The sequence below is a fragment of the Paenibacillus cymbidii genome, assembly GCF_004764705.1.
GTDB lineage: Bacteria > Bacillota > Bacilli > Paenibacillales > NBRC-103111 > Paenibacillus_AN > Paenibacillus_AN cymbidii.
This window is the reverse complement of the sequence record NZ_SHLX01000005.1, coordinates 173,014-230,684: the sequence shown is the minus strand read 5'-3', so window position 1 is coordinate 230,684 and position 57,671 is coordinate 173,014. Positions and strand designations below refer to the sequence as shown.

Annotated in this window: 41 protein-coding genes (1 of these 41 running past the window's edge); 35 read left to right on the top strand and 6 right to left on the bottom strand. The window is 56.5% G+C overall.

Features of this window, described 5'->3' with window-relative positions:
* The 9 genes from EXY20_RS09510 to EXY20_RS09475 all read left to right on the top strand — a co-directional run.
* Positions 1–361: the final stretch of an alpha/beta hydrolase gene (locus EXY20_RS09510; RefSeq protein WP_235885470.1), read on the top strand. Its footprint begins 437 nt before the window's first position; the window shows 361 of its 798 coding nt (coding positions 438–798); its start codon lies beyond the left edge, outside the window; the stop codon is at positions 359–361.
* 36 nt (positions 362–397) lie between these two features.
* The gene (locus EXY20_RS09505) at positions 398–1,420 is read left to right on the top strand and encodes a Gfo/Idh/MocA family protein (RefSeq protein WP_135550154.1); all 1,023 of its coding nucleotides are present in this window, start codon (positions 398–400) and stop codon (positions 1,418–1,420) included.
* Positions 1,421–1,434: 14 nt separating this feature from the next.
* Positions 1,435–2,664, top strand: a complete 1,230-nt coding sequence (locus EXY20_RS09500) for a Gfo/Idh/MocA family protein (protein WP_135550152.1) — start codon at positions 1,435–1,437, stop codon at positions 2,662–2,664.
* On the top strand, positions 2,645–2,767 hold the full coding sequence (locus tag EXY20_RS40255) for a hypothetical protein (RefSeq protein WP_268966134.1): 123 nt from the start codon (positions 2,645–2,647) through the stop codon (positions 2,765–2,767). Before EXY20_RS09500 ends, EXY20_RS40255 begins: the two co-directional genes overlap by 20 nt.
* Before the next feature lie 10 nt (positions 2,768–2,777).
* Positions 2,778–3,902, top strand: a complete 1,125-nt coding sequence (locus tag EXY20_RS09495) for an N-acetylglucosamine-6-phosphate deacetylase (RefSeq protein WP_167859116.1) — start codon at positions 2,778–2,780, stop codon at positions 3,900–3,902.
* 23 nt (positions 3,903–3,925) lie between these two features.
* Complete coding sequence (locus tag EXY20_RS09490; protein WP_135550148.1) at positions 3,926–4,771, top strand: sugar phosphate isomerase/epimerase family protein; 846 nt, start codon at positions 3,926–3,928, stop codon at positions 4,769–4,771.
* Between the two features lie 34 nt (positions 4,772–4,805).
* Positions 4,806–6,038, top strand: a complete 1,233-nt coding sequence (locus EXY20_RS09485) for an amylo-alpha-1,6-glucosidase (RefSeq protein ID WP_135550146.1) — start codon at positions 4,806–4,808, stop codon at positions 6,036–6,038.
* A gap of 219 nt (positions 6,039–6,257) precedes the next feature.
* Entirely contained in the window at positions 6,258–7,391 is a 1,134-nt protein-coding gene (menC, locus tag EXY20_RS09480; protein WP_135550144.1) for an o-succinylbenzoate synthase, read from the top strand.
* Positions 7,392–7,579: 188 nt separating this feature from the next.
* Positions 7,580–8,413: an alpha/beta hydrolase gene (locus EXY20_RS09475; protein WP_135550142.1), complete on the top strand. Its 834-nt coding sequence runs from the start codon at positions 7,580–7,582 to the stop codon at positions 8,411–8,413.
* 22 nt (positions 8,414–8,435) lie between these two features.
* Here EXY20_RS09475 and EXY20_RS09470 read toward each other — a convergent pair whose 3' ends face one another.
* Entirely contained in the window at positions 8,436–10,328 is a 1,893-nt protein-coding gene (locus EXY20_RS09470; RefSeq protein ID WP_407944906.1) for a terpene cyclase/mutase family protein, read from the bottom strand.
* Between the two features lie 370 nt (positions 10,329–10,698).
* Between EXY20_RS09470 and EXY20_RS09465 the strand changes: the two genes are divergently transcribed.
* The 14 genes from EXY20_RS09465 to EXY20_RS09400 all read left to right on the top strand — a co-directional run bounded on the left by EXY20_RS09465 (position 10,699) and on the right by EXY20_RS09400 (position 34,950).
* On the top strand, positions 10,699–12,441 hold the full coding sequence (locus EXY20_RS09465; RefSeq protein ID WP_135550137.1) for a sensor histidine kinase: 1,743 nt from the start codon (positions 10,699–10,701) through the stop codon (positions 12,439–12,441).
* A 28-nt stretch (positions 12,442–12,469) separates the two neighbouring features.
* Positions 12,470–14,089, top strand: a complete 1,620-nt coding sequence (locus tag EXY20_RS09460; protein WP_167859115.1) for a response regulator transcription factor — start codon at positions 12,470–12,472, stop codon at positions 14,087–14,089.
* 140 nt (positions 14,090–14,229) lie between these two features.
* Entirely contained in the window at positions 14,230–15,180 is a 951-nt protein-coding gene (locus EXY20_RS09455; RefSeq protein WP_407944904.1) for an ABC transporter permease, read from the top strand.
* An 11-nt stretch (positions 15,181–15,191) separates the two neighbouring features.
* Positions 15,192–16,109 (top strand): carbohydrate ABC transporter permease, encoded by a 918-nt coding sequence (locus EXY20_RS09450; protein WP_135550133.1) that lies wholly within the window; start codon positions 15,192–15,194, stop codon positions 16,107–16,109.
* A 62-nt stretch (positions 16,110–16,171) separates the two neighbouring features.
* The gene (locus tag EXY20_RS09445; RefSeq protein WP_135550131.1) at positions 16,172–17,737 is read left to right on the top strand and encodes an ABC transporter substrate-binding protein; all 1,566 of its coding nucleotides are present in this window, start codon (positions 16,172–16,174) and stop codon (positions 17,735–17,737) included.
* 217 nt (positions 17,738–17,954) lie between these two features.
* A complete protein-coding gene (locus EXY20_RS09440) occupies positions 17,955–18,602 on the top strand; it encodes a hypothetical protein (protein WP_135550129.1) in 648 nt (215 codons plus the stop codon).
* A gap of 34 nt (positions 18,603–18,636) precedes the next feature.
* On the top strand, positions 18,637–22,440 hold the full coding sequence (locus tag EXY20_RS09435; RefSeq protein ID WP_167859114.1) for a sugar-binding protein: 3,804 nt from the start codon (positions 18,637–18,639) through the stop codon (positions 22,438–22,440).
* Positions 22,441–22,510: 70 nt separating this feature from the next.
* Positions 22,511–25,393: a golvesin C-terminal-like domain-containing protein gene (locus EXY20_RS09430; protein WP_167859113.1), complete on the top strand. Its 2,883-nt coding sequence runs from the start codon at positions 22,511–22,513 to the stop codon at positions 25,391–25,393.
* A 579-nt stretch (positions 25,394–25,972) separates the two neighbouring features.
* Entirely contained in the window at positions 25,973–26,866 is an 894-nt protein-coding gene (locus EXY20_RS09425) for an NAD(P)-dependent oxidoreductase (RefSeq protein ID WP_135550123.1), read from the top strand.
* A gap of 112 nt (positions 26,867–26,978) precedes the next feature.
* A complete protein-coding gene (locus tag EXY20_RS09420) occupies positions 26,979–29,297 on the top strand; it encodes a helix-turn-helix transcriptional regulator (RefSeq protein WP_135550121.1) in 2,319 nt (772 codons plus the stop codon).
* A 201-nt stretch (positions 29,298–29,498) separates the two neighbouring features.
* The gene (locus tag EXY20_RS09415) at positions 29,499–31,166 is read left to right on the top strand and encodes a type 2 periplasmic-binding domain-containing protein (RefSeq protein ID WP_135550119.1); all 1,668 of its coding nucleotides are present in this window, start codon (positions 29,499–29,501) and stop codon (positions 31,164–31,166) included.
* A 78-nt stretch (positions 31,167–31,244) separates the two neighbouring features.
* Entirely contained in the window at positions 31,245–32,165 is a 921-nt protein-coding gene (locus EXY20_RS09410) for an ABC transporter permease (protein WP_135550117.1), read from the top strand.
* A gap of 18 nt (positions 32,166–32,183) precedes the next feature.
* Entirely contained in the window at positions 32,184–33,089 is a 906-nt protein-coding gene (locus tag EXY20_RS09405) for a carbohydrate ABC transporter permease (RefSeq protein ID WP_135550115.1), read from the top strand.
* Positions 33,090–33,108: 19 nt separating this feature from the next.
* Positions 33,109–34,950 carry a heparinase II/III domain-containing protein gene (locus EXY20_RS09400; RefSeq protein WP_135550112.1) on the top strand — a complete coding sequence of 614 codons (1,842 nt, stop codon included), beginning with the start codon at positions 33,109–33,111 and terminating at the stop codon, positions 34,948–34,950.
* 16 nt (positions 34,951–34,966) lie between these two features.
* Here the strand turns inward: EXY20_RS09400 and EXY20_RS09395 are convergent, their stop codons facing one another.
* From EXY20_RS09395 to EXY20_RS09385, 3 genes are all read right to left on the bottom strand, one after another.
* On the bottom strand, positions 34,967–36,526 hold the full coding sequence (locus tag EXY20_RS09395) for a response regulator transcription factor (RefSeq protein ID WP_135550109.1): 1,560 nt from the start codon (positions 36,524–36,526) through the stop codon (positions 34,967–34,969).
* Positions 36,523–38,313, bottom strand: coding sequence for a sensor histidine kinase (locus EXY20_RS09390; RefSeq protein WP_135550107.1), 1,791 nt, complete (start codon positions 38,311–38,313; stop codon positions 36,523–36,525). Before EXY20_RS09390 ends, EXY20_RS09395 begins: the two co-directional genes overlap by 4 nt.
* 116 nt (positions 38,314–38,429) lie before the next feature.
* The gene (locus tag EXY20_RS09385; protein ID WP_235885506.1) at positions 38,430–39,359 is read right to left on the bottom strand and encodes a U32 family peptidase; all 930 of its coding nucleotides are present in this window, start codon (positions 39,357–39,359) and stop codon (positions 38,430–38,432) included.
* Between the two features lie 280 nt (positions 39,360–39,639).
* Between EXY20_RS09385 and EXY20_RS09380 the strand changes: the two genes are divergently transcribed.
* From EXY20_RS09380 to EXY20_RS09345, 8 genes are all read left to right on the top strand, one after another.
* Positions 39,640–40,989, top strand: coding sequence for an ABC transporter substrate-binding protein (locus EXY20_RS09380; RefSeq protein WP_167859112.1), 1,350 nt, complete (start codon positions 39,640–39,642; stop codon positions 40,987–40,989).
* A 69-nt stretch (positions 40,990–41,058) separates the two neighbouring features.
* A complete protein-coding gene (locus tag EXY20_RS09375) occupies positions 41,059–41,925 on the top strand; it encodes a carbohydrate ABC transporter permease (protein ID WP_207671244.1) in 867 nt (288 codons plus the stop codon).
* Between the two features lie 12 nt (positions 41,926–41,937).
* Positions 41,938–42,768 carry a carbohydrate ABC transporter permease gene (locus EXY20_RS09370; protein WP_135550101.1) on the top strand — a complete coding sequence of 277 codons (831 nt, stop codon included), beginning with the start codon at positions 41,938–41,940 and terminating at the stop codon, positions 42,766–42,768.
* Positions 42,769–42,814: 46 nt separating this feature from the next.
* Complete coding sequence (locus EXY20_RS09365) at positions 42,815–43,594, top strand: SDR family NAD(P)-dependent oxidoreductase (RefSeq protein WP_135550099.1); 780 nt, start codon at positions 42,815–42,817, stop codon at positions 43,592–43,594.
* A 58-nt stretch (positions 43,595–43,652) separates the two neighbouring features.
* Positions 43,653–44,996 (top strand): family 4 glycosyl hydrolase, encoded by a 1,344-nt coding sequence (locus EXY20_RS09360; protein ID WP_167859111.1) that lies wholly within the window; start codon positions 43,653–43,655, stop codon positions 44,994–44,996.
* 35 nt (positions 44,997–45,031) lie between these two features.
* Entirely contained in the window at positions 45,032–46,009 is a 978-nt protein-coding gene (locus EXY20_RS09355; protein ID WP_135550095.1) for an aldose 1-epimerase, read from the top strand.
* A gap of 34 nt (positions 46,010–46,043) precedes the next feature.
* On the top strand, positions 46,044–46,856 hold the full coding sequence (locus EXY20_RS09350; protein WP_135550093.1) for an HpcH/HpaI aldolase family protein: 813 nt from the start codon (positions 46,044–46,046) through the stop codon (positions 46,854–46,856).
* Between the two features lie 26 nt (positions 46,857–46,882).
* On the top strand, positions 46,883–49,276 hold the full coding sequence (locus EXY20_RS09345; RefSeq protein ID WP_135550091.1) for a beta-N-acetylhexosaminidase family protein: 2,394 nt from the start codon (positions 46,883–46,885) through the stop codon (positions 49,274–49,276).
* A gap of 186 nt (positions 49,277–49,462) precedes the next feature.
* Here EXY20_RS09345 and EXY20_RS09340 read toward each other — a convergent pair whose 3' ends face one another.
* Entirely contained in the window at positions 49,463–50,698 is a 1,236-nt protein-coding gene (locus EXY20_RS09340; RefSeq protein ID WP_135550089.1) for an IS110 family RNA-guided transposase, read from the bottom strand.
* A 934-nt stretch (positions 50,699–51,632) separates the two neighbouring features.
* Between EXY20_RS09340 and EXY20_RS09335 the strand changes: the two genes are divergently transcribed.
* From EXY20_RS09335 to EXY20_RS09315, 4 genes are all read left to right on the top strand, one after another.
* A complete protein-coding gene (locus tag EXY20_RS09335) occupies positions 51,633–53,147 on the top strand; it encodes a spore germination protein (RefSeq protein WP_235885468.1) in 1,515 nt (504 codons plus the stop codon).
* 13 nt (positions 53,148–53,160) lie between these two features.
* A complete protein-coding gene (locus EXY20_RS09330) occupies positions 53,161–54,366 on the top strand; it encodes a Ger(x)C family spore germination protein (RefSeq protein ID WP_135550085.1) in 1,206 nt (401 codons plus the stop codon).
* 261 nt (positions 54,367–54,627) lie between these two features.
* A complete protein-coding gene (locus EXY20_RS09320; protein WP_135550081.1) occupies positions 54,628–55,755 on the top strand; it encodes a GerAB/ArcD/ProY family transporter in 1,128 nt (375 codons plus the stop codon).
* A 6-nt stretch (positions 55,756–55,761) separates the two neighbouring features.
* Complete coding sequence (locus EXY20_RS09315; RefSeq protein WP_135550079.1) at positions 55,762–56,880, top strand: GerAB/ArcD/ProY family transporter; 1,119 nt, start codon at positions 55,762–55,764, stop codon at positions 56,878–56,880.
* A 61-nt stretch (positions 56,881–56,941) separates the two neighbouring features.
* On the opposite strand, the gene EXY20_RS09310 is transcribed toward EXY20_RS09315, so the two are convergent.
* On the bottom strand, positions 56,942–57,625 hold the full coding sequence (locus tag EXY20_RS09310) for a phytanoyl-CoA dioxygenase family protein (protein WP_135550078.1): 684 nt from the start codon (positions 57,623–57,625) through the stop codon (positions 56,942–56,944).
* Positions 57,626–57,671 lie beyond the last annotated feature (46 nt).

Here is a 57,671-nt window from a genome sequence, read left to right as displayed (position 1 = left end):
TCCGGACATGTTCGGCGCCGCGGCCAGCCTTTCCGGAAACATGCAAGTAATGGAGACGCTGCAGCCCTACGAGACGGCTCCGATGTTCGGGCCGCCGAACGGGCCGTATGCCCGGCAATACGAGCTGTCCGTTTTGTCGCAGCAGCGCGTTCATTCGCCCGAGCGGCCCGCGATTTATTTCGATTGCGGCGCTGACGACTTTTTGTTTCATACGAACCTGTTTTTTGAGAAGCATTTGCTGGACATCGGTTATCCCCATACGTTCAACCGTTTTCCGGGGGATCATGATTGGGCCTATTGGGCGGAGCATCTGAGAGACGCCCTTGCTTTTTTTCATATCCATTTCGGGCAACCCGATTAATCAGGCGTTGCTGCAGGCATACAGGAGGACGTAGCGATGACGACAGGGCAGAAACGGTTCAAGGTCATACAGGTCGGCTGCGGCAAAATGGCCCGGCGCTGGGTCGCTTACGCGGCGGCGCGGGAAGACGTCGAAATCGTCGCGCTGGTCGACATCCATCCGGCGGTTGCGGCTGCGATGGCGCAGGAGTACGGCATTCATCCCGCTCGCTGCTATACCGATCTGGAAACGGCGATTCGCGAAAGCGGCGCCAACCTCGTGTTCGATGTGACAATACCGGAAGTGCACAAGCAGGTGGTGCTGACAGCAACGGCGCTCGGCTGCGACGTATTCGGCGAAAAACCGATGGCGACGACAATGGCGGACGCGGCAGAGGTGCTGGCGACGGTGAAACGGCGCGGCCGCAGCTACGCGGTGATGCAGAACCGCCGGTTCACCAGACAAATTCGTGCGGCTCGCGGGTTGATTGCGCAAGGAACGATCGGCAAGCCGGGATTCGCGACGGCCAATTTCTTCCTCGGGCCGCACTTCGGCGGGTTCCGGGAGACGATGAGCAGCCCGCTGCTGCTCGATATGGCGATTCATACGTTCGACGAGGCGCGCTACTTGCTGCAGGCCGACCCGGTGTCCGTGTATTGCCACGAATTCAACCCCTCCCACTCCTGGTACGACGGCAATTCGTCGGCGGCGTGCATATTTGAGATGTCGGACGGATCGGTATTTACGTACAACGGCTCGTGGTGCGCGGTAGGGGCGCCGACGTCGTGGCATGGCGACTGGCGTTTCGTCGGCGGGCAAGGCACGTTGCTGTGGGACGGGACGAACGATCCTTATTGCAGCGTCGTTGCGGGCAACGGCGCGACCGGCGACCTCGCGCGGGTGAATGCGGCGGAGGAATGGACCGGCCGCGAAGGGCACGACGGCTGCCTGGACGAGATGTTCGCATCGTTGCTCGAGAATCGCCCCGCGGAAACCGACTGTGCGGACAATATCAAGAGCATGGCCATGGTGTTCGGCGCCATCGCCAGCGCGGAGCAACAAAGGGTGATTCGATTGTGACGGGAGGAACGGCCGTGAAAAAATATGCGTTGGTCGGAGCGGGGAGCCGCGCGTTCCACATGTTCGCCGAACCGATCGTCAAGGAATTGCGGCAGCATGCCGCGTTGGTCGGCGTCTACGATACGAATTTGCTGCGAGCGGAGCGGCTGAGCAAGGATTGCGGCGGCATTCCGGTGTTCCGGACGTTCGAAGAGATGTTGTCCCGGAGCGGGGCGGACCGGATCATCGTCGCGTCCGTGGACTATACCCATGACGAATACATTATCCGCTCGATGGAAGCGGGCTTCGACGTCATCAGCGAGAAGCCGATGACGACGGATCACCGCAAGTGCAAGGCGGTGCTTGAGGCGGAGCGGCGAACCGGCCGAAGGGTGACGGTAACGTTTAATGCCCGATTCATCTCCTATACGTCCCGCATCAAGGAATTGCTGAAGCAGCAGGCGATTGGCCGTATTCTTAGCGTCGATATGGAGTGGATGCTCGATACGTCGCACGGCGCCGACTACTTTCGCAGATGGCATCGTTACCTGGATAAAAGCGGAGGGCTGCTCGTCCACAAGTCCACCCATCATTTCGACTTGATCAACTGGTGGCTGGAAGAGGACCCGATTGAAGTATACGCCTTCGGCGACCTGAGATTTTACGGGCCCACGCGCGAGCAGCGCGGGGAACGTTGTCTTGCATGCGCCTACAAAACATCATGCGAGTTCTATCTGGACCTGGAGCAGGATGCCTTCTTCGACAGCTATTATCGTCAAGCGGAGTCGGCGGACGGTTATTATCGCGACGGCTGCGTGTTTGCGGGCGATATCGACATCTACGATACGATGTCCGTGAACGTGAGGTACTCGCGCGGGACGCTGCTCACCTATTCGCTCAACGCGCACAGTCCGTACGAAGGCTGGAAGCTGTCGATCAACGGGTCGGAAGGCCGGATCGAAGCCCGCCAGTTCACCAGCGGACTGGAGAAGGATGTGCCCGAATCGACGTTGTCGCTGTTCAACCGCAAGGGCGAGGAAATCACTTACCGTATGGCCAAAAATACGGGCTTCCACGGTGGAGCCGACGAAGCGCTGCGCCGCATGCTGTTTGCAGGCGACAGGCCGGATCCGCTCGGCCATATGGCCGATTCGCGCGCGGGGGCGATGTCGCTCTTGATCGGGGATGCCGCCAATATTTCGATCGCCGGGAAGCGGCCGGTGCGGTTGCAAGAGCTGATCGGCCTTGACGGGGAGCGGGTATGACACCGAAGCCGATATCGACACTGACATCGATACCGACATCGACACCGACATCGACATCGACACCCACAAACTGCTGGTCCGCGCTGCATTACGCTACCGGTGAACCCGTAACCGTGACCGCAGGGGGCGGTCGGATCGTCAAGCTGGCTCCCGGCGGGATGCCGGACGGCGAGAGGAAGTATATCGCCCCGGGACTGATCGATATCCAGATGAACGGCTTTGGCGGAATCGACCTGAATTCGATGGCGGTGACGCCGCAGCAAATAACCCGGCTCGTTCGGCTGATGGCCGAGGGCGGCGTTACCCGGTTCTGCCCGACGGTGACGACTGGAACTGCCGAACGCATGCGTCACAGCATCCGGACGATCGCCGAAGCGTGCGAGACGGACCCGCTCGTTCGTTACGCCGTGGCGGGCATTCATGTGGAAGGTCCGTTCATCAGCCCGGAGGACGGTCCGCGCGGCGCGCACAGCAGGCACCTCGTTCGCGTTCCGGACATCGAAGAGTATGAAGCGTGGCAACGATCGGCCGGCGGCCGGATCGTCAAGGTTACACTGGCTCCCGAGCTTCCGGGAGCGCTGGCGTTCATCCGCCGGCTGAAGGCGGATGGCGTCATCGCCGCAATCGGCCATACGTCCGCTGCGGAGGAGGAAATCCGCGCCGCAGTCGAAGCCGGCGTTACGCTGAGCACCCATCTGGGCAACGGGGCGCATCCGGTTCTGCCGCGCCACCCGAACTATATCTGGTCGCAGCTGGCGGACGAACGGCTGTGGGCGGGGTTGATCGCCGACGGCTTTCATTTGCCGCCTTCCACGCTTAAGGTGATGATCCGCGTCAAGGGGGAGAAAGCGATCCTGACCAGCGACGCGGTAGTCTGGGGAGGCATGCCTCCGGGCATCTACGAGAGGGAAGAAGGCGAAGCCGTGGTACTGGAGCCGAACGGTTTCCTTCATATGAAGAGCACGCCAAAAATTATGGCCGGTTCCGCGCTGCCGCTGCACGCAGGGGTGGCGAACGTCGTCAAACTGGGTATCGCCGGGTGGCCGGATGCGATCAAGATGGCTGCCTTGCATCCGGCGCGGATGCTCGGATTGGAAGCGGAAGGCGCAGGAATGCTGAAGGAAGGCGGCGTCGCCGACTTCTTCGTGTATTCCCTTGATGCGCACGGCTCGATGATCGTCCACGAGACGGTCGCCGCAGGCGCAAGGTGCACTCTCAACGGCGTTGAACGGGCATAACGGAGGACAGGAGGATTCGATGCATGGTTCAATTGGCTTGCATGACGCTGCCTTACTTGCAGCATCCTATCGATCGCGCGTTCGAAGCGATCGCCCGTGCCGGGTACAAGCATGTGGTATTCGGTTACTATCATGAAGGCAAACTGATCCCGGACGAGGAGGATCCCGCTTCCTGGGAAGTTTTGAAGGCGAAGGCGGAAAGCTTCGGGCTTCGGATTCCGATGCTGCTGTCCCACGAGCATTTTGGCGTGAACCAGCCCTGGGAGCGGGGCATTCGCCAGATGGAGATCGCCATGGCGCTGGGTGTCAAGGAGATCAATGTGCTCGGTACGTACAGCTACTACAAATTCCCGGATCGACCCAAGCCGCTCAAGGAGCTCGAGCAAGAGAACATCCAGTTTATTGAGAAGTTTAAGGCCGTTGCGGAGGAAGCGGAGAAGCGCGAGCTTGTTCTGTCTGTCAAACCGCATACCGGCAATTCGGCTACGGCGCGAATTCTGAAGATGACCCTGGATGCGATCGGTTCAAGTCATATCAAAGCGTGCTACGATCCCGGCAATGTTGACGCATACGAGGGAGCGGACGTCATGGACGGGTTTGATGAGATCGCCAGGCTGTCCTCCTCCTTCGTTGCCAAGGATCATCGGGGCGGCAAGCTGGTCAACGACTTTCCGGTGCCGGGAGAAGGAGACATGCCGTTCCTGGAGATGTTCAAGCTGCTCGGGAAATATAACTTCGACGGACCTATCGTCGTGGAGAAGCTGGATAGCGGCGGGCCGCTTGAGCTGGCGGAGACGGACCGGCGCATTGCGCAGGGACGGGCCAATCTGGAGCGATTGATCCGCGAAGCCGGGATGGAGCTGGAATGAACCGATTTGAACAATACGCAAGGGGACTTCGATCATGTTGGAAAAGTTGATGGCCGAAGCAGGGAGAATCGGCAAGCCGGCCTGGCGCCCGATGCTGCGATACGTGGCGGAGCTGCATGCCAGGAGCACGCATCCGCCGCGAAAACCGTTCCCTTTCCCCTGGGAGGAGATCGGGCCCGGCTATTGCTACGGTCCGGCCTTCGGCCATTGGGACATCGTGCATGCCGTGCTGGACGCGATCCCGTCGGAGCCGGAGCATGCCAGGTTTCAGTTGCTTAATAACTTGGTCCTGCAGCAAGACGACGGATTGATTCCGGGGAGCATTTGGCTCGGCGAAGAGGAGCCGCGGTGGAACGACAAGGCGGGCCACCCTTCCGTTTGGCCTGTTGCGGTGCAGGATTATGTGGAGACGACCGGCGACCGGACGATCCTCGCGACTTGTTTCGATGCGCTGCGGCGCTTGATCGGCTGGTATGAGAAGAACCGTTCGGCGGAGGGAGAAGGCTTTTTTTATACCGATATTTTGAACCGGAGCTGGGAGAGCGGCGTGGACGAAGGCGTACGCTTCGATCTCTCCCCCAGCGGCCGTCTGGCGTGCGTGGACGCTACCTCGCATCTGTATTGGCTGTACAAATACGCCTATCGCTGGTCCGAACAGCTGGGCAAGGAGGAGCCCTGTTATCTGCAGCGCGCGGAAGAGCTTGCCGCCTTTATACGGGAATCGCTGTACGACGAGCGGGCCGGATTCTTCTACGACAGCTGGTCGGTGGACCGGCCGGAGACAAGAGCCGAGGCCTTCGAGGGCATCTGGCCCGTCGTCGTTGGCGCTGCATCCCCGGAACAGGCAAACCGGACGATAGACGGTTATCTGTTGAACGGGCAGAAGCTGTTCACGGCGCATCCGCTCGCGACAGTAGCGGGATCCGATCCCGCGTTCGAGCTGCGCATGTGGAGGGGGCCGGCCTGGAACAGCATGACCTATTGGGCGGCGCGCGGCTGTATCCGCTACGGACGGGTCGATGCCGCCGTGCGGTTGCTGGAGCGGGCGCTCGACGCCTCCGCCCGCCAGTACGAAGAGACGGGCACCATCTGGGAGTTTTACCATCCCCATGGCGGGTCGCCGCTGGAGCTGAAGCGCAAACCGCATACCGAATTTAACACGCCAAGCAGAGATTACCTGGGGCACAATCCGCTTATCGCCATGGCAAGGCTGTGGGAGGCTGGCGGCGCGACGCTTATGCGGCCGGGGAGCGAAAATAGACAATAAAAAATGGCTTATTGACCCGATTCTGCCCGCCTCGTCGGAAATAGCCAGTGAAAACATGGCTTATTTGCTCCGCAAGGCCCGCGAAACGGGTCTTTTAGCCGAAATAGCCAGCGATTTCACTGGTTATTTTGCAGAGGCCTCCCGTTTTTGGTGAAATAGGCAATAAAACATGGCCTATATTTTAAAACAGAGGCGAACCCTGCCGGAAGGGAGAACAAGATGACCCGAATCCCCCCGATCGTTATAAAAAAAGCCGTTCTTCACCGGCTTGCGATGCGGCTGAAAGCACCGTTCGCCACCTCGTTCGGGACGATCGCAAACAAGGAATTTTTCATTGCCGAGTTGATCGACGAAACGGGATGCTCCGGCTTCGGCGAATCCGTTTCGCTCCCTGCTCCCGTCTATAGCGAGGAGACGGTAACGACCAACGAGCATATGCTGCGCGACTTTCTGCTGCCGCTTGTGTTCCAGGCGCCGATCGGCCACCCGGATGCGCTGCTGGCAAGGTTCGCGCCGATCCGGCGCAATCCGATGGCCAAGTCCATCGTGGATTGCGCCGTGTGGGACTTGTACGCCAGGCGGCTGGGCGTTCCGCTCGCGACCGCTTTGGGCGGCCGTCGCAAGACGATCGATGTGGGGGTCAGCATCGGAATCCAGCCTTCGGTCGAAGCGCTGCTGGCCAAGGTGGAGGAGTCGCGGATCGAAGGCTACAAGCGGGTCAAGATCAAGATCAAGCCGGGCTGGGATCTGGAGCCGGTCAAAGCCGTGCGGGAGCGTTATCCGCAGCTGCCGTTGATGGCGGATGCCAACTCGGCATATACGCTTGAGGATATGGAGCGATTAAGGAAGCTGGACGAATACGAGCTGATGATGATCGAGCAGCCCCTGGGTCATGACGACATCGTGGATCATGCCAGGCTGCAGCGGGCGATCCGCACCCCCATCTGCCTCGACGAGAGCATCCACTCGCTGGAAGACGCGCGGAAGGCGATCGAGCTGGGCAGCTGCAAAATCATCAACATCAAGCTGGGCCGCGTCGGAGGATTAAGCGAGTCCATACGCATTCACGACTATTGCGAGCGGCAGGGCGTTCCGGTGTGGTGCGGAGGCATGCTGGAGGCGGGAGTCGGGCGGGCTCACAATGTCGCCTTGACGACGCTTTCCCAATTTGTCTTGCCGGGCGATACGGCGGCCTCGTCCCGCTATTGGGAGCAGGATATCATTGCGCCGGAAGTAACCGTCAAGGACGGCGTGATCGAGGTGCCGGACCGCCCGGGCATCGGCTACGATGTCGATCGGAAGGCGATGGAACGCTTTACCCTGCAGCGCCGGGTTATTGAGGCGTCCGGTTAAGGAACGGCAATGCCGGCGGCATAACCAAGCTGCTGGATGAGCCGTTTACGGGGCTGGACGCAGATACGAAGAAGCGGGTGATCGCTTATATTCTTGACGTAGCGATAGGGTCGAGTTGCATCCTCCCAAACCTTCCGTTACTTTATTAAGAGTGGGCAAAAATGCTTAACGGAAGGTGAACATTGGCCATGCCAACTACGCAACTCAGGGATATCGCATACGGGCCGCACGAACGAAACGTGCTGGACGCTTATTTGCCGGGAAACACGGAAACGCCATCTCCGGCGGTCATCTATTTTCATGGCGGGGGATATGTGAACGGAGACAAGCGGGCGGTGTTGTCGTCGAAGCTGATGGAGGAATGTTTGACTGCCGGCATCTCGCTCATTTCGGCCAACTACCGATTCATTACGACATCTCCATTCCCGGCTCCGATGGACGACGGGACGCGGGCGATCCAGTTCGTGCGCCATATGGCGAAGGAGTGGCACATCGATGCGTCGCGCATCGCCTCGTCGGGCGGATCGGCCGGCGGCCACGTCGCTTTATGGAACGCTCTGAAGGGCGACCGCTCCAAGCCGGACAGCGCCGACCCGGTCGAACGGCAATCGAGCGCGGTTAGCGCGTTTGTCGGCTTCGTCACGCAAGTGTCGAAGGATCAACGGTTTTACAAGGACATTTACGAAGGGCCGCACATTCAACCGAATTTGTTGCTGTATTACGGCCTTGGATCGCTGGACGAACTGAACGAGCCGGACAACTTGAAGCTGGCTGAGCGGGCTTCGGCGATCACGTACATGTCCGCGGACGCTCCGCCCGCGCTGATGACTTACGATTTGCCCCTGGTCGGTCCTTATATTCCGAAGGAAATGACGGTCGGCGAGGTGATCCACCACCCGATACACGGCTACATGCTCAAGCAGAAATACGATGAGTTGGGCAAGCGGTTTGTGCTTCGCCATGAAGGCGATCCGCTGCGCGAAGGCGAGATCGCGCAGTTTCTGCTGGACAGCTTCGCCTGATCGTTCAACTGGCCCGCCGCGCCTAAGGCTTGGCGGCGTATTTGTTCCGGTAGCGGCTCAAGGCGAGCAGCGGCCAAATGTAGCGGTAGCTGTGGTAATGCGTGTAGTAAGTGCCGGGAAGGCCGGCGCCGAGCGGGTAGTCGGTCGCTTCATCCTTCGTGTGCAGCAGCGCGATCAACCGCTCGATGCCGCGGGTGATCGCCGGCAGCGGCGCTGCGTGAACCGCGATCAGCGCGTCGAGCGCCCAGGCGGTTTGCGCGGCATTGCTTGTGCCGAGCGGGACGTAGCGCATCAACTGATCGCTGCGGCACGATTCGCCCCAGCCGCCGTCGGGCAACTGGACGTCCAGCAGCCAGCGGACGGCCCGTCGCACGGCGGGGTGCTCCGCCTCCACGCCCACGGCCATCATGCCGGTTACTGCCGCCCATGTGCCGTATAAGTAACAAATCCCCCAACGGCCATACCACGAGCCGTCTTCCTCCTGATGCTCCGCCAGCCAGTCTACGCCGCGCCGGATGAAAGCGTGCCGCACGGTCAACCGCTCCGTACGCCCCCAATATTCCAGCGTCCGCCCGGTCAAATCGGCCGACGACGGATCAAGCGCCGCCGCCTGCGCGCCTTCAATCGGCAGCCACTTCAGCAGCTCGTTCGTTTTCCCGCGCTCGAACGCCGGCCAGCCTCCGTCATCGTTTTGCATGGCGAGCGTCCAGTTCATGCCTTTTTCGGCAGCTTCCGCGTAGGCCGGGCGCGGTCCCGCCGCCCGCAGCAGCCGCAGCGCCGCCGTCGTGTCGTCCACGTCGGGGTGTTTGGTGTTCGATTCGGAAAATCCCCAACCCCCCGGCGCCGGATGGGCCATGTTCTGGCTCCAGTCCCCGGGCGAACGCTGCTGTTTGGCAAGCAAAAAATCGGCAGCCTTGCGGATCGCAGGATGGTCGGCGGCGACGCCCGCCTGCAGCAAGGCATCGCCGATCAGCGCGGTATCCCAGATGGTGGACGGGGAATTCTGCAGCAGCAGCATCCCGTTATCATCCGCGATCATGTCGTATAGCCCCTGCACGGCGCGCAGAAGGAAAGGATGCCGCTTGTCGTAGCCGAGTGCGAGCAGCGCAAACAGCATCAGTATCGTGCTGGTGGCATAGCTGTACAGCGTGCCGTCCGGCTCGACCCGATCCAGCATGAACCGCTCGGCCCGCCGGGCCGCCGTCTTGTGCAGCTGCGCCGGCATGCCGGCGATTTGACCGAGCCCCGTGTGGATTGTTTGCAGCAGTGTTTCGAGTCCGCGATTGCGCGGGAGAGCATCGTTCGAGCCGTAAGTGGCGTTTCCCGCCAACAAGGCGGACAAGTCGGGCGAGGAGGCCGTCGTTACGGCAAAGCGGCGATCGGCGAGCAGCAGTACAGGCGCGAAGTGAACGCGGGCATAGCTGGAAAAGTCGTGGAAGCTGATCGGCGATGACGGCGGCAGCAGCAAAAACTCCAGCGGGATCGTCAGCCTCGCCGGCCACGGGTATTGGCCGGTGGCGGCAAGCATGACCTTGGTCAGCAGCCCGTTGATGCGGCGCATGCCGCCTTGATCGAGGATACGGCGTTCGGCCCGGCGCAGCCGGTCATCCGTCTTGCGGCTGTAGCCGGCGTAAAGCAGCGCGTAATACGCTTCCACCGTGGAAGCCAGATGGCCGTCGCGCTCATCTGCATACAGCGCCCAAACGCCATCGGCCCGCTGTCGGTCGAGGATGCGGTCGTGCAGACGGCGGATCAGCGGCTCATCCTCCAGCTGAAGCGAACGAAGCAGCATAATCATGTAAGCGTCGAGCGAAATGCCATTCTCGAATAGAAACCGCCACGTGCCGTCCTCACGCTGCCCGTTCAGCAGCTGCCGGACGAGCCGGTCCTTTTCGCCGCGAGCCTGTTCAAACACCCCCACGAATGTCCCGCCTTTCGCGTATGTTCCGATGCCAAGTCAAAGCCTATTTATACCATATGTAGGAGGCTCGATTCGCATGAAGGTTCGGCTGCTGCCTATTTTCCAGGACGCTTCATCGGAGCGGCACAAAAACGAATTTGTTGGTTGGCGGAGGGGGAATGTCGCGCTTCGTGCAACGAAGCTGTTCCAGCCGGAGAAACCTGAGCGAAGCGAACACGCCGCGAAAACGAAGCCGACGCCCGCAACAAATCACAAAATCGAGACAATCGTCACATCTGCATATAGCCGATCGGCTCCGAATGGTGTTTAATGAGAAAGAAGATATAATGGACGGGATCATAGGCCAAAATCGGGAGAATGACGAATGAAGCGACCGACGCTGCGACTTCGGCTGTTACGCGGTTTTGTGATCATTATCGCCCCTCTGGCGCTTTTCCTGTATTATGAAAACTATTACGCAATGAAAGTCGTTCGCGAGGAAGTATCGCAGTCCACCAGCAATGCGCTTGCGATTCATGTCGCCCAGATCGACACGGTGCTGCAGGATACGGCGGATTATTTGCTGCGCCAAATCGCCAATGGCAACAACCATGCCGAGTTCGAGGCGTTGTCCGATTATCCGGCCGACGACGGGCATTATATACTGGCGAAAGTCAGGCTTCACGCCGATATGGTGGAAGGCGGCGGCACGCTGAAAAACATCCACGCGCTCTTCGTTTATTCTGCCGACAACAACGATTTTGTGATTTCCCAAACGACTTATCTGCAAACGATGGAGCTCCGCGATATGCTGGAGAAGCGCTTCCGTCATCCGGAGGATGTGCAGTTCAGCAGCTGGCAGTTGTTTGACGGCGACGAGCAGCACTATCTGGTACGAGTCGAACGGGTAACTCCAAGTGTATATGCGGGAGCAGTCTTTCTCCCCGACGATTTGATTATCCCGCTGCGCAAGCTGGATTACGGCGATCAATGGAAAGCGATTCTGCTCGGTATGGGCGGCCAGCCGTTGACGGACGCTGCGGCAGCCGAGGAGACGATGGCGGCCGTCAATCGCAAGCTGATTTCGAATCCTGCGGCCTATCAGGTATTCAAGAACGAAGGCGACGGAACGAAATATTTGCTGGTCAGCACACCGTTCTCCCAAGCGCCGCTCAGCCTGGCCGCGATGATTCCCGAGAAGCATTTGCTGCGGCAGCTGCCGTTTTTCCAGCGGGTTATTTTCTGCATCCCGGTTGGCGTCGTCATCGCGCTCTATTTTTACTCGCTCTTTCTTCGCAATGTGCTGTTCACGCCGGTGAATGCGTTAATGAAGGGGATTCGCCGCGTCATGAAAGGCGAGATGGAGATCGGCGTACAGGAAACGAAGACGGAAGAGCTTAACTTTCTCATCCAAACGTTCAATGATATGGTTTCGCAAATGAAGCATTTGAAAATTAACGCTTATGAAGAGATGCTGAAAGCGCAGCAGTCGGAATTCAAGCATTTGCAAGCGCAAATCAATCCGCATTTTTATTTGAATTCCTTGAATGTGATCAACAGTTTGTCGATTCTGGAGGAGAACGGCCTGGTATGCAAAATGACCGAACATCTCTCCGACTATTTCCGCTTTATTACCCGTTCGCACAGGGATACCGTTACGCTCGAGGAGGAGCTGCAGCACATTCGCAATTATTTGGAAATCCAGTCGCTCCGGTTTCCCGAGAGATTGACCTATCGGATCGAGGTAGAGGAACAGTTGCAGCATCAACCGATTTTGCCGCTTCTCATCCAGCCGTTCGTCGAAAACGCCGTGATCCACGGCATGGAGGAAGGCAGCCGGTTCCACATCGAGATTATCGTCGAACGTCACCGGGAAACGATGGTTCGGAACCGGTACGAGGTGCTGATTCGCGATGACGGACGCGGGTTGGCTCCCGATATTCTGCAAGCGTTAACGGAGAAAAAGTTCGGCGACGGGACGGGCACCCACATGGGCGTGTGGAATGTGTATCGGCGGATGCGCATGGTGTACGGAGACCGGGCGGAGCTGTCGTTTCGCAATCGTGCGCCGAAAGGCGCGATCGTGCAATTGGATTTGCCGGCAGGCGACATCGATTCGCAATCATGAGGCCGGCAAGGAAGAGGAGGGGAGCTGCGTGCTGAAGCTGCTGATTGTCGATGACGAGCTGTATGCGATTCGTGCGATGCTGAAAGCGGTCGATTTTGCGGCGCTCGGATTTGCGGAAGTGTATACGGCGCTGGGAGCGAACGAGGCAAAGCAGAAGCTGCAGACGCACGCCGTCGACTTGATGATTTGCGATATCGAAATGCCGGGCACGAACGGACTGGAGCTGACCGAATGGGTGAACGACCATTTTCCCGACACCATAACGGTTTTTCTCACCGGCCACGCCGAGTTCTCCTATGCGCAGAAGGCCATCCGGCTCGGGAGCTTCGATTATTTGCTCAAGCCCGTCAAGACGGCGCAGCTGGAGGCGGTGCTGAAGCGGACGGCGGCGAAGATCGGGGAAGACAGGGAAGCGGAACAACTGGTCGAATCGGCAAAAAAATACCGCAGCATGTGGCAGCGGCAACGGGCGGTTGTCGTCGAGCGTTATTGGCAGCATCTGCTGTCGGGAAGAGCGGTGCCGTCCGGGCCGAGCTTGCAGGCCGTTCATTTGCCGCTTGAGCCGGGTTCGCCCGTGCTGCCGATTCTGATCAGCATCGAGCGGTGGCACAAGGAGTTTAGCCCGTACGATGAAGAAATACTGGAATATGCGCTTCGCAATGCGGCCAGCGAGCTGATGCTCGGCGAATGCAGGGGGGATATCGTCAAGGATGCGAACGGCATTCTGCTCGCGCTTGCATACGGAGTCGGCGATTGTCCGCTTGAGCCATGCGAGTTCGAGGACGCCTGCCGCTCCTTCATTGAAGCGAGCGGCCGCTACTTTTATTGCTCGGTTTCCTGCTACATCGGCGTCCGGACGACGGTCGTAGGGCTGACCGATGTTTATCATCGGCTCCTCGAGCTGGAGCAGAGCAACATCGCCCATAGCGGAACGGTCCAACGGTTGGATGAATCGCAAGTCAGCCCGGGCGCCGGAGCGAAAACGCCGATTGCCATCCCGTGGTCCGATTGGGTCGTGCTTTTCGAAACGGGAAACAAACGGGAGCTGCTGGGCCGCCTCGATCAATTGCTCGGCGAGCTCCAGGAAGCGCACGATCATGCCGAATCGGCCAGCGCGTTATATCACGCCTTGTTGTACATGATCTACCATGTTGCGCACAAGAACGGGCTGTCGGTGAAGGAGTGGGCGGGCTTGCGCGAACGCAGCGACGAGCAGGCGGCCATTCGCTCAATCGCTCATCTTCGCTCCTGGTCGGAATGGCTGATCGACGCCGCTTCGGACCATATGGAGCGGCAGCGCGGAGAAAGCTCGGCATTGATCGCGAAGACGAAAGCGTACATCAAGGCGAATTTGAAGGAGGTGACGCGCGAGAAGGCAGCCGCTTCCATTTATTTGAATCCGGCTTATCTTTCCCGCGTATTCAAGCGGGAGACCGGACAAGCGCTGATCGATTACATCATCCATGAGAAGATGGAGCGGGCCAAGCTGCTGCTTGCCGAAACGAACGATAAAATTACCGATATTTGCGAGGAGATCGGTTATGAGAATTATTCCCACTTCGGGCAGGCGTTCAAGAAGAAAGTCGGCATTGCGCCGCATGAGTTCCGGAAGCGATATCGGCAACTGGGGGAAAATAACGGAAGATAAGATCCGGCATGAGATGCCGGATCTTTTCGTCTTTATGGCAGTCACAAAATCGAGGAAACGGTCACGTTGCCCGATAGAAGAGTAAACCGTCCGCGATTTATACTGAATGCAGATCGAATACTTGAAGGGTGTGACAACGGTTGGATGCCATCAAGATCAAACCGCCGAACGCTGCGGCGCGGTTCCTGCGCAACGTCCGGAAGGACAAGGCGCTGCTGCTGCTGCTGCTGCCGGGTGTTCTTTACCTTATTCTGAACAACTATTTACCGATGTTCGGCATCCTGATCGCCTTCAAAAACGTCAACTACGCCCTGGGCATACTCGGGAGCAAGTGGGTCGGACTGAAAAACTTCGAGTTTCTGTTCCGGACGAAGGATGCCTGGCTGATTACGCGCAACACGGTCTTGTACAATGCGGCGTTCATTGCACTGAACCTCGTCGTTGCCGTCGCCGTCGCCATCGCGCTGAACGAGCTGCGGGCGAAGCTGATGGCCCGGTTCTATCAAAGCGTCATGTTTCTGCCGCACTTCCTCTCGATGATTGTCGTCGGCTACCTCGGTTACTCGCTGCTTAGCAGCGAATACGGGTTTATCAACCAATATATTCTTAAGCCGCTCGGGCAGGAGCCGATTTCCTGGTACAGCGAAGCGAAATACTGGCCGTATATTTTGCCGCTCGTCAACCTGTGGAAGCATGCCGGCTACTACAGCATCATCTACCTGGCGGCGATCATCGGTATCGACAACGAATATTACGAGGCGGCGCTCATCGACGGCGCAAGCAAACGCCAACAAATGATGCGGATTACGCTGCCGCTCATCAAGCCGGTCCTGATCGTGATGACGCTGCTGCAGATCGGCCATATTTTCAACTCCGATTTCGGCTTGTTTTACCAGGTGCCGCTCGATTCCGGCTCGTTATACCCGACGACGCAGGTGATCGACACGTATGTGTACCGCGCGCTGCTCAATCTCGGCGATATCGGCATGTCCTCGGCCGCAGGGCTATATCAGGCGGTTGTCGGCTTCGCGCTCGTTATTGCCACCAATTATATCGTTCGCAAAACCGATAAAGAAAACGCTTTGTTCTAGGGAGGCCGACTATGGAGACATACGCCAAAAAACGGGGGGATATCAATGCCATTGGGCCTTCCGCCGACTTCGCGCTGCATATCGTGTTCATCATTCTTTCGCTGGCCTGCCTGTTTCCGGTGCTGGTCGTGCTGAGCGTGTCGCTGACGGATCAGGATGCCGTCTATCGGCACGGCTACAGCATCATTCCGCAAGTGTTCAGCACGGCGGCGTACAGCTTCCTGTTCCGCGACGCGGGTCCGATCGTTCACGCATACGGCGTCTCGATCTTCGTCACCGTCGCCGGCACCGTCGCCGCGCTGGGCATGACGGCGCTGGTCGCCTATCCGCTTTCGCGGCCCGATTTCCGCTTTCGCGGGTTTTTCTCCTTCTTCGTGTTTTTTACGATGATTTTCGGCGGCGGGCTCGTCCCCTGGTATCTGGTTTACACGTACGTCTTCGACCTGCGCGACACGCTGCTGGCGTTGATCGTCCCGAATCATTTGCTGAGCGCGTTCTATGTGATCGTCATGCGCACCTTCTTTACGACCAACATTCATCCTTCGATTCTGGAATCGGCCAAAATCGACGGAGCCGGCGAGCTGCGCATCTTCGCGCGGATCGTACTGCCGCTGTCGCTTCCCGTGCTGTCGACGATCGGCCTGTTCTATACGCTCCGCTACTGGAACGACTGGTTCAACAGCCTGGTGTTCATCAACGACGAACAGTTGGTGAGCTTGCAATATTTGATGTACAAGGCGATGAAAAACCTGCAGTTTCTGAACGACTTGGCGGCGACCGCCGGCATGGGCGACCAGATCGCGAAGCTGCCGAACGAAACCGCGCGCATGGCGATGGCTATTATCGGGATGGGACCGATCGTGCTGGCCTATCCGTTCTTCCAGAAATATTTCGTCAAAGGGCTTACGGTTGGCGCCGTTAAAGGGTAGGCTGTATCCGGAGCATACTGCGCCGGTTAGCATATAAACGATGATGACGGAGGGGAAAACAAATGAGAGGATTACGCCCAACAAGACCTGCGCTTCTGGGTCTGGCGCTGGCCGCAAGTCTGGCGCTGAACGCATGCGGTTCGAGCGGCAACGGAGCGGGAGACGCCGCTTCGCCGAGCCCAAGCGCCGAGCCGAAGACGGAAGCGAGCAAGCAGCCCGAAGCGAGCAAGCTGGAGCCTTACAAGATCACGCTGTTCGTGCCGGGTGTGCCGCAGAAGGATCAAGCGCTCATCAACGAAGAAATCAGCAAGTATTTGCAAACCAAAATCAATGCTTCGCTCGACATGACCGTCTTCGACTGGGGCAGCTGGAAAGACAAAATGAATTTGAAATTCGCGTCCAATGAAGCATTCGACCTGATGTATACGGCAAGCTGGGACGGTTGGACGACCAAGGTGCAGAACGGCTCGGTCATTCCGCTCGACGATCTGATGAAGAAGTACGCGCAGGAAGCGATGGCCCAGCTCGACCCGATGGTGCTCGAGGGGATCAAGTTCAATGGCAAAACATACGGATTCCCGACCAACAAAGAATTCGCCGGCAATAAAGGCGTGCTGGTGCGCAAAGATTTGGTCGATAAATACAAATTTGATCTCGGCACGGTCAAGAAGCCCGAAGACCTGGAGCCTTTCTTCGAGGTCATCAAGAAGAACGAGCCCGGCATGACGCCGTTTCTGAGCGGCAAGGACGTTGGCCTCGATCTGGTGCTGATGGACAATTCCTTTGTCGGCTCGGGGTCGGTTGCCAAAAATCTCGGGCTGATGGACCACGACACAAAGGATCTCAAGGTTATTGACGCGTACAACGATTCCCGCTACATGGCTATATTGAAGCTGGCGCGCAAATGGTATACGGCCGGTTATATCAACAAGGACGCGCCGACGCTTGCGGATTTCACCGGAGCGTATCGGTCCGGCAAGGTGTTCGCATATCCGGAGTCGCTGAAGCCGGGCAAAGACGCCGAGGTGTCGCAGGCGACCGGTTTGCCGTGGGTGCAGGTCGAGTTCACGCGGCCGATCGTGTCGACGAGCAGCACGCTGGGCGCCATGCTGTCCGTCTCCCGCACGTCGAAGGACCCGGCGCGGGCGATGATGTTTCTCAATCTGCTGCATACGGACAAGAAGCTGGTCAACATGATCGCGTTCGGCATCGAAGGCAAGCATTATGTGAAGAAGGATGAGCAGACGATCGATTACCCGTCCGGGGTAACCTCCCAGACGTCCGGATATGCGCTCGGCGCCGCCTATATGTTCGGCAACCAGTTCAACAACTATCTGTGGGCGAACGAGGATCCGCAGAAATGGGACAAATTCAGGAAGTTCAACGCATCGGCCGAAAGCGCCAAAAGCATCGGGTTCAACTTCGATCCGGAAAAAGTCAAAAACGAAATCAGCGCCTACAACAACAAAGTGAAAGAATATTTGCCGGGTCTCATTACCGGAGCGGTCGATCCGGAGAAGTATTTGCCGGAAATGGTCAAAGAGCTGAAGGCGGCCGGCATGGATGCGATCAATGCCGAGGTTCAGCGGCAGCTGGACCAGTGGTCGGCTGCGGTTGGCAAGAAATAAGCGGATCGAAAGCGTTTGGCGGCTCCGGCAAGTTGCGGAGCCGCTTGTCCGTGAGCGGAAAGGATGGCCGCAGGCGGAACATTTCGCCTATGCCGGCGCCATGAAGTGACAAAATCGTATGGTTGCATCATGGAATCCTATAGATGACCGCCTCCCCCGTTTGCTAAAGTGGGAGGCGGTCCGGCGATCATGGCGCGGAGAAAGGAGGTGTCGGATCATGACTTTTTCGCGGACCGGCAAAACGGCGGCCGGTTGGGCCTTGTTCGCCGTCCTCGGCTTTGCGATTGCGTTTGGCGTCTCCGCAAGCAAGGCGCCGGGCAGCCGGGATGACAGCCGGGACGAAGCAACCGCCGCCGTCGCCACCGTCAACGGGGAACCGCTCGAGCTGCGGGAGTACAAGGCGATTGTGCGGACGGAACGGGCCGGCGTATTTGCCTATTTTCAGGGGAAATACGAGGCGGCGGACGACAAGGACTTCTGGACGCGATCGTATGCCGGCGAAACCCCGCTGGAGAAACTCAAGGAGGAGGCGCTGCGCACGGCGGTGGGCATCAAGACGCTGCAGCTGCTCGGCAAGGAGAACGGGCTGCTGGCCGATGCGAGCTATGCCGCTTTCCTGCAGGAGCTCCGCACCGAAAATGCAAGAAGAAAGGAGGAAATCGCGCACGGAAGGCCGATCTACGGACCGAAGCAATGGGAGGAAGCCGCCTACTACGAGCGGAAGCTGGCCGATCTTAGGCAGCAGCTCGGCAAGAAGCTGGGAGACGCGGCGTTCGCCCGGGTCGCGGAAGACGAGGCGAAGCGGGCGGAGGTGAACGTAAATGAGGCGTTGCTGCGAACTCTCGATGCGAAGCGGCTCTGGTAATGGCAGTTTATTACGAGCGGGAAGAGGTGTACGGATGAAGAAGCTGGTCAACATCGTGCTTGCGGCTGTTTTGGCGTTGTCGGTATGGATGCCGCTGTCGGGGCCGCCGGTAAACGCCGATTATGAAAGCGTTTACGCACAGGACTTCGAAACTATCGCCGTCGGACAAATGCCGGCAGGCTGGACGGCGAGCACCGGGGCGAATGCGGTGGCGGTGGCTGAATCGAGCGGCAACGGCAAATACATGGCGTCGACGGAAACGGCCAACTCGACGGCAAATACCGCCACCTACGCCTTTACGCCGTCGCTTGCGGGCACGGTTGCGGTCGAAATGCGCGTGCTCGCCAAGCAAACGAATGCGGAAGCTTATTTTCTGGTCCTGAAGGACGGCGCCGGCGACAAGGTGATCGAGCTGTTGTTCGACGGCAGCCATATTTCGCGGCGGATGGCCGGCAACACGAAGAGCTGGCTGCAGTCGTATACGGCGAATCAATGGTATCAGGTGAAAGCGGTCGTCGACCTTGCGGCGCACACGTATGACGTTTGGATAGACAGCGTGCAGGTCGTTTCCGCTGCGCCGCTGCTTGTGAACGCCGCCGCAATCGACATGTATTCTTTTTCGACCTACCGGTACCAGGCCGGCACGTTCTATGTCGACGATCTTGCCGTCTCCGCCGACAGCGGCGCGGAGCCTCCCGTCAACGCGGCGCCGACGGCGGGCAATGTCACTATCTCCGGTACGGCGGAAACCGGCCGCCTGCTGACCGGCACGTATACGTACGCCGACGCGGAAGCGGATGCGCAAGGGACGTCCGTGTTCCAATGGTACCGGGCGACGTTCGCGGACGGCTCGGACCGCACGGCTATCGCGGGCGCCACGGCGTTGAGCTACACCGTGACGAGGGAGGACGAAGGCCGCTATGTGCTGTTCGGGGTGACGCCGGTCGCGTCGACAGGCACCGCGCAAGGCGACGCCGCGTTCAGCGCGCCGGTGCGGGTGCTGACGACTACCTACCTGTCGGAGGACTTCCAGCTTACGACGACCGGACAAGTGCCGGCAGGCTGGACGGCCACAACCGGCGCGAATCTTGTTGCGGTCCAGGATGCGGGCGGCAACCGCTACTTGGCCACGACGGAAAACGCCAACAGCACGGCGAATACGGCGACCTACACGTTCGGCACCGCCATCGCCGCTTCGTTCACCGCGAATCTGCGCGTGTTTGCGGCGCAGACGAACGCCGAAGGGTATTTCCTGACGCTGAAGGACGGCACCGGCGACAAGGTGATCGAGCTGCTGTTCGACGGCAACAAGCTGTCGCGGCGGGTGGGAAGCAGCGGGAAAAGCACGCTGCTGAGCGGCTATGCGGCGAACCAATGGTACGACATTCGCGTCGATGCCGATATGGCGGCGCAAACGTACAGCGTATCGATCGACGGTACGCCGGTAGCGACGGCGACGGGCGTTTCGCTGCTGAAGACGGCGTCCGCCATCGCGAGCTATACGTTCGCCTCGTATCGCTACCAGTCCGGCACGTTCGGCGTCGATGACCTCGACATCCGCAGCACGGCGCCGCAGGATCCGGTAAACGAGCCGCCGACGGCGGACAATGTCGGCATTACCGGAACGGCCGCCGTCGGTCAGACGCTGACGGGCGTTTACACGTACCAGGATGCGGAAGCGGACGCGGAAGGCGCAAGCAGCTTCCAATGGTACCGGGCAACGCTGCCCGACGGTTCGAATCGGACGGCGATTGCGGGGGAGACGTCGCTTGCGCATGTTGTCGCTTCGGCCGATGCGGGGCATTATGTGCTGTTCGAGGTGACGCCGGTCGCCGCAGCCGGCACGACGGCGGGTTCGGCCGTCCTGAGCGCTCCGGTTTTCATCGGCGTCCCGGCGGGCACGGTCAACGGCAGCGAAGTGGCCTTCGACGCGAACGGCCGGTTTATCGATGACGCCAGCGGGCTGTCGCACGCGTTCAGCTATCGTGCCGTCACGGCTTCCGCGGGCAGCATAATCGGAATCGGCGGCGAGCTGGCGTATTATACGTCGAGCGCGTTCAAGCGAGTGGCGATTGACGTCACCTACAACAAGTGGGCGTTAACGTTCGCCGCGCCGGACGAACTGCAGGCGTATGCCGCAACGTTCGACAGTCCGAGCGGCACCTTTACGGGCAGCGTGCCGATCACGCTTGTGCGCAAGCTGAGCCCCGATCTGATGAGCGGCGTGCAGAACGTGAAAGCGACCTACGAGTCGGCCGCGCTGCCGTCCGGAACGCAGTACATTCGCATCCTGCTGCCGGCCGCCGGTTATTTCGGCAGCACCGGCGCGGCAGCCGATTTTCGCATCGACACCGTCACGCTGGACAGCGCCTCCTCCGAAACGCCGGGCTACGACGGCTATATCGTCGACCGGGCGGCCGACTTCTCCCGGTTCGCCGCGGGGACCGGCACCGCCAATTTGCAGGCGGTCACCCTGGATCCGGCAACGAGTCTGTCCACGATCCGCACGTTCGGTACGACGACCTACTTCAAGCGGGTGGTATCGACAGCGGCTTCGGCGGAAATGATCTACCGGGCGCCGGAAGGGAAAGATTTCAAATCGGCCTATATGGAAGGCTACTACTACCAGAGCCTGCCGGGCAACGCCTTCGAAATCTGGACCTCCGCGGACGGAGTGACCTATACGCGTTATAATGCGGCAGGCATTTACAAGCATCCGGCGTTCGGCACCTCGGCGAACAACAGTATTCCCGACGTGCTGCAAGCCAACTATTTGCCGGACGGCGTCAAGTACATTCAAGTGAGACTGCCGGCGGTGTCCGGCGGCTTCCCGTACTTGACCAAGCTGGCGTTCGCCTATGGTCCGGAGGCGACAACGGCGCCGATCGACACCGATATCGTCATCCGTCAAGCAAGTCAGCCGATTGCGATCGACGGCGTCGTGGCCACCGATGGCTCCGGCAATCCGCTCGGCGAATGGGCCGGCAGCGAGCTGATCAAGATCGCCGGCGTCGTCGACAATGACGGCCAGCGGCACAGCGCCGACGTGTATATGAAATACGATGCCGAGCATCTGTATGTCGCCGCCAAGGTGAAGGATCCGACGCCGATGAAAAACGTCAGAACCGGCGCATCGATCTGGAATGGCGACGTGCTGGAGCTGTTTATCGGCGACGAGGACCTCGACTTCACGACGTATCCGGACCGAACCGGCACGATGCTGCCGAGCGACAGGCAAATCGTGCTTGGCAGCGGCGTCGACTACGGGTACCAGTCTTACCTGCAGACGAACGGCGTTAACACGTTCCCGACGATATTTATGGAAATCAAGCCGGACGCGGGCGGCAAAGGGTATGTGATGGAAGCGGCCATACCGCTTGCGGCGCTCGGTTTCGAGCGGCCTTGGGAGGGCGCGCCGCTGATCATGAACGCCGTGCTCAGCGACGGCGGTTATGCGAGCAGAGGGCAGTGGGGCTGGACGACGACCGGCGAAGCGAGCAAAAAGTCGCGCGGGCTGTGGGGCAATGCGGCGTTCGAGCTGACGAGCGCACCGTCGGCGGATCTGGCGGTGACGGCTTCCGTCAACAACGCCACGCAGCTGGTGACGGTGAGCGGTCAGACGTATGGCGCCACACATGCGTTCGTCGGCATGACCGTAACCAATCCGCAGGGCGTCGTCACCCATATCGACCAGACCGAATCGGACGGGTCCGGCCACTTCACATTCCAGTACTCGCTGCATGGCGATGCGTCCGATAACGGCACGTATACGGTCAGTGTCGGCGGCGAGGGCGTCGTGCTGCCGCAGACGGCGACGTTCACCTTCACGTACGAATAACCTATCAGCCCGACGGCCGACGATGCCGGCCCAATGCCACATGATCTTCCATACGATGAGGAGGGTAACGATGCAACGAAATCATTCGATGCGACTTGCGGTTTGCGCTTTGGTTTCCTTCGTGCTGTTTGCCGCCGTTTTCGTCGTGCCGCCCGCCGCGCGGGTCGCGGCGGCGAACACGACCTATTACGTCGATTCCGCAGACGGCAGCGACAGCAACGCCGGAACGAGCTCGGCCGCGCCGTGGAAGTCGATCGCCAAGGTGAACGCCAAAACGAATTACCAGCCCGGCGACCAGATTTTGTTCAAGGCCGGCGGCTCCTGGACGGGATCGGTCGCGATCCGCAACTCCGGCGCGTCAGGCAATCCGATCGTGATCGGCAGCTACGGAACGGGGCCGAAGCCGATTATTAACGCAAACGCGGCTTATGCCGCGATCAATCTCGAGAATGTGCAGTACATTACGCTGCAGGACCTCGAATTGACCAACTTCAAGGCGGCCGCTCCCGACGACTATTTGACCGGCTACTACCGCAGAAGCGGCATCTGGATCAAGGCGTTCCATCAGGGGCCGATGCATGACATCACGATCCGCAACATGGACATCCACGATGTGACCGGCATGTCCCTCAATGGAGAGACGACGGTGACGACGACGGACGGCAAGGACAAGGATGTGAACAAGAACGCCAACGCCGCGATCCAGATCAATGCCTGGGAATGGGAAACCGGCCAGCCGCTCGCCTATTTCGACAACCTGGTGATCGAGGACAACTACATTCACGACGTGTCGACGATGGGGATCAATATCAATGCGGCCTCAAGCGACAAAGCCTATTTTAACCGGAATGTCGTCATCAGCGGCAACACGATTCTCAACAATGGCGCCGATGCGATCTGCGTGGGCGTCACCAGCAATCCGCTGATCGAATACAACGTCAGTCTCGATGCGGGCGGATACGGCCACGGCTACAAATGGATCGCCGGCATGTGGGTATGGCGGACGGACGGCGCAACGTTCCAGCACAACGAAGTCGGCCGGGTGCATTACGAGGGGCTGAGCGGCGAGGCCGATTCGGCCGCGTTCGACACCGATATCGCCACTTCGGGCGACCATATTTACCAGTACAATTACTCCCATGACAACGAAGGCGGCTTCATCATGGATATGGGCCGTCTGCAGAACGGCTCCAACATTATCCGCTACAACATCAGCCAGAACGACAAGCACAACGGCAACAGCGGCATGACGATCAACACATCGGGCGATACGGGCCTCATTTACAACAACGTTTTCTACAATGACATCGGCACCGGCCTCACGATCCGCAACAATCCGAAGGTGACGTACACGAACAACATTTTTTATGTCACCGGCGGCGGGTCGGAACAATATCCCGCGCTGCCCAAATTTCACTATAACGCGTTCTACGGTCAGACGGCGCCCTTGCAAGGGGTGAAAAACATCGTCGGCGATCCCGGCTTCGTCGCTCCGGGCGAAGGCGCGGACGGCATCGGCACAGTGCTCGGCTACAAGCTGCGGGCGAATTCGCCGCTGCTCGGCGCCGGTACGTCCGTCGCCGCAAACGGCGGCCGCGATTTCTGGAACAACCCGCTCTACACCGGCACTCCCGATATCGGGGTGTTCGAGGATCCGACGAGCACGATCGACGATACCGTCGCTCCGGCTGCGCCGACGTCGCTCGCGGTTTCGGCGGTTACGGACGAATCGCTGAAGCTGACGTGGCAGGCGGCGGAAGGCGGCGTGCCGCTGGATGCGGATATTTACGACGCGGACACGGACGGCCTCATCGCCTCGGTCAAAGTCGCCAATGAATATACGGTGAGCGGGTTGACGCCGAATACGCTCTATTCCTTCTATGTCGTGGCGAAAGACCCGACGGGCAATGCCTCCTCCGGCAGCGCGACGGTGCAGGCGACGACCAACATTGCGGTCACCGTGGACAATGCGGCCGCTGCCGTAACGGGCAGCTGGACGGCGGCGACGGGCGGCTTCGCATACCAGAACGATTATGTGCGGATCGCCGCCGGCACGGGCGCCAATACCGTCACGTGGACGCCCAATCTGCCGGAAGCCGGCTATTATTCCGTCTACTATTATCTGCCGGACGGCTCGGTCTCCCGCGCCGGCAACGCCAAGTATACGGTAAGCGGCGCCGGCGGGACCAAAACGTACGCCGTCGACCAGCGGCCGACGGGAGGCGCATGGAAGCCGCTCGGCATTCACCGGTTCGCATCCGGAACGTCCGGTTCCGTGCAAGTGAGCGACAACGCCAACGGTGAAGTAGCGGCGGATGCGGTCAAATGGATTTATCACGAAGGGCTGGGGCTGGAGGATATCGTCGCGCTGGAGCTGGAGACGGAAAAACGTCAGCTGCGCTTGGGCGAATCGATGTCGTTTGCGGTGTACGGCGTCGATGCCGCGGGGAACCGCATCGATCTGACCGCGGACGGAGCAAGCATCGGGCTGGTCAGCGACCATCCGGCGGTTGCCGATCGTGTTGGAGGGCGGATCGAAGGCGAGGCGCAAGGGACGGCGCAGCTGACGGCGAGCTTCACCTATGGCGGCAACACGCTGACGAGCAACGCGGCCGAAGTGATCGTCGGCGAAGCCTTTATCGTCGAATCCCCGGTATTCACCGATGCGAGCGGGCAAGTCGTCAACTCGGCCGGACCGGGAGTCGTCACGGCTTCCGTCACCATCCTCAACTCGAGCGAAACGCATAAGCGGGCGGTGCTGGTGGCCGCCGTCTACACGCCGGACGGACTTGCGAGCTACTGGGCCCAGGAGGCGGTCATACAGAAATACGATAACAACACGCTGCAAGCGTCCGTCGCGGTACCGAATCAGCCGGGCAGCTATGTCAAAGTGTTCGTATGGGACAGCATGGCGTTCAAACGTCCTTTGACCGAATCGGCGGAGCTGCACTAGCTTGTTTGAGGGTCATTGACTGATTTGCTTATTTGAATGTAAATTAATAAACTAATATTGTAATAATAAGTAAATTTTAGTTTTTATTTCTTGGAATTCTAGCTTTGCAGCGGTTACTATTCACCGTCACCCTGCTCCTGAGACACGATTCCATGTAAAAAGCGGACGGAGATTCCGTTATGGCTCCAAAGTTGGCTGTTGAGCACCGTATAGTGGAAGGAGGTTCTGTTATGACGCCATCGTTACCTTTTGAGTACCCAATAGCGGAAAGAGATTCCGCTATTCCTCCAAAGTTGGCCTTCCAACACTCCTTAGTGGAAGTTCGTTCCGCTATTGCTCCACGGTGTCTTCGAGGCCCGGGACTATGCAGGCTGTGAATAGTAACTTGCAGCGGCGTTTCGGCGATCGTCGGACGAAATAAGGCCGATTCCAGCCTTACAGTAGGCTGGGACAGCTACCATTGCTTAACCTGACAACATTGCTGCCGCTCCTCCCCGGGATCGCCGGGGAGGACGGACGGCTTCCCATTGCGCAGGCAGAATAAAGTGATCGCAATCCGACAAGAGAGGTGCAAACTCCATGAGCGCAATAAAAACAATCGGTTTTATCGGTCTTGGCACGATGGGCGCGCCGATGGTCCGCAATTTGCTCAAGCACGGCTACGAAGTCATCGTCTATAACCGCGATGCGGCCAAGGCGGCCGAATTTCAAGCTCATCCGCAGGCGAGGGTCGTGTCTTCGCCGGCCGAAGTCGCGCAACGGGCGGTGCTGGTGTTTACGATGCTGGCCAATCATCAAGCGATCGAGGACGTGTATTTTGCCGACGCGGGGCTGATCAGTGGCCTGGAACGGGAAGGCGCCCAAGCGAAAATCGTCGCCGATTGCAGCACGGTGGCGCCGGAGATGAGCCTGCGCCTGGCCGAAGCGCTGGCCTGCAGCGGCATTGAGTTTCTCGATGCCCCGGTGACCGGGAGCGAGCCGCAAGCGATCGAAGGGGTGCTGACGTTCCTCGTCGGCGGCAAGCAAGAAACGCTTGACGTCTGCATGGACGTGCTGCTCGCCATGGGGAAGAAGGCCGTGTTTTTCGGCGACAACGGAGCGGGCGCCAACGCGAAGCTGGCGAACAATACGCTGGCGGCGATCAATTTGCTTGCCGTAGCCGAAAGCGTGCGCATGATCGAGCAGTCGGGCGGCGATCCGCGGCTGTTCCTGGAGGCGGTGGCGGGCGGCGGCGCAAGGAGTTGGATGGCGGAGGCCAAAGGCCCGAAGATGCTGGCGAACGATTATACACCGAATTTCTCCGTGGCGCTTATGCACAAGGACTTGAGTCTGGCGCTGCAATTGGCCGAGTCGATCGGCCTGCATGTTCCGTTGCTGGAGATCGCGCGCAGCCGCTACGGGGAAGCGTGCGACCGCGGCTACGCGGGCGAAGACGTAAGCGCGGTGTATAAGCTGTACGGGCCGCAGAGATGATGCGGCCGCGGCACGGGCAGGCAGGACTGGCGGCATAGCCGGGCAGCACCGGGAGCAATCCGGCCGTTGCCCGGCTTCCTCGCTTGGACGGGGCGGCACAGAAAAGAAGGGGGTGTTTCAAATCGTACGAAACTGGCTGCGGAAAAACAAAACAACGGTCATTTTTTTGAAGCGCTGCCTGAAATATTTGGCGATTCTGGCCATTCTTCTGCTCATGGTATCCCCGCTTTTGTTCAAATCCTACGCATTGGCCAAACAACTGGCAATCAATACGAGCAAGGTCAAGTTGAAAGAAGGCATCGACTCGCTCGAAGCGCAAATTGTGAAGGCACAGGAGATTACGAACCTGCTCCGCCAGGAGGAAGTGTTCAAGCGGCTGTTCTTCCTGAAGGGGCCGCCTCCCAGCGAATATTACGTGGATTTCAACGTCCTGCAGTCGAAGCTCAAGAGCTTGTCGCTCACGCAGGATATGTTGTCCAATGTCTATATTATGTTCCGGGACAATCCGGTCTACATCTCCAACTACCTCTCCTCGGACAATTACGCCGATATTTACGCTAATTATTACCATTATCAAGGCGTAACCGTTAACGAATGGCGCGACCGCTTGTTCAAAGAAAATTACAATGTGAAGTTTTTTACGCAGAACCGGGTGTTCTCCTACTTCTACGACCGCAATGATTTCGACGGCGTGACCGTATTGATCAACAACTCCTATTATAATTCCATCGATCAACAGAGCGTCATGGCCATCGATTTCGACAAGAAGGATATCGTCGACAAAATTTTATACGAGGACCAGCTCCAGGGCTATTTCGCCTATATAACCGACAATGACGGAAACGTTGTTCTGTCCCATCATTTTCCGGAAAACGCAATCCGCCCCGGCCTGAAAAACGCGGATGAAGTGACGCTGGGATCGCAGAAATATATCGCGCTGACCTACTCTAGCGGCATGCTTGGCATGCATGCCGTTGTGGGCATTCCGCTGCAGTCGATCAAGACGAACGTCAATTCCTTGCTGGAGCTGGTCATTCTCTATATCGTGCTGGGCACGCTGCTCATCGCCTTGCTGTCCATGCTGTTCTCCATGAAAGAAACGATGTGGCTCAAGCGGCTGATCGAGGCCGCCTCCCGATCGAGCAATACGATCTTTACTAGCAGCAACGAATATTCGTATCTCAATCATGCCATTACGAGAATCAGCACGATCAACGAGGAGCAGCTGTCCCGCATCGACGCGCTGAACGATTCCATCAAATATTCCGTGCTCAAAAATGCGCTCATCCTGGGCGTATATACGGAAAGGGAAAAGCAGGAGGCGGGAGCCTATTTTGGCGGCAGCTTCGACCGGTTCTGCGTGGCCAAAGTGAGCTATCGCCTGGATGACAGCAGTCCCGTCGATCTGTCCATCCAGCAAAATATCGTCCTGGAGCTGGAGCATTCGTTCCGGGCGATCGTAGACACCGACTTCGAAACGTTGAACCTCCATACCAACGAAACGATCTTCGTCATCTTCCTGGATCGGATAAACAGCTCGTACATCGACTCGATCCAAATCGGGTTGACGGAGCTGATTCGAATGATCAACGTAAATTCGCCGATCTCGCTAACGATCAATATCGGCCTGAGTCCCGTCGTTGTCGGCATCCAGCAGGCCAAAACGGCGTACCAGCAGGCGATGTGCGCGCTGAGCATTCACGAGAACGACGTTTCCGGCGGCGTTTACGTCTATGAGCCCGCTGCGGAAAACGCGGACAAACCTCCTTTCGATATCGCCATCCTGCTGAAGCTGTACGACGCGCTGATCGCGGGGGAGAAGAAAATCGCCGCGCAAATTTTTGCCGACAGTCTGCGGAGCATGGCGAATTATGCCTTGACCGAGCAGGAGCAGCTGCAAATTTTCTATTCCTTCCGGCAAATCGTGGACAACGCCTGCAAGGCGATCGTCAGCAAGCGGTTCGACGCGGACGGGCGGCTTGCGCTATCGCTTCCCGAATACGGCCAGATGAACGACGTGATCAAGCTGTTCCATGAATTGAACCAGGCGAGCGCAAGCTTGTGCGATGTCGTCATCGGCAACAAGAAGAGCAACAACGAGAAGCTGAAGATCGATATTATGAACTATATTCACGACCATTATGCCGATCTCAATCTGTCGGCCGGCAGCATCGCGGCGCAGCTGCTGATCTCGGAGAAATACGTCTTTTCGTTCGTGAAGGAGCAGTCGGGCAAAAGCTTGGGGAATCTGGTCGAAGAGGTGCGGTTGTCCCATGCGGAACGCCTCTTGCGGGAAACGGAGTTTGCGAACGGCAAAATATTGATGATGTGCGGGTTCGGCAGCGAAAAGACATTCTATCGGGCTTTCTCGAAAAAGCACGGCGTTTCGCCGACGGTATGGCGCGAAAACAATAAAAATCCGACCGTGTGACAGCGGGCGGAGAAAGTGACAGTGCCGAATCTTGCTCCGTGACAGAAGGAGCCGCAATTGATCGTTTATCGCCGGGGACGGCTTCCTATACGATAGCGTTGCAAGCGGTTGCAACAAATCCGCAACCCATCCATTGGGAGAACAAGAGGAGGAGTCAAATTGAACACACCTGCACGTCGATCAAGAACGAAGCTTGGAACGGTGGTTGTTTTAACGGCATGCCTGCTGATGGCATTGCTGGCGAGCTGCAGCTCCGGCAGCAAACAGGGGACGGCGAGCGACCCGAGCGCGAGCCCGAGCCCGAGTGCGGGCAACTCGAACGCGGGGGGTTCCGCCACTCCCGGCGTCAAAACGGCTATTACCGTTGCCGTACAGTCGCAGCCCGGCGTCGAGGACCGCAAAACGAACCAGTTCACCAAAATGCTGGAGGCAAAATTCAATGTCGACATGAAATTCGTCGAGCTTCCCGCCGATATCAACGAAGCCAAAACGAAGCTGGCGCTTATGGTATCCTCCGGCACGGCGCTGCCGGATATCGTCAATATTCCGCTGGACGAAGTAACCGCTTACGATTACGCCTCCAAGGGCGTCTTCGTCAAGCTGGACGACTACTACAAGGATCCCGCGGTAGCCGTCAATTACAACAGCATCGTCGATCCGGACAAGAGCTTCATTTATAACAATCTGAAGCTGGCGGACGGAAGCGTGTACGCATTGCCGAATTATGTCGCGCTGAACTGGAACGAAGGCTCGTACCGGGCATGGATCAATTCGGACTGGCTGGAGAAGCTGAAGCTGCAGATGCCCGCTACAACGGACGATTTGTACAATGTGCTAAAGGCTTTTGCGGAGAAGGATCCCAATGGCAACGGCAAAAAAGACGAAATCGGCATGGTAGGCTCGAAAAACGGCTGGGGCCAAAATCCGATGGTCTATCTGATGAACTCGTTCATCTACGCCAACCCGGACAAAGGTTATCTGAACGTCGAGGGGGGCAAAGTCGTCGCCTCCTTCATCCGGCCCGAGTGGAAGCAAGGGCTCGAGTATATGAACAAATTGGTCAAGGACGGCCTGCTGTCCCCGCTTTCCTTCACGCAGGACTCGAATCAGCTGAAGGCGCTTGTCAACGTCGAGGGCGGCATGGCCGGCATTACCACCTCCGGCAGCTACAGCCTGTACACGCCGGCCATTCTGCATAATAAAATGGCGCTGCTCGCGCCTGTTAAGGGACCGGGCGGCAAAGCCTTCACGCCTTATAACCCGACCTTGCCGAGCCGGATGTGGTTTATTACGAAGGACAGCAAAAATCCGAAGCTGGCGTTCCAGATCGGCGATTATATGTTGAACCAGGACGTTTCCAAAATTAGCCGTTACGGCGAAAAAGGCGTCGATTGGTCGGACGATCCGGCGATCACCGCCCAATACGTCGGGGACTTCGAGGTGAGCCACGGCATCAAGACCGGAATCGCCATTCTCAATCCGAAATTCTGGGGCAATCCGCAAAACAAAAACTGGCAGGACATCAACCCGGCCTACCGGCCGCTTGCTTTGAGCCGAATCTCTTCCTCCACGAAACGGGGAGAAACGGATCCGAACGCGTCCCCCAATTTCCAGCCGGACTTCATGAATATGTATGTGCCGGGTTTCCCGAAGGAGGTCATTCCGAGACTCAGCTACACCGCCGACGAACTGAAAAAAATCGCCAACAGCAAAACGGCGATCGACTCCTATGTGACGGATACGGCCGTAGCCTTCATCACCGGGAATATGCCGTTGTCGCAATGGGATAAATATTTGTCCGAGCTGAACAAGATGGGGCTCGACAGTTATCTCGCCACGGCTCAGGCGGCCTACGACCGCACCAAATAAAAAAATGGCATCGGCGGCTTTGAAATGCATTCGTATTTCAAGGCCGCTATCCTATGTGAGATTGGAGCGTCTTCGCTTATGCCATGGACGAACTTTCGCAAAAATTATGTGTCCAACTGGCAGCTCTACGTGCTGCTGCTGCCTTCGGCCGTGTTTATCGCTCTATTCGCCTACGTTCCGATGGCCGGCATTCAAATCGCCTTCAAGTCGTACGATTTTGCCAAGGGCGTATGGGGCAGTCCCTGGATCGGATTCGAAAACTTTCAGCGCTTCTTCGACTCCTACCAGTTCTCGACGATTCTGATCAACACGATTACGTTATCGTTCTACAGCCTGATCGTTTCGTTCACGCTGCCGATCATGTTCGCGCTGATGCTCAATTCGTTCGTCAGCCGGAAGTTCAAGAAGCTGGTGCAGACGATTACCTACATGCCGCATTTCATCTCGACTGTCGTCATCGTCGGCATGCTGATTCAAATCTTTAATCCGCGGACAGGCGCGCTCGGCGCGATGTATACGTTCATGACGAATACGATGCTGCCCGACGCGTTTGCGAAGCCCGACGCCTTCAAGCATCTGTACGTCTGGTCCGGCATCTGGCAGAGCATCGGCTGGGGCAGCATTATTTACATCGCCGCCTTGTCGTCGGTCGACGAGGAGCTGCACGAGGCCGCCCAGATTGACGGCGCATCGCGGCTGAAGCGGGTGATCCATATCGATTTTCCGTCCATACTGCCGACCGCAACCGTGCTGCTTATTCTGGCCGTTGGCAACATTATGGACGTCGGCTTCGAGAAAGTGTTCCTGATGCAGAACAGCCTGAACATCAGCAGCAGCGAAGTGATTTCGACCTATGTGTACAAGGTGGGGCTGACGATCGGCAGCGGCGATTTTTCGTTTGCGACGGCGATCGGCCTGTTCAATTCGGTGATTAATTTCTGTCTGCTCGTTGTCGTGAACTTCGCCGCAGGCAGGCTTGGCAAGACCAGTCTGTGGTAAACCGCGAGGGAGAATGCCATGAGTGAAAAGAAGAACGGCTTTGCGACGCATCCCGCTTCCGACCAGGTTTATTTCATTGTGTCTGGCATCATCTTGACGGTTGTGCTTCTGGCGGTCGCTTATCCGCTTGTCTACGTGCTGTCCGCTTCCTTCTCTTCGGGCAGTGCCGTATCCTCGGGCAAGGTGCTGCTGTGGCCCGTCGATTTCAGTCTGAACGGCTACGAGGCCGTGTTCAAGCATAAGGACATCGTCCGCTCCTACGGCAATACGATTCTGTATACGGTGCTCGGTACGGCGATCAACGTGGGGATGGTGATGACCTGCGCCTTCGCCCTGTCCCGCAAAAAACTGCGAGGCCGCAACGTGTTTATGTTGGTTTTCACCTTTACGATGTTTTTCAACGGGGGACTGATCCCCTTCTATATTTTGATGAAAGATTTGAGCTTGCTCAATACGATGTGGGCGATGGTGCTGCCCGGCGCGCTGTCGGTCTACAACATGATCGTCGCCCGCACCTTCATCCAGTCGACCATTCCGAACGAGCTGTTCGAGGCCGCCTCCATCGACGGCTGCAGCGATTTCCGCTTCTTTTTCTCCTTCATCCTGCCGCTTTCCAAGGCGATCATTGCCGTCATTGCCTTGTTTTCGGCGGTCGGCCACTGGAACGCGTATTTCAACGCACTGATGTTCCTGAATGACAGAAGCCTGTATCCGCTGCAAATCATCCTGCGGGAAATATTGATTATGAATCAGGTGGACGCCAAGATGATCATGGACCCCGAGCTGCAGGAGGCAAATGCCCAGGTGGCCGCAGTGTTGAAATACTCCTTGATTGTCGTCGCGACGCTGCCGATTCTGTGCGTGTATCCGTTTATTCAGAAATATTTTGTCAAAGGCGTCATGATCGGTTCGCTCAAAGGTTGAACTTGCGGAGGGGTTAAAGATGAGTATCGGAATGAGAGAGATCAGGGAAGCCTTGCGGGGCGGCGACAGGGACGGTTATACGTTGTTTCCGGAAATCCGCCTTGATGTCAATCGGGCCAGGGTGAAGGAGCATCCGGTCGCCCGGCGAAAGGCCGACGAATTATTGCGCTTCGCGGATGCCGTCAAGGATGCGGAGCCGCAGCGGATGAGCTTCGCCGCGTTCCGGCTGTTCGGCGAGACGGGCGATCGGAGGCAATATCAGACCCAATACTTCAACAGCCGCAAGGAGACGTATTCGCTGGCGCTGGCGGAAGTTATCGAGGATAACGGCTCGTATGTGCAGGCGCTCGAGGAAAGGCTGTGGCTGTGGTGCGATCTGTATACCTGGGACATACCGGCGAGTGTGCCGCTCAGTCCCGGGGAGATTGAGGAAGCGAAGGTGGAGGCGGACGAGGTCGTTGCCTTGTTCGGCTCCGAGACCGGGTTTTATATGGCGGAAATCTTGTCGGTGGTCGGGCATAAGCTGCATCCGCTGCTTGTTCACCGGTTGAAAAAACAAGTGTTCAGCCGGATCATCGACTCCTACAGGCGCCGGACGTTCTGGTGGGAGGAGGTTGCCATGAACTGGGCTTCCGTCTGCGCGGGTGCCGTCGGCTGCGCGGCGCTCTATCTGATCGAGGACGCCGACGAGTTGAGCGTCGTCGTTAGCCGTATCCTGGCAACGATGGAGACGTATTTGTCCGGCTTCGACCGGGACGGCATCACGGCGGAAGGGCTCGGCTACTGGACGTACGGCTTCAGCTTCTATGTTTATTTCGCCGAATTGCTGAAGGAAAGGACGAACGGCCGGCTGGATTTGATGGATGCCAGGCCGATCCTGCGCAGAATCGCCGAAATGCCGCTGTATACGCAATTGCCGGATTCGACGATGATCAACTTCTCCGATGCGCCGGGATCGGTATGGCACGGGGAATACGGGCTGCTGTGCCGGCTCTCCGAGCGGTTCGGCATCGCGGAATACAAGCTCCCGGAGGAGTCGAGTCTGTACTACGACCATACCAACAAGTGGGCGCATCTGTCGCGCAGTCTGTTTTGGGGGCTGAATGCCGGTGCTGAAGGCAGCTATACGCCCCGAACGGGTTGCTTCTATTTTCCGGAGAGCCAGTGGCTGATCGACCGCCGCGGCGGCGGGGCGGAGCCGTTCCGCGCGTTGGCGGTCAAAGGGGGACATAACGGCGAGCCGCATAATCATAACGATCTGGGCCATTTTATCCTTCATTTCAACGGGGACAACCTGTTTTGCGATTTGGGGGCGCCGGAATACGTCAAAGCGTTTTTCAGCGACCGGCGGTATACGTTTCTCCATGCCTCGTCCGAAGGGCATTCGGTGCCGATCGTCAACGGCCGTGCGCAGGCGGCCGGCGCCGGGCATTATGCCAAGGTTGTCGATTTCGCCGAAGGCGCGGATATCCGGTACGCGCTGGACCTGACGGCCGCATACGATGCGGCCGAGTTCGGAATGGAAAGCTATATCCGCCATTACTGCTGGCATCCGGACCGCAACGAGCTTACGATCGAAGACCGCTTCGCTTTTGCCGCAACGTCCAATACGATCGAGGAGGTGTTTGTGACCCCCTTCCCGGTGCAAGTCGTCCGGGATGGCCATCTGCGTATACATGGGGAGCATTCTTATGCCGAGCTGCGGTTCGATCCCGCCGCCGCGGTCCGCGTGCGCGAGGAAGCATACAAGGCGCATTCGGGGCGGGACGAGACGGTCAACCGGATTGTGATCGCGATCCGAGCGGATTCGGACTGCGTTGCGGTCGGCACCGCAATCAGGGTAGCGCCAGGAGTGGTTTAATTGGCCTCATCAGACGTCAGGAGTCCGGAAACGTATATTGCGACGGAGAGACGCCTTTGATTTTGCGGAACATGCGGGTAAAGGAACTCAAGTTCAGGTAGCCGAGCTTCTCCGAAATATCGGTGAGCGTGGCGCCGCTGCGAAGCATTTGTTCGGCCAACTCCACTTTGACGGCCAACAAGTAGTCAGTAAAGGACTGGCCGGTTTCAAGCTTGAACAGCTTGCTGAAGTAGTTGGGACTAACATGGAGATAGTCCGAAATGTGCTGCATGCTGATATCGTCGAACGGGTGTTCGCGGATATAGTGCTCGGCGGCTTCGACCAGCTTGCGCCTGTCGGAAGACGTATAGCCGGTCTGCAGCGACGCTTCCAGCCGGCGAACGGCTGCGGCGACGCACTCGATTTCCTCCTGCATCGTAGCATGCTGACAAGAGGGAGGGCCATACGGATAAACCGGATGGCCGAGCTTGCGGCCGAACAGATCGATCTGCAGGTTCAGATCGTGGAACAAATGTTGCATCAGCGTTGGCTGAGGGAACGGGGCGGACAGCAACCGGGAAACGGTTGCAAGCGATACATGCAGGTCGTTCCAGTGCAGCAATGGGAGCATGCGGAGGAAGGCGGCTTTCCAGGCAAGCACAGACTCCGGCAACGTATCGACCGGACCCGGGCCGAAGATCAGGCGGGACGTGTGCGGATAGTAATCCAGGGCCAGCAACTGCTCCGCCTCTCTGTCGGCATCGAGCCATCTCGTGCAGTCGCGGAATTCGCCGCTGCAGGCGACAGAGATGTCGAAGCCGAGGTAACGCTCGACGGCTTCAATCAGAAGGTCCGGGCCGGGCGCGGCACCCTCGGCAAAGCTAAAAATCGCTCGCCACATGCGTTGCCGCACATCGGGGACGATGCCGATCAACGTATCCCGATACAATTCGCCCGCGACATTTTCGATCGCGTAGCCGATTTTATCCAAGTCGGCAGGATCGAAGGACTTGCCGGTGCGCGCCAGCGTATCCAGCCGAATGACCCAGGCTGCACAACCATCCTGCAGCGCCGGAATGCCGCATTGCGCCAATTTATCGCCGAACGCGGCCGGATTGGCGTAAATGCCGTTCAGCCAATCCCGCAGCAGCGTGTTTTTCGTCAGCCGAACCAGATCGCGCTCCAACCGGCGATCGCCGGGCTTGTCGTCGTTTTGCCGCCATTCGCGTATGACGGCCGCAAGCTGCTCGATATTTTGCTGCAAGTGCTCGATTTCCATCGTCGATTTGACAACAAAGTCGTGCACGCCGAGGCGAAGCGAGCGCCGCACCATATCGAAATCTTGGTTGCACGTCAAAATAATGAATTTGCTTTCCGGCCGGAGCGGTTTCACCCGTTCGATGAAATCAAGGCCGTTCAGCCGCGGAATGCCGATGTCGACGAGCGTGATGTCCGGAAGATGGGATTCGAACAATTCCACCGCTTCCATCCCGTCCCGCGCTTCGCACACGACCTCCATGCCGAGCTGCTGCCAGGGAATCATCGATTTGATGCCGAGCCGTACGAGCAAGTCGTCTTCCACGATCATAACTTTCATTCCGCTTCACCCTCCTCGCGCTCACTGTACGGAATCCGCAAAACGAATGTGCTGCCCGCCCCCGGTTCGCTCTCGATTTGAAGCTGAAAGCGTTCGCCGAATTTGAGCCGCAGCCGCCGAATGACGTTGCGGATGCCGATGCCGGAATCGGTGCGCCGCTCTTCCCGTTCGTCCGCTTCCGCCAAGATGCGATTCACTGTCTCTTCGGTCATGCCGACACCGTTATCTTCGATCGAAAAAACCAGGTCGTCTTGCATTCGCTCACATCGGATCGCCAGCTTCGGCATTCTTCCGTCAAGTGCGGTAAAGCCGTGCAAAATGGCATTTTCGACGAACGGCTGCAATGTAAGCTTGGGAATCGGCACATGTTGTGCCCCGGGATCGATCGCGATCGTTGCGTCGATCGGCTTGATCATGCGAATTCCCTGGAACGAGATGTAGCTGCGCACATAGTCCGCCTCTTCCCCGACGGTGCTCCAAATCACGCGATAATTGCTCAAGGTGTAATTCAGCATGCTGGCCAGATGAATAAGCGCTTGTGCGATTGATTTTTCACCCTTCATCTCCGCCATCCAGCGGACCGAATTGATCGCGTTGTGCAGAAAGTGCGGACGAATTTGCGACTGCAGCAGGTTAAGTTCGAGATTCAGCTTCTGAGCTTCGTCCTCCTTGATTTGGCGAAACTGCTCCTGGATGCGCTCCAGCATTTGGCCGATGCCCGTCGACAAGATCTCGATTTCTTCGACGCCGCGGTATTCGTAGCGCCCGGCATTGTCATGGATGCGGAACTGCCGGACGAGCTTGGCCAGCCGCAAAATCGGAATCATCACTTTTTTCGTCAGGATGTACAGAATGAATATGATGACGAAGAGCGAGGCTCCGGTGACGAGCAGCGTGTAAAGCCACGTTTGGTTGCGTTCGGATACGAATGTTTCCATCGGCGTCAACGCGACGAGACGCCAGCCCAGGTAAGGAATGCTGCGGCAGGACCCGAGATACGTGCGATGGTTCCATTCCAGATGAGTGCTGCTGTAGTCGACGCCCGGTTCGCTGCAGGGGACGATCGCCTGGTTGGCAATTTCCGTCGAAATTTCCTTCGTATCTCCGCTCGCAAACAACACGCTGCCGTTGCGCGAGGCGATAAAGGCGACAGTGGAGGAACTGAACTGAATCTGATTCAACAACCGCTCAATGAGCGATTCGTTGATCAGCATGACGATCAGACCGAGGTATTCGTCGCCGTTGACCAAATTTTTGACAATGTAGACGATGCCGTTCCGCCGCAAGTGGCTGTGAAAATCGGGAGCGACGTTGTAGTAGATGACGTTTTTGTCGTATTTGATGTTGTCATCGTACCAGGAAAACGAGCGAACGGTCTGTCGGAGCGATTCCTCTTCGTCCTCGAGCAGAGTCGAGTCGCTGTAGACTTGCCCCGTCTTGTCGATTAAGGCCACATTCAGCGGAACGCGAAGGCCGTAAGCATCTGCAAAAGAACGAAGCTTCATCTCGATCTTCGGCCTGCCGACTTGTTGCGACAGCGACTGCAGAGCTTCGAGCAGTTCCGTATCTTTGGCGTAGGCGCGCAAATTATCTTCGAAATGGTTGATATAAAAATCGAGATTGATCGACAGCGAATCCATGTTTTTGGAAATCGACCGGTCGTAAAGCCGTTCGATCTTGGTCGTGAACTGGTTGCCCAGAATATAAGCCTGCAGCAGTACCGGCAGCAAAATGAAAAGCGACAATACGATAACGGTAATGAGTTTCCATCCCTTGCGGCTTCTCATGAAGGCAACAGTCCCGTCCCGATCGATTTCTACTCTGCCGGCAGCGCACGGTTGTTATGATTATAGACGAGAGATCGAAACTTGCGCAATGTTCAAATCATCGGCGAAAGGAGCGCCTATACGACAGGTACCCCGATGCCGGCGGCACCCGGTTCGGAAGTACGCAAACCGTCGCCGAAACGCTTGATAAACTCGTAGCCGATCGCAGCACGGCGCACCCGTTCGCGGGTAAGCCGTACGGCCGTTTCCTCCAGATGCGTGCCGGACGGGTATATATTCGGCGCGTTGCGCAGACCGAATTTGACATAAATCGGCGCGGCTACGCGGACGATCTCCGCGATTTCGTAATAGCGCACGAAGCCGCCGAAATCGTCGGGAACTTCGACATACAAGTCGATGGGAATGTCCACCGCCTGACGGATTGCGGCTAGCCTGGCCAAGGTCAAATCGGTCGGCACATTGTAAGTATCGGCTCCCGCAACGCTCGCCAGATGAATCGAAACGGGATTGGCCGCTCCGAGCGATACCGAAACTTTTACGACCAGATCGGACGGCAGCTCGCCTGCCTGCTTAAACGCGTTAACGGCCCACAGCACGCCTTCGTCGGCGACAAGCACGCCGCGTATGCCGAGCGCGCACGCCCGTTTCACATCTTCGAGCGAATAGACGACCTGGTCCATGCCGCAAGCGCGCAGCCCGATGCTTTTACCCGCCGAAGTAAACGGCTGCGCCTGAATGTCGAACGTAGCGCGAGGACCGACGAACAGGCTGACTTCGATGCCGTGGTCGTGTCCGATTTGCGCCATTTCGCGAATTTCCGGGTCAGTCAACAGCATAATGCCGCTCCCTTGCGACATGCGATGAATCGGAATCCCGTACCGTTGTTGTTCTTCGACAAGCGAGCGGAAAGCGGCAGGACCTTCCACGGACGGAATTTCGATCCGATAGTGGGCACCATCCGGAAATGTTTTCGCGGAGGTGGGCAAACTGTGCAAATCGCCTGCGGGAAACCCCAATTGTACGAGCAACTGTTTTGTCTTATCGATTGCGAGCCTCTCCTTTCGAGTTGGGCAAACGGCCTCCGGCAACGATCCCCCGAAGTTCACCATCATCTTAGAATAAAAAAAAATCGACGTCAATCAGAATGCTGAATAATGTTCAGTATGATAAACAAGTGGAATAAAATGATAAACGGATGGCACAAATTGATAAACGCGCGCCGACGGCGGCGTAAAATGGTAAAGCATTCGGCTGCTGCTGTCATTCCGTTCCTTTTGGCCACGCATTATAATGGGGGGGAATTCAAATGACGAGAGGGGTACAGCTATGGTGAAATGGGGAAAAGCGTTATCCGTCCTCGCGGTTGCGGCGCTGGCGGCAAGCTTGGTCGGTTGCTCCGGCAAGCAGGCGGACAATCAGCCCGGCAGTGCGAAGGGGACGGCGACGCCGAAGAAAGAAGATGTCAAGCTTGTATTCTGGAACTCCGGTTATCCGACCATCGACGCGAACAATAAAAATAAGACGCGCGAAGAGTTTTATATCGTTCAGGCGATCAAACGATTCGAACAAGCGCATCCGGGCGTAACGATCGAGCTTCAGGACATTCCGTCCAACGATCAAATGTTCACCAAGTTCCAAACCGCCAGCATTGCCAAAAACGGCCCCGACTTGACGATCCTTTGGTCAGGCTCCTACATGCTGAAGTACAAGCAGTTTCTGGAGCCGATGGACAGCTATTTCACCAAGGAGGAGCGGGCCCGGATCGCCGGGTGGGATGCCGTGGCGGAAGGGTTCAAGCCGGACGGCAAGCTCTATGGCGTGCCTTTCTCCACGGATGGCATTTTCGTGCTCTTCTACAACAAGAAAATTTTGGCTGACGCCGGCATCGATCCGGAGAAAAACCCGGCCAAAAACGTGAACGATTTCATCGCCATGCTGCAGAAAATCAAAGACAAGGGCGTTACGCCGCTCGGGCTGCAGATGCCGGTCAACTTCTGGCACATCCCGTCGTTCTGGATCGCGCAGACGTTGACTTCCGCCGGTCTGGACGAACTCGTGCAAGGCAAGCGCAACTTCAACGATCCGAAACTGGCCGCCATCATGAAGAGCTGGAACCAGCTGTACGACAAAGGGCTGACGATGATGGACGGGTCCAACCAGGCAAGGCAGCTTTTCTACAAGGGCGAAGTCGCGATGGTGCTGGCCGGCAACAAAACGATCACGGAAGCGCGCAAGGCGCTTGGCGACAACTTCGGCATGATGAAGGTGCCGGATTACAACGAATCGGTGCAAATCCACGACGGCGGGGTAGGCGGAGTCGGCAATGCGTTCGTCGTGACGAACTACTCCAAGAACAAGAAGGAAGCGGTCGAATTCATCAAGTTTCTGATGAGCAAGGAGGAGCAAATCAACAAGATCAAGACGGGGGAAGGCTCGCTGACGATTGTGAACGACATCAATACGAACGATTACATCGACGAGCCGCTCATCCGCACGATGCAGGATTGGGCAAGCAAGCCAAGCGCCATTTTCTGGCCTGACAACGTGTTCCCGGCGGAGCTGACAAGCGAGATCGCCTCCATGCAGGCACTCGTGTTCACAGGCAAGATGTCGCCGGAGGAGTTCCTCGACAAGATGGACAAAAAACGGGACGAACTGCTGAAGACGAAGCAATAGGGTGGCTGAAAAGAGGGCCTTTCCCCGTATCGGGAGAAAGGCCCCTATGCGAGCGGGAGGAGATGAAGGTTGAATCAGCGCAGGGAATTTACGATAGGCTATTTGTCTCTGATACCGGCTTTTTTATTGCTTGCCGTTTTCAAAGGATATCCGATGATCAATACGTTTTATCACAGCTTGACCGCGTGGGATGGCGTGAACAGTTCGTTCATCGGGCTCGACAACTTCCGTTCGATTCTGGCGAGCGGCGACCTGTTGCTCATGCTGCGCAACAACCTGATTTTTTTGCTTAGCGTTCCCGGTATTTTGGTTCTTTGTTTGATCGTATCGGTGCTGCTGTTCGAGGAAGTGCCGGGTTGGCGGGTATTCCGCTCGATCTATTATTTTCCGACCATATTGTCTGCCGTCGTCATCGGTTTTTTGATGAAATCGATGTTCGCTTCCAAGGGGCTCGTCAACGCCTTGTTGGCGTCGGTCGGGCTCGGCCACTGGAGCGTCGATTGGCTGAACGTCGTGCCGACGGAGTTTATGATTTTGATATTTTGCTTTTATTGGCAAACGTTGGGGCAGGGGGCATTGATCTTTTTGTCCGGCATGTCGACCATTTCGCAGGAAGTATTCGAGTCGGCGCGCATCGACGGGGCCAATTGGTGGCAGCGGCTGTACCGCATTGTCGTTCCGCTGCTGGTACCGACGATCTTCTATTTTACCGTGACGAATGTTATCTACGTGTTTATCGGGCTGTTTTCGCTCGTCTATTCGGTGACCGGCGGCGGTCCCGGTTACGAAACGACGCCGATCGACTACATGATTTATTTGCAGGCGTTCAAGAGCGGCAAATTGGGGTACGCTTCCGCGCTTTCCGTCTTCCTGTTCGTTATCGTCATGTGCATTACGTGGGTGCAGTTGAAAATGTCGGAACGATTCAGCGATTGAAGGAGGCTAGCGATGCGTTCCACAAGGCATAGGGCAAGTCGAGCGGTTATTTTTTGCCTGCTGCTCGTCATCGGCATCGTGGCGGTTTATCCGCTGCTTTATATGGTGACCGGCAGCATGAAAACGTCTCTGGAGTTCGTCAGACATCCGGCCGCGTGGCCGGAAGGATGGTACATCGACAATTACAAGGCGCTGTTTTATCGGTTTTCCTTGCTCCGGCTGTTCACGAATACGTTTATTTGCGTGCTGGGCGCTTTCCTGCTGACGCATGCGGTGACGATCCCCGCATCCTACGCGTTCGCCAAGCTTCGGTTTCGCAGCAGGCTCGCGCTTTATACGGTGATGATCGCCACGATGGCCATCCCCGGCATCACGTTTATTATTCCGAACTTTCTGTTGATGTCGCGCATGGGGCTGGTCGATCATTTCGGTTCCGTGATTCTGATGTGGAGCGTCGGAGCCGTGCCGGGAAACGTATTTCTGATGACGTCGCTGATGCGCGGCATGCCGGACGAGATGCTGCAAGCGGTGAAAATCGACGGGGCGAGCTATGTGCAGTTGATGCTTCGCATCGTCATTCCGATCAGTTTGCCCGGAATCGTTACATTATCCATTTTCAATACCACATCGTGGTACAACGATTTGATGACGCCGCTCATCTATTTGCAATCGGATCAGATGAAGACGATGACCGTCGCGGTGGCGACCATTCTGGGCCGATTCGATTCCGATTATCCGCTGCTGTTGTCCGGGTTGGTGCTCGTTTCGCTGCCGCCGGTGCTCATCTATTTGCTGCTGCAAGGATACATTCGCAAAGGGCTCGTTGTAGGATCGATCAAATAACGCGATAATGGAGGAACGAACAAATAGATGGAAGGATGAGCATGCGATGAATAAGGAGCAGGGACGCTTGAAAGGCAAAGTGGCCATTATAACCGGCGCGGCCTCGGGGATCGGCAAAGGAACGGCGCTTCTGTTCGCCGAAGAAGGGGCGAAGCTCGTCCTGGTGGACCGGGATTCCGAACGGCTGCAAACGACTGCGGCGGAAATTCGCCAGGCCGGCGGCGCCTGCGAGACGGTGCTTGGCGACGTCTCCTTGCCGGAAACGGCGGATTTGGCCGTGTGTACGGCGCTGGATGCATTTGGCGGCGTGGATGTGCTGTTTAACAATGCCGGCATCATGCCGGTCGGCGATATCGTCGATTACCCGTTGTCCACATGGGACGAAGTGATGAACGTGAATGTCAGGTCGATGTTCCTTCTCTCCAAACGCGCCATTCCGGAAATGTTGAAGCGGGGCGGCGGCTCGATTGTCAATACTTCCTCCGTCATGGCGAGTTTGACCGAGCCGGGCTACAGCGCCTATACGGCGTCCAAGGCGGCGATTATCGGCCTGACCAAGGAAATCGCCGTGTCTTACGCCGAGAAAGGGATTCGCTGCAACGCCATTGCTCCCGGCTGGGTAGAGACGGATATGAATGTGAAGCTCGCCGAAAGCGTCGGCGGGATGGACAAATTGTACCCGGTCATCAAACAGCAGCAGCCGCTCGGACGGATGGCGACGCCGCGCGAAGTCGGCTATGCGGTTTTGTTTCTCGCTTCCGACGAAGCTTCGGCGGTAACCGGCTCCTGTCTCAGCGTCGACGGTGCGGCATCGGCGGCAATTTGACGGTTTCGTCCGTGGCGATGCGGCTTGTCCAAAACCAACCATGCAGGAGGACTTCACCATGACGAAAATCAGTATTATCGGCGCCGGCACGGCGGTGTTTTCCCTCAATTTGATCCGGGATATCTGCCTGACGCCGGGTCTTGAGGGAAGCACGATCAGCTTTATGGACATTGACGAAGACCGGCTGCGCCATGCGCACGCGCTTTGCCGCCGTTATGCGGAAGAAGCCGGCATACGGCTGACGCTCGAGCAAACGACCGATCGGCGGGAATCGATCCGTGGAGCGGATTTTGTGATCAATGCGGCGCTTGTCGGCGGTCACGACCGTTTCACGCAGGGCTGGGAAGTTGCCCGCCGACACGGGTACCGCTTCGGCGGCAGCTTGCATGTGATGCACGACGAAGGATTCTGGATCAACTACGGACAACTGTCATTAATGGAAGAAATTTTACAGGACATCCTCGAAGTCTGCCCGAATGCCTGGTACATGCTGGTGGCCAATCCGGTCATGGCCGGCGTGACGTATTTGAGCCGCAAATACCCGCAGGCGAAGCTGACCGGTTTTTGCCACGGCTCGAACGGGGTGTACCGCATCGCCGAAACGCTGGGGCTCGATCCGGCGCGGATCACGTTCGAGGTGCCGGGCATCAATCATTTCATCTGGTTGACCGAGTTCCGTCATAATGGGCAGGACGCTTTTCCGATTCTGGATCGGTGGGTGGAGGAGCAGGCGGAGCGATATTTTGCAACGTGCAAAAATTGCGACGCCATGGGGCCGAAGGCAGTAGATTTGTATCGCAAGTTCGGCGTTTTCCCGATCGGCGATACCGGCAATCCCGGGGGCGGCGCCTGGCCGTACTGGTATCATGCGGACGAGGAAACGCAGCTGCGATACAAGGACGATCCGGACGCCTGGTTCGATCGTTATTTGCATAATGGCAGCGAACGAGTGGAACGGATTCGCGAAGTGTCGGCCGATGCGTCGCGCAAGGTTACGGACGAATTCCCGCCGGTCCATTCGCGCGAGCCGATGATTCCGTTTATCGAAGCGATCGCCTGCGACGTGCCGCGTGTCCTCGTGCTGAACGTGATGAATGACGGCGACTTCGTCCCCGGCATCCCGCGCGATTTTCAAGTGGAAATTCCCTGCTATGTAAGCGCGATCGGCGTGCAGGGGATCAAGACGAAAGGGCTTCCGAAGCCGGTCATCGAATATGCGCTTCGCGATCGCGTCGCTTCTGTCGAAACCGAACTGAGCGCATTCGAGAACGGCAGCTATGACGATCTTGTCAAGCTCGTGCTGATGGATCCGTGGACCCGTTCGGAGCGGCAGGCCCGGAACATGATCGATGAAATGCTGGCGCTGCCGGGATTGGAACCAATGAAGGAGCATTACAAGTAAACATACCGGGCGGCACAACGAAAAGAGGGACAGGAATGACAGCTTCGATCGAGCATGTCGATTTTCACGGCGAACCGGCCGTGCGCGCGTGTAACGGGCAACTGGAGATGACCGTCGTCCCCGGATGGGGGAGCAATCTGATTTCGCTGCAACATAAGGGCAAACAGGTCGAACTGCTCCGCGTTCCGGAAGATGCGGCGGCCTACCGGGCAGAGCCGATTTTATTCGGCATCCCCGTGTTGTTTCCTCCGAATCGGATCGAGGACGGCACCTTCACCTTTGACGGCGTTACGTATACATTCAACATGAACGAACCGGAGGACAACAATCATTCGCATGGCGTGCTGTTTGAAGCGAAATGGAAGCTGGACGCGGCTGAACATACGGAACACGGCGCGGTCGTTCGAACTTCGATCGATTCAGGCGAGCATCCGGACATCTTGGCGCAGTTTCCGCACCGTTTTCAGGTGCGCTTGACCTTTCGCCTGGAAGAAAACGCCGTTTACCAGGAAGCTGCCATCGTCAACAAGGACAATCGGCCGTTTCCGTGGGGGTTCGGCTTTCATACGACATTCCGTTTTCCGTTTCGTGCGGGCGATTCGCTGGAACGCTGTACATTCGCTTTGAACGTGGACCGGCAATGGGAGCTGAATGAGCGGTTTTTGCCGACAGGCAGAATCTTCGATATTCCTTACAAGGAACAGCTGAATAAAGGCAAAAGCCTGGCCGGCCATCCGCTCGACGACGTGTTTGCGACCGCGGAGCAGGGCGAAAATGAAGCGATCCTGCACGACGGCAATATCGGACTGCAGGTGCGTTACCGTTGCGACCGGACATTTGGTCATTGGGTCGTTTACAATGCGGATGCCCGGCAAGGGTATCTATGCCCCGAGCCTTACACGTGGGTTACCAATGCGCCCAATCTGCCGCTGCCGCGATCGTTGACCGGGCTCAAGGTGCTGCAGCCGGGGGAACAGATCGTACTGACGACGGCGATGATCGTGGAAGGGTAGCGCTAGCAGGCATGCTCACAAGGAGGAGCCATTCATGGATGCGATCAAGCTGCAAGAGGCATTAAGAAGCGGGCAACGGGTATACGGCACGATGATTACGTCCCCTTCGCCCAAATTGCCTTCCTATATCGGGCAATTGGGGATGGATTTTGTCTTTCTCGATACGGAGCATATTGCGATCGACCGGCAGCAGTTGTCGTGGATGTGCCATACTTACCGGGCGCTCGGACTCGTTCCGATTGTGCGCCTTCCTTCACCGGATCCTTATGCGGCGACCATGGTATTGGATGGGGGAGCGAACGGCGTCATCGCGCCGTACGTCGAGACGGTCGAACAAGTGCAAGCGCTGCGCGGAGCGGTAAAATTTCGTCCGATCAGAGGGCAGAAGCTGGAGGAGATGCTGGCGGGAACGGCGCCGGGCGGCGAAGAGATGGCGCGGTATATGCGTGCCCACAATCGGACGAACCTCTTGATCGTCAATATCGAAAGCAAGCCGGCCCTGGACGCGCTGGACGACATCCTTCAGGTGCCCGATCTGGACGCAGTCCTGATTGGACCGCATGATCTTTCCTGCAGCCTGGATGTGCCGGAGCAGTACGATCATCCGAAATTTCTGCAGGCAGTTGACGAGATTGTCGCCAAAGCCCGGCGCTGCGGGGTAGGGGCCGGCATCCACTTCTGGATCGGAACGGAACGCCAAATCGAGTGGGCGCGCAAAGGGTTGAACATGATCGTGCAAAGCTCCGATATCACGGCATTTATCGAGCATCTGGGCGACCAATTCACGGAAATCAGACAGGCGCTCGGCGACCGCGTATCCGGCGGTGCGGAAAGCATCAACATCTAGGTTGAACATAAGGAGCGAAAAACGCAATGAATGGTTACCTGGATTTGTCATCGGCAGTTGTCGTCAGTAGCGGCAACGGGTCGGGACCGGAAAACAAGGCCGTCCAAGTGCTGATTGAAGAGGCGGCCAAACGTACCGGGCGATCGTGGATTCATGCCCGCGAGCTTCCGCAAGACGGTTTGCCTGCTATCGTCGTAGGCTCCAAGCGTCTATTGCGCGCCATTGTGCAACCTTTCGCGGAGCAATTGCCGGAGGTCGAGCGGCTTCAACCCGAAGGTTATGTCATCAAGGTGCTGCATAATGGCAGCGCGGCGACCGTATGCATTATCGGCGCCGATGCCCGGGGCGTGTTGTTCGGGGTAGGCAAATTTTTGCGCAAGGCGCTGCTCGGCAAGGACACGGTGCGTTTCGACGCGGGCATTTGTTTCGTAAGTTCGCCCTGTTACCCGATTCGCGGCCACCAGCTCGGTTATCGGCCGAAGACGAACGCCTACGATGCCTGGACGTTGGAGCAATACGACCAGTACATTCGCGAACTGGCTTTGTTTGGCGCGAGCAGCATCGAGCTGCTGCCGCCGCGAACCGATGACGATGCCGCCGGTCCGTTGATGAAGGCCGACCCTCTGGAGATGATGATCGCGCTCTCCGCTTTGATCGATTCCTACGGGTTGGATGTGTGGATCTGGTATCCGAACATGGCGGACCTTGTTGACGATCCGCAGACGAGACAGTCCGAACTGGCAGAGCGGGACGAAATATTTCGCCAATTGAAGCGAATCGACGCCGTCTTTATCCCGGGCAGCGATCCCGGGGCGATGCATCCCGATCTGTTGTTCGCATGGGCGGAAGAAGTCAAGCGGCTGCTGAACCGGCATCATCCAGGCGCCAAGCTGTGGTTGTCGCCTCAGGTGATGGATGGCGAACCGAAAGTATGGCTTGACGCATTCTATCGACAGATGAACAAGGAACCGGATTGGCTGGGAGGCGTCGTGTTCGGCCCGCATGTGGACGAGCTGCTGCCCGATTTCCGCGTCAAAATACCGGCGAAATACCCGATTCGACGTTACGAGGACATTACCCACAATTTCCATTGCCAATATCCGGTAGTGGATTGGGACGCCGCTTATGCATTGACGCTGGGGAGAGAATGCTACAATCCGCGGCCAGTGGCGGAGAAACACATTCATAACGTGTTTGCGTCCTACGCCCAAGGAAATATTTCGTACTCGGAAGGCATCAACGACGATGTGAACAAGTTCGTCTGGAGCGACCAGGACTGGGATCCGCAAACGCCGGTGCTGGAAACGCTGCGCGATTATGCCCGGTTGTTCGTCGGCTTCGAATATGCCGAAGGCGTGGCGCAAGGCTTGATGGCGCTGGAAGAAAATTGGCATGGACCGCTTCTGGCCAACGACAAGGTGGAGGTAACGCTTCAGCAGTGGCAGGAAATGGAGGAAACGGCGCCGGCGCAGGTGTTGCACGACAATTATCGCTTTCAGATGGGGCTCATTCGCGCCTATTATGACGCTTATACGAGAAGGCGTCTTATTTATGAGACGGAACTGGAATACAAGGCAAAGGACGCGCTTCGGGCGGCGACGCGGACGGGAAGCTTGTCCGCGCTCGAGCAAGCCGAAGCCATCCTGCTCCGTGCCCGGACAGAGCCGGTTGCGGAAGATTACAAGCAGCGTTGCCACGAGCTGGCGGACGAACTGTTTCGCAACATCGGCTCGCAGTTGACGGTGGAGCGTCATCAGGCGATTGCGACCGACAGGGGCGCGTTCCTCGATACGATCGATAGTCCGCTAAACAACGCCGATTTCCTGCTGACCGGATGCAGGCGGATTCGGGTCTATACCGGCGAGGAGGAGCGGTTGCGAGGAATCCGCAAGCTGCTGGGGCGCACCAGTCCGGGGCCGGGCGGCTTCTACGATAATTTCGGCTCCCATGCAAGCGGCAAAAGGGTGCTGGCCGGGCTCGGCTGGGAGCGCGATCCCGGTTATCTCCAATCGCCGCGAGTAGCTCACGCCGTCTATATGACGGCATTGACGGAACAACAGAAGACGGCTGCGGGAGGCGTTCCTTTAGCCTGGGTCAGTCATATCAACGCGATGACGGATACTCCGATTACGCTTCGTTATGACAATCTGGATCCGGCGTCCCGGTATACGTTGCGAGTGGTGTTTATCGGAGATACGAGCTCCATCGCTCATCCCCGCGATACATGGATCGGCATTACGGCGAACGACCGTTATGCGATAGCGAACGATGTGCTGATCGAGCAAGGGATCGCGACGAATTTCGAAGCTTCTGTGCCGCAGGAAGCGAATGCTGACGGAACGGTTCAGCTGACTTTCCGCAGGGAGCGGGGGTTCAAACGAGTCAATATCGCCGAAATATGGCTGATTCGGCGCGATTGATCAATATCCGGCTGTTGTCGGGTTAATGCGGAACAACAAAGGAATGGCGAAATAAGCCATCTTTTATGAGACGGGCGAAATGAAGCAAATAAGCCATTTTTTATTTTATACGAAAATGGGTTTTTGGGTTTCATGGTGGGTTTCCTCGTTTTGACGCAAAAAAACCTACTCCCCGAAAATTTCTTTTCAGAAAGCAGGATGGTTATCCTGTATTTGTATGGCATACCCCATGGACTTGATTTTACTGACCCAGTAATCAAGTCCTTTTTCCTTCTTGGGCAAGTAGTCGAACCCTAACTCCTGATACGTCGTTTTATCCCGCAACATACAATAGCAGATTTTTAACAGTAAATGGGCCGTCGCGATCGCTGCCTTCTTTGGTCCTCGTCGTTTCACCACTCTGCGATAAAAGGCAGCCACTCGTGTGTTTTTCGACTTCGATGCGGCCCAAGCAGCCTGGCATAAAACGGCTTTTAAGCCCTTATTGCCTTTATTCGTTTTCGAACTTTTCTTCCTGCCGGCACTTTCATGATTGCCCGGACAAACAGCCGCCCAGGAAGCGGCATGATGTTCCGAAGGGAAAACCGACATATCTGCCCCCATCTCCGCTAGAATGCTCGCCGCAGCATCCTCTTGTATCCCGGGAATGGTAATCAACAGGTCGACCTCCGCTCGGTAGGGCTGTAACAGCCGATCAATTTCGACTTGCAGTGCCTCGATATTCGCTTCCACTTGACGCATGTGGCTCAAATGCTGACCGATCATAAATCGATGGTGCGTCCGCACGCGTCCGTTCAACGCTTCGATCAAGACAGGCACTTTATTCTTTAACGAAGCAAATACCATCTTCTTCACGGAACCCGCATCGAGCACTTCTCCATTGACGAGTGCTTCTAGAAGCGTCAATCCGGACTTGCCAAACAAATCGGACACGTAAGTGGTTAGCTTTATGTTGGCATCTTGCAAAATCTTGTGAATCCGATTCTTCTCAGAGGTCACTTGCCCTTGCAGTTTCCGCCGATAGCGGGTGAGATCGCGCAGGTCACGCATGTCAACCGGCGGTACAAAACTGGGCTCAATCAATCCGCAGCGGAGTAGCCCTGCGATCCAAGCGGAATCCTTCACGTCTGTTTTCCGCCCGGGAACGTTCTTATTCTTTTTGGCATTTCCCAGGACGAGCGTAACGTGTCCCTCCAAGATGTTCCAGATGGCTTTCCAGTAAACGCCCGTGCTTTCCATGGCGACGTGCGTGCACTGTTTTTCGGTTAGCCAGTCTAGTAACGTCAGCAACTCCTTCGTTGTGGTCCCAAACGTGCGGATCTCTTGATTTGGCTTTCGGTCCAAAGGACCACTCAACACACAAGCAACAACGGTTTCTTGATGTACGTCTAACCCCGCACATCGTTCTACGATCGCATCCATACGCATTCCTCTTTACCTGGATTGTACAGGTCATGCAGCAGAGTAAGTGTAATTTTATACACGTGCTCGGGCAACAATCGGCGGTACTCATCGCTGCAATAGGGCGGTTTTTTATTCGGGTTGGTTTCACCAAAAATGTATCGACCTTTGACCTGCCTTTACCAGTATGGACGAGGTTTTGCCTTTGAAACGGTAGCTACATTTTCATACATCGCGGTGACCGGTAGGTCATGAAGGTTTTTTATGGCCTATTTTTGTCCCAAGCCGAACGATAAGGCAGGGGGCAACACTCCTGTGACATAAATGACAGCTCGAAACGGCATGGAAGTTATCGCTTGAGCCAAGCGCGCATTCCCCTCCTCTGCTAGGAGGGGAGGTCAAGGATCTGGGGAAGGCATTGCCGGTATGACGAAGAAGCCATTGCGCGGCTTCTTCTTTTTTGCCGAACCACTCGCCAGCATCAGCAGCCAGTCATCGAGCGAACCGCGGGAATTGTAGGCGAGGGTCGGTGCGACCTGCGATATTTGCGAATATAACGTCTCATCGGAATGATCGAAAATAATCAAGTCGGGCGAGAGTTTCGACGTTGCCTCCAGGCAGAGCGGGAAATCCTTGCTGAAGAACTGGTTCCATTCATTGTAGGAATTTGTCCCCCTTCACGATCGTCGTGGAGGGGGTTTTTCGGCGAAATCTATTGTGCTTATCCAGGCCGGCGTTTTGTTTACCGTCGCCCCCGCCAGCTTACAGCAAAACAAGTTTAAACCGTTTCGCTTTGGTTAACAATTGTAACGGATGCGATTCAGAACCGCACGAAATAATGGATTTCAAATCCAGTTGACGAATAGAAGAGGACACTGCCATGAGGTTTATCAGGAAACTATTCAGTCCTGCCCGCGGATATGTACAGAACGTACAAAACCAAGGTGCTGCTCCGATGCAACCGTTGTACGGGAACCTCGAAGAAAATATCGCCTGCATCAAAGAAACGCTTGGAAACAGCGACGATATCGTCATTAGAGAGTTTCGTATTGGTCCGGAGGGACTGCTGAAAGCAAGCATTTGTTACGTTTCGGGGTTGTCCGATACCCAGTCCATCAATAGCTTCATTATGGAATCGTTACTGTTCGACATTCAACAAACAGATGCAGACGGAAAAATAGCTGCAGGCGATAATTTGCTACATATCCTGAAGGATTCGGTCATTTCCGCAGGCGATATTCGGGATGTAACGGACTTTGGTCCTCTCTTTATTTCCCTGTTATCCGGAGATGTCATTTTATTAGTCGATGGATACGCACAGGGAGTTAGCATCAGAATTCGCGGCTGGGAAGGCCGCAGCGTAACGGAGCCTCCTACCGAAACCGTCGTTCGCGGACCTCGGGAAAGCTTTACGGAGAGCTTGAATACAAACACGGCATTGATTCGCAGAAAAATAAAAGATCCGAGGCTTTGGCTTGAAAACAGGCAAATCGGCAGTGTGACCAGAACGGACGTAGCCGTTATGTATATCAAAGGAATCGCGAACGATAAAATCGTCGAAGAAGTGCGTCGCCGTCTGGATCGCATCCGTATCGACGGCATTTTGGAAAGCGGCTACATCGAGGAACTGATTCAGGATGATACGTACACGCCTTTCCCAACCATTTATAATTCCGAGCGCCCGGATGTGATTGCTGCCGAACTGCTGGAAGGAAAAATCGCCATTGTGGTGGATGGAACACCGTTCGTGCTTGTTGCTCCTGCTTTGTTTATTTCTTTCTTCCACTCGGCGGAAGATTATTATCAACGTGCAGATATAAGCACGCTCATCCGCATTCTTCGTGTCATCGGTATTTTCATCGCACTGCTCGGTCCGTCGCTCTATATCGCGATCACGACGTTTCATCAGGAAATGCTGCCGACCCAACTGCTGATCAGTTTGGCAGCTCAACGCGAGGGTGTTCCATTCCCGGCATTTATCGAAGCGGTTATGATGGAAATCACGTTTGAAATATTGCGGGAAGCCGGCATAAGAATGCCGCGTACAATCGGGCAGGCAGTTTCGATCGTAGGGACGTTGGTTATCGGACAAGCAGCGGTAGAGGCAGGCATCGTTTCTGCAGCCATGGTTATTGTCGTATCGATTACGGCGATTTCCAACTTCGTTTTTCCTGCAGTCAACATGTCCATCTCGATTCGGATGCTTCGTTTCCCTCTAATGGGGCTGGCCGCTTCCTTCGGCATTTTCGGGATTATTGTCGGGATCATGGCGCTCGTTATTCATTTGTGCAGCTTGCGTTCATTCGGAGTGCCTTACATGAGCCCATTCGCTCCTATCGTTGTTGACGATCTCAAGGATACGATATTTCGACTGCCGCGATGGGCAATGTTTTCCCGCCCCAGGCTGATCAGCCAGAAAAATGTCATTCGTGAGCAAAGTGCGCCCCCGAAACCGCTTCCTAGAAAATAGAAAGGGTTGTGCCATGATCCGAAAGCTGTTACAGCTGCTCCTTCTCGTCGCCATCCTTTCAATTGTTCCCGGTTGTTGGAACCGTCGGGAATTAAATACGCTAGGCATCGCTGTCGGATTCGGAATCGATAAAGCCGGCGATCAGTATCTGGTTACCGCTCAAGTGGTGGATCCGGGAGAAGCGACTGCGAAGAAAGGGGTGACCGGCCGTTCTCCGGTTGTCTTATACCATGCGGAGAGTTCTTCCGTAATCGAGGCGCTGCGTAAAATGACGAAGGAAAGCCCGAGAAAAATTTACGTGTCTCACGTTCGAATCCTCGTCATCGGCGAATCGCTTGCAAGAGAAGGCATTGCGGACGTACTCGACTTAATGTCAAGAGATCACGAGTTTCGCTCCGATTTTTATATCGTTGTGGCGAAACATACAAGAGCGGAGAACATCTTGAATGTATTGACCTCGCTGGAAAAAATACCGGCTATGGACCTGTCCAACGCCCTGCAAACGTCGGAGAAAACGTGGGCGCCTTCGCATAAGGTCGCCTTGAACGAGCTTATTTCCGACTTGACCAGCGAAGGCAAGCAACCTGTACTGACCGCCATCGAAATGATAGGGAATACAGAAATTGGAGAATCTAGAAATAGAAAAAACGTCGAGACTCTCGATCCGCCCGGTCGTTTACAGTACTCCGGCCTGGCGGCGTTTAATGGCGATAAATTGATCGGCTGGTTAAACGAGGACGAAAGCAAAGCGTACAACTACATTACGGATCATGTGAAAAGTACGGTCGGCTTTATGCCATGTCCGGATGGTGGCACCATGTCGCTCGAGATCATCCGATCGAAATCGAAGGTCAGCAGCAAGCTTGAAAACGGCAAGCCCTCGATCCTTGTGAACATTCGCATTGAAGCGAATGTGGGAGAGGTTGCTTGCCATGTCGATTTGACCAAAACCAAAACGATCGAGGAACTCAAAAAAATATCGGACCAAAAGGTGCAAGGCTTCATCAAAGCTTCAATCGATAAAATGCAAAAGCAATACAAGGCGGATATATACGGGTTCGGCCAAGTCATTCATCGGGCGGAGCCGAAGCTGTGGAAACAAATAGGAAAAGATTGGGACTCCTATTTTGCCAAACTGCCAGTAGAAGTGAAGGTGAATACCCAAATCCGCCGCCTCGGCACCGTAAACAATTCATTTATTGAAGAAATGAAAAAATAAGGAGCGAATCCAATGTGGGCGATCGCCGGGATTATTACCGCAACGGCTGCGATTGCGATAATCGAAATTCCTTCGCTTTGGCGAAAAAAATGGAAAAAGGAGCTGTGGGCATTCTCCATTCTCCTCCTATTCGGAGCGGGACTAAGCTTCGCGCTCAGCTTGCATGCGAACATTCCGAACCCGCTTGATTGGATTACATTCGTATATAAACCGCTCATTGACGCTTTGTCAGGCTTGTTAAAATAAAAAAGGAGCAACATGATGCTCAAAAAAGGAAAAATAGGCGCCCGCCAATTTACGATACTGGTCATGCTGTACATAATCGGCAACGCCATCCTGCTCATCCCGTCGACTCTTGCCTCCGTGGCCAAACAAGACGCTTGGATAGCGGCAATGCTGGCGGTCGGGGCAGCGCTCCTGGTAATCCCTTTGTGCGTTGCGCTGGGCAACCGCTTCCCCAATATGACCTTTACCGAATATCTCGAGGAAATAATCGGCAAGTGGCTGGGGAAAGCGGTTTCGCTTTTATTTTTGCTCGGCTTTCCATTTGTAATCGCGTCTATGACGCTGCGGAATATCGGAGATTTTATGACAACGCAAACGATACCGGAAACCCCGATTCAAATGGTGCACATAATATATATGGCGGTTGTCGTAATGGGGGTTAGACACGGCTTGGAGCCTTTAGCTCGCGCGGCTGAAATTTTTTTCCCGTTGGTCGTCCTGCTCTTTCTCATTCTCGTTGTATTCATTTCTCCACAAATGAAGTTCGTGAACATCCTGCCCGTGATGGAAGGAGGAATTCAAGCGGTACTGAAGGCTGCACTGCCATTTTTCAGCTTTCCTTTACTTGAGCCTGTTATTCTGTTGATGATCTTCCCTCATGTAAACGATAGAGCGAAAGCCGGAAAAGCGCTATTCGCTGGCGTGCTGCTCGGCGGGATCGTTTTATGTGTGACGACGATGATGACGATTCTTGTTCTTGGAGCGGATCAAACGGCCAGGAATGTCTTTCCAAGTTATGTGGCAGCTAAAAATATAAATATCGGCCAATTTTTGGAGCGGATAGAAATGATTTTGGCGGTCCTTTGGATTGTTACGAGCTTTTTTCGGCTAACCCTGTTGTTCCATATTTCCACATTCGGCATTGCCCAAACGTTGAATTTGAAAGACGATCGGTTCTTAACGCTTCCTTTGGCGATGATTTTGGTCGTTCTCTCGATCGTGGTGCTTCCACACATTACCTATTTGATCAATTTCAATCCCGTATGGGGCGTTTATGCGCCGACCTATGGTCTTGTGTTGCCGTTATTGCTGCTCGGAATAGCGATCATTCGCAAAAAACGGTCCAATGAAAGCAATGATCGATACGATGAAGGAAGGAGGTGAAGGGGGATGCTCGAAAAGGGCAAAATAAGCATTCGTCAATTTACAATAGCGGTGATATTATATATAGTCGGCAGCGCCATCCTGATCGTTCCTGCGATCCTTGCTTCAAAGGCCAAACAGGATGCTTGGATTGCCGCCATTATGGCAGTCTGCATCAGTTTGCTTGTTATTCCGCTGTACAACGCACTCGGGAAACGGTTTCCGAACATGACCCTCGCCGAATACAGCGAAGTGATTATGGGCAGATGGCTGGGAAAAGCGATTTTTTTGTCGTTTCTCACGTTTCCGTTTTTCATTGCGACATTAACGCTTCGCAACATCGGAGATTTTCTGACGACACAAATCATGCGAGAAACCCCGATTCAAGCGATTCACATCATCGTTATGGCCATCGTCGTCATGTCGGTCAAGCTCGGGCTGGAGACGTTGGCCCGCGCCGGAGAGCTGTTTTTCCCGTGGATCATGCTGCTGGTTATCGTCATGGTATTGCTCGTCACTCCCCAGATAAAGGTGACAAACCTGCAGCCCGTCTTGGAGGAAGGATTCCTCCCGTTAGTGAAGGCAGCGATCCCTTTCATCAGTTTTCCATTTCTCGGATCTATCATATTTTTAATGATCTCCCCTTCGGTAAACCGGCCGATGAAAGCTGGAAAAGCTCTCTTTTCGGGTGTGCTGCTCGGAGGTATTTTATTAACAGCTATGACGGTGCTGGCTATCGTTGTGATCGGCCCCGGCGGTACGGCCCGTGAGAGCTTTCCAAGCTACGAAATAGCGAGAAGGATCAGTATCGGCGGCTTCCTGGAGCGTATCGAAGTTGTAATGGCTGTCATCTGGTTTTTGACGATCTTTTTTAGACTGACCGTGCTGCTTTATGTGCTGGTGTTGGGTGTAGCGCAAACGTTTCGTTTCCGCGAGTACCAGTTTTTGGCGATCCCTCTGGGGGTTGTTACGATCTTGTTCTCCATATTCGAAATACCGAACAACACTTATCTGATTACGTTCAATCAAACGGTTTGGCCGCTTTATGCGCCTACGTTCGGCCTGCTCCTGCCACTGCTGCTTTATATTGTGGCCGTGCTGCGGAATGCAAGCTCCAGTGTATCGAACGATACGCAGATGAAATGACATCTTGCCAAACCGATCCCGCCCATGCAGGGAGGAATCGGTCTTATTGGCGCGAGGCGAATCAGCTCAATTTGAATGCAGCGCCGGCCCACGAATAGGCAGGGTCTTCTTTCGTCCCGTCCTTGTAAGTAGAGATGAGCGCCCAACGATCCCGGCCGGAAGTGTTCGGATAGGAGGCATGATAAAGCAAATCGTGAAAAATGATCACATCTCCGCGCGAGACCGGCATATCGACGACATTCATCGCCTCAATCTCTTCTGCGTTCAAACGATTGATGAATCCGAGACCGTCCGAACTGTCTCCCCCATGATGAGCCGTTCCCAACAGGTGAGAACCCGGCACGATCCTCAGACAGCCGTTCTCGGGGGTAGCGTCGTCCAGCGGGACCCAGACGGAGACCTTGTTGCTGCCAAACCAGTATGCATGATCCTGATGCCACGGGGAGCCGAAATCTTTGGCAGCATCCTTGTACACAATTTTATCGCTCAAAAAGACGACGTCGTTCCCGATGATCGTTTTCAGCGCTTCGGCCAATGCGGGATGGCCCGCGGCTTCCTTGAAGACCGGACTGGCGATGGCCATGCCTACATACACGCCTTCATTTCCGACTTTCCCCTGATTTTGCTTCTCGTCAATTACCTTCCGTGCTTCTTCCTTATACCTGCTGACTTCCTGTTCATTGAACAGATTACGGACCACGATGTACCCGTTTTCTGCATACGCTTGGGCAAGATTGGCTGTCATGGCGAAAGCGCCTCCTTGTCAAATCATGTGGTGGAATCACGTCTCA

Bases quoted from the DNA above. Each gene is read 5' to 3' on its own strand.
- EXY20_RS09505 (WP_135550154.1), top strand. From the start codon at position 398: ATGACGACAGGGCAGAAACGGTTCAAGGTCATACAGGTCGGCTGCGGC.
- EXY20_RS09490 (WP_135550148.1), top strand. From the start codon at position 3,926: ATGGTTCAATTGGCTTGCATGACGCTGCCTTACTTGCAGCATCCTATC.
- EXY20_RS09485 (WP_135550146.1), top strand. From the start codon at position 4,806: ATGTTGGAAAAGTTGATGGCCGAAGCAGGGAGAATCGGCAAGCCGGCC.
- menC (WP_135550144.1), top strand. From the start codon at position 6,258: ATGACCCGAATCCCCCCGATCGTTATAAAAAAAGCCGTTCTTCACCGG.
- EXY20_RS09475 (WP_135550142.1), top strand. From the start codon at position 7,580: ATGCCAACTACGCAACTCAGGGATATCGCATACGGGCCGCACGAACGA.
- EXY20_RS09465 (WP_135550137.1), top strand. From the start codon at position 10,699: ATGAAGCGACCGACGCTGCGACTTCGGCTGTTACGCGGTTTTGTGATC.
- EXY20_RS09450 (WP_135550133.1), top strand. From the start codon at position 15,192: ATGGAGACATACGCCAAAAAACGGGGGGATATCAATGCCATTGGGCCT.
- EXY20_RS09445 (WP_135550131.1), top strand. From the start codon at position 16,172: ATGAGAGGATTACGCCCAACAAGACCTGCGCTTCTGGGTCTGGCGCTG.
- EXY20_RS09440 (WP_135550129.1), top strand. From the start codon at position 17,955: ATGACTTTTTCGCGGACCGGCAAAACGGCGGCCGGTTGGGCCTTGTTC.
- EXY20_RS09435 (WP_167859114.1), top strand. From the start codon at position 18,637: ATGAAGAAGCTGGTCAACATCGTGCTTGCGGCTGTTTTGGCGTTGTCG.
- EXY20_RS09430 (WP_167859113.1), top strand. From the start codon at position 22,511: ATGCAACGAAATCATTCGATGCGACTTGCGGTTTGCGCTTTGGTTTCC.
- EXY20_RS09425 (WP_135550123.1), top strand. From the start codon at position 25,973: ATGAGCGCAATAAAAACAATCGGTTTTATCGGTCTTGGCACGATGGGC.
- EXY20_RS09410 (WP_135550117.1), top strand. From the start codon at position 31,245: ATGCCATGGACGAACTTTCGCAAAAATTATGTGTCCAACTGGCAGCTC.
- EXY20_RS09405 (WP_135550115.1), top strand. From the start codon at position 32,184: ATGAGTGAAAAGAAGAACGGCTTTGCGACGCATCCCGCTTCCGACCAG.
- EXY20_RS09400 (WP_135550112.1), top strand. From the start codon at position 33,109: ATGAGTATCGGAATGAGAGAGATCAGGGAAGCCTTGCGGGGCGGCGAC.
- EXY20_RS09395 (WP_135550109.1), bottom strand. From the start codon at position 36,526: ATGAAAGTTATGATCGTGGAAGACGACTTGCTCGTACGGCTCGGCATC.
- EXY20_RS09390 (WP_135550107.1), bottom strand. From the start codon at position 38,313: ATGAGAAGCCGCAAGGGATGGAAACTCATTACCGTTATCGTATTGTCG.
- EXY20_RS09380 (WP_167859112.1), top strand. From the start codon at position 39,640: ATGGTGAAATGGGGAAAAGCGTTATCCGTCCTCGCGGTTGCGGCGCTG.
- EXY20_RS09370 (WP_135550101.1), top strand. From the start codon at position 41,938: ATGCGTTCCACAAGGCATAGGGCAAGTCGAGCGGTTATTTTTTGCCTG.
- EXY20_RS09365 (WP_135550099.1), top strand. From the start codon at position 42,815: ATGAATAAGGAGCAGGGACGCTTGAAAGGCAAAGTGGCCATTATAACC.
- EXY20_RS09360 (WP_167859111.1), top strand. From the start codon at position 43,653: ATGACGAAAATCAGTATTATCGGCGCCGGCACGGCGGTGTTTTCCCTC.
- EXY20_RS09355 (WP_135550095.1), top strand. From the start codon at position 45,032: ATGACAGCTTCGATCGAGCATGTCGATTTTCACGGCGAACCGGCCGTG.
- EXY20_RS09350 (WP_135550093.1), top strand. From the start codon at position 46,044: ATGGATGCGATCAAGCTGCAAGAGGCATTAAGAAGCGGGCAACGGGTA.
- EXY20_RS09345 (WP_135550091.1), top strand. From the start codon at position 46,883: ATGAATGGTTACCTGGATTTGTCATCGGCAGTTGTCGTCAGTAGCGGC.
- EXY20_RS09340 (WP_135550089.1), bottom strand. From the start codon at position 50,698: ATGGATGCGATCGTAGAACGATGTGCGGGGTTAGACGTACATCAAGAA.
- EXY20_RS09335 (WP_235885468.1), top strand. From the start codon at position 51,633: ATGCAACCGTTGTACGGGAACCTCGAAGAAAATATCGCCTGCATCAAA.
- EXY20_RS09330 (WP_135550085.1), top strand. From the start codon at position 53,161: ATGATCCGAAAGCTGTTACAGCTGCTCCTTCTCGTCGCCATCCTTTCA.
- EXY20_RS09320 (WP_135550081.1), top strand. From the start codon at position 54,628: ATGCTCAAAAAAGGAAAAATAGGCGCCCGCCAATTTACGATACTGGTC.
- EXY20_RS09315 (WP_135550079.1), top strand. From the start codon at position 55,762: ATGCTCGAAAAGGGCAAAATAAGCATTCGTCAATTTACAATAGCGGTG.
- EXY20_RS09310 (WP_135550078.1), bottom strand. From the start codon at position 57,625: ATGACAGCCAATCTTGCCCAAGCGTATGCAGAAAACGGGTACATCGTG.